Origin of the sequence: Clostridium sp. USBA 49, assembly GCF_900167505.1 — a bacterium.
GTDB lineage: Bacteria > Bacillota > Clostridia > Clostridiales > Clostridiaceae > Clostridium_AT > Clostridium_AT prolinivorans.
This window is the reverse complement of sequence record NZ_FUYD01000010.1, coordinates 1-57,671: the sequence shown is the minus strand read 5'-3', so window position 1 is coordinate 57,671 and position 57,671 is coordinate 1. Positions and strand designations below refer to the sequence as shown.

General features: G+C 27.1%; 54 protein-coding genes and 1 riboswitch (1 of these 55 running past the window's edge). Of the genes, 4 read left to right on the top strand and 50 right to left on the bottom strand.

All coding sequences use genetic code 11. The features are described 5' to 3' along the window. The 10 genes from B5D11_RS09760 to B5D11_RS09715 all read right to left on the bottom strand — a co-directional run. A protein-coding gene (locus tag B5D11_RS09760) for an extracellular solute-binding protein (RefSeq protein WP_078682844.1) crosses the window boundary here: on the bottom strand, nt 1-1,257 show its 5' portion. The gene continues 183 nt to the left of window position 1, outside the view; only the first 1,257 of its 1,440 coding nucleotides appear in the window; the start codon lies at nt 1,255-1,257; its stop codon lies off the left edge, out of view. Nucleotides 1,258-1,437: 180 nt separating this feature from the next. Then, nucleotides 1,438-2,967 carry a sensor histidine kinase gene (locus B5D11_RS09755; protein WP_078682843.1) on the bottom strand — a complete coding sequence of 510 codons (1,530 nt, stop codon included), beginning with the start codon at nt 2,965-2,967 and terminating at the stop codon, nt 1,438-1,440. Beyond that, the gene (locus tag B5D11_RS09750; protein WP_078682842.1) at nt 2,957-3,643 is read right to left on the bottom strand and encodes a response regulator transcription factor; all 687 of its coding nucleotides are present in this window, start codon (nt 3,641-3,643) and stop codon (nt 2,957-2,959) included. Before B5D11_RS09750 ends, B5D11_RS09755 begins: the two co-directional genes overlap by 11 nt. Nucleotides 3,644-3,717: 74 nt before the next feature. Continuing rightward, nucleotides 3,718-4,887, bottom strand: coding sequence for an ABC transporter permease (locus B5D11_RS09745; protein WP_078682841.1), 1,170 nt, complete (start codon nt 4,885-4,887; stop codon nt 3,718-3,720). Beyond that, nucleotides 4,884-5,540 (bottom strand): ABC transporter ATP-binding protein, encoded by a 657-nt coding sequence (locus B5D11_RS09740; protein ID WP_078682859.1) that lies wholly within the window; start codon nt 5,538-5,540, stop codon nt 4,884-4,886. The genes B5D11_RS09745 and B5D11_RS09740 overlap by 4 nt, the downstream gene beginning before the upstream one ends. A 92-nt stretch (nt 5,541-5,632) precedes the next feature. After that, nucleotides 5,633-7,129, bottom strand: coding sequence for an efflux RND transporter periplasmic adaptor subunit (locus B5D11_RS09735; protein WP_078682840.1), 1,497 nt, complete (start codon nt 7,127-7,129; stop codon nt 5,633-5,635). Nucleotides 7,130-7,560: 431 nt separating this feature from the next. Then, on the bottom strand, nt 7,561-8,928 hold the full coding sequence (locus tag B5D11_RS09730; protein WP_078682839.1) for a PTS fructose transporter subunit IIC: 1,368 nt from the start codon (nt 8,926-8,928) through the stop codon (nt 7,561-7,563). Nucleotides 8,929-9,087: 159 nt separating this feature from the next. Continuing rightward, the gene (locus B5D11_RS09725; protein WP_078682838.1) at nt 9,088-9,528 is read right to left on the bottom strand and encodes a PTS sugar transporter subunit IIA; all 441 of its coding nucleotides are present in this window, start codon (nt 9,526-9,528) and stop codon (nt 9,088-9,090) included. Next, nucleotides 9,528-10,460, bottom strand: coding sequence for a 1-phosphofructokinase (gene pfkB, locus B5D11_RS09720; RefSeq protein WP_078682837.1), 933 nt, complete (start codon nt 10,458-10,460; stop codon nt 9,528-9,530). Before pfkB ends, B5D11_RS09725 begins: the two co-directional genes overlap by 1 nt. Before the next feature lie 27 nt (nt 10,461-10,487). Continuing rightward, nucleotides 10,488-11,252: a DeoR/GlpR family DNA-binding transcription regulator gene (locus tag B5D11_RS09715; RefSeq protein ID WP_078682836.1), complete on the bottom strand. Its 765-nt coding sequence runs from the start codon at nt 11,250-11,252 to the stop codon at nt 10,488-10,490. 487 nt (nt 11,253-11,739) lie between these two features. Between B5D11_RS09715 and B5D11_RS09710 the strand changes: the two genes are divergently transcribed. Then, nucleotides 11,740-12,510, top strand: coding sequence for a DeoR/GlpR family DNA-binding transcription regulator (locus tag B5D11_RS09710; RefSeq protein ID WP_078682835.1), 771 nt, complete (start codon nt 11,740-11,742; stop codon nt 12,508-12,510). A gap of 121 nt (nt 12,511-12,631) precedes the next feature. Here B5D11_RS09710 and B5D11_RS09705 read toward each other — a convergent pair whose 3' ends face one another. The 40 genes from B5D11_RS09705 to rfbD form a co-directional block, all read right to left on the bottom strand. Next, entirely contained in the window at nt 12,632-13,867 is a 1,236-nt protein-coding gene (locus tag B5D11_RS09705) for a 6-phosphofructokinase (protein ID WP_078682834.1), read from the bottom strand. 76 nt (nt 13,868-13,943) lie between these two features. Continuing rightward, nucleotides 13,944-14,408: a ribose 5-phosphate isomerase B gene (gene rpiB / locus B5D11_RS09700; protein WP_078682833.1), complete on the bottom strand. Its 465-nt coding sequence runs from the start codon at nt 14,406-14,408 to the stop codon at nt 13,944-13,946. Nucleotides 14,409-14,467: 59 nt separating this feature from the next. Beyond that, on the bottom strand, nt 14,468-15,241 hold the full coding sequence (gene tpiA / locus B5D11_RS09695; protein ID WP_078682832.1) for a triose-phosphate isomerase: 774 nt from the start codon (nt 15,239-15,241) through the stop codon (nt 14,468-14,470). 331 nt (nt 15,242-15,572) lie between these two features. After that, the gene (locus B5D11_RS09690) at nt 15,573-15,941 is read right to left on the bottom strand and encodes a PTS glucitol/sorbitol transporter subunit IIA (protein ID WP_180376999.1); all 369 of its coding nucleotides are present in this window, start codon (nt 15,939-15,941) and stop codon (nt 15,573-15,575) included. Nucleotides 15,942-15,993: 52 nt separating this feature from the next. Next, on the bottom strand, nt 15,994-16,986 hold the full coding sequence (locus tag B5D11_RS09685) for a 2-keto-3-deoxygluconate permease (RefSeq protein ID WP_078682830.1): 993 nt from the start codon (nt 16,984-16,986) through the stop codon (nt 15,994-15,996). 20 nt (nt 16,987-17,006) lie between these two features. After that, complete coding sequence (locus B5D11_RS09680; protein WP_078682829.1) at nt 17,007-18,353, bottom strand: four-carbon acid sugar kinase family protein; 1,347 nt, start codon at nt 18,351-18,353, stop codon at nt 17,007-17,009. Nucleotides 18,354-18,393: 40 nt separating this feature from the next. After that, a complete protein-coding gene (gene pdxA, locus B5D11_RS09675) occupies nt 18,394-19,413 on the bottom strand; it encodes a 4-hydroxythreonine-4-phosphate dehydrogenase PdxA (protein WP_347476899.1) in 1,020 nt (339 codons plus the stop codon). Between the two features lie 264 nt (nt 19,414-19,677). Beyond that, nucleotides 19,678-20,418: an amino acid ABC transporter ATP-binding protein gene (locus tag B5D11_RS09670; protein ID WP_078682828.1), complete on the bottom strand. Its 741-nt coding sequence runs from the start codon at nt 20,416-20,418 to the stop codon at nt 19,678-19,680. A gap of 49 nt (nt 20,419-20,467) precedes the next feature. Continuing rightward, nucleotides 20,468-21,196: an amino acid ABC transporter permease gene (locus B5D11_RS09665; RefSeq protein ID WP_078682827.1), complete on the bottom strand. Its 729-nt coding sequence runs from the start codon at nt 21,194-21,196 to the stop codon at nt 20,468-20,470. 23 nt (nt 21,197-21,219) lie between these two features. Beyond that, entirely contained in the window at nt 21,220-22,059 is an 840-nt protein-coding gene (locus B5D11_RS09660; RefSeq protein WP_078682826.1) for a transporter substrate-binding domain-containing protein, read from the bottom strand. Nucleotides 22,060-22,190: 131 nt separating this feature from the next. Beyond that, nucleotides 22,191-22,373: riboswitch (Lysine riboswitch) on the bottom strand. Nucleotides 22,374-22,481: 108 nt separating this feature from the next. Continuing rightward, nucleotides 22,482-23,045: a cupin domain-containing protein gene (locus tag B5D11_RS09655; protein ID WP_242942274.1), complete on the bottom strand. Its 564-nt coding sequence runs from the start codon at nt 23,043-23,045 to the stop codon at nt 22,482-22,484. A gap of 133 nt (nt 23,046-23,178) precedes the next feature. Further along, nucleotides 23,179-24,012: a Cof-type HAD-IIB family hydrolase gene (locus B5D11_RS09650; RefSeq protein ID WP_078682824.1), complete on the bottom strand. Its 834-nt coding sequence runs from the start codon at nt 24,010-24,012 to the stop codon at nt 23,179-23,181. Between the two features lie 71 nt (nt 24,013-24,083). Then, complete coding sequence (locus B5D11_RS09645; RefSeq protein ID WP_078682823.1) at nt 24,084-25,538, bottom strand: glycoside hydrolase family 1 protein; 1,455 nt, start codon at nt 25,536-25,538, stop codon at nt 24,084-24,086. A 33-nt stretch (nt 25,539-25,571) separates the two neighbouring features. Next, nucleotides 25,572-27,473 carry a beta-glucoside-specific PTS transporter subunit IIABC gene (locus B5D11_RS09640; protein ID WP_078682822.1) on the bottom strand — a complete coding sequence of 634 codons (1,902 nt, stop codon included), beginning with the start codon at nt 27,471-27,473 and terminating at the stop codon, nt 25,572-25,574. Between the two features lie 128 nt (nt 27,474-27,601). After that, on the bottom strand, nt 27,602-28,432 hold the full coding sequence (locus tag B5D11_RS09635; RefSeq protein ID WP_078682821.1) for a BglG family transcription antiterminator LicT: 831 nt from the start codon (nt 28,430-28,432) through the stop codon (nt 27,602-27,604). A gap of 318 nt (nt 28,433-28,750) precedes the next feature. Continuing rightward, complete coding sequence (folK, locus tag B5D11_RS09630) at nt 28,751-29,575, bottom strand: 2-amino-4-hydroxy-6-hydroxymethyldihydropteridine diphosphokinase (protein WP_078682820.1); 825 nt, start codon at nt 29,573-29,575, stop codon at nt 28,751-28,753. A 20-nt stretch (nt 29,576-29,595) separates the two neighbouring features. Then, the gene (folP, locus tag B5D11_RS09625; protein WP_143327695.1) at nt 29,596-30,402 is read right to left on the bottom strand and encodes a dihydropteroate synthase; all 807 of its coding nucleotides are present in this window, start codon (nt 30,400-30,402) and stop codon (nt 29,596-29,598) included. Nucleotides 30,403-30,456: 54 nt separating this feature from the next. Next, entirely contained in the window at nt 30,457-31,617 is a 1,161-nt protein-coding gene (locus B5D11_RS09620) for an MFS transporter (RefSeq protein WP_078682818.1), read from the bottom strand. Nucleotides 31,618-31,660: 43 nt separating this feature from the next. Continuing rightward, complete coding sequence (locus tag B5D11_RS09615; RefSeq protein ID WP_242942273.1) at nt 31,661-32,152, bottom strand: HD domain-containing protein; 492 nt, start codon at nt 32,150-32,152, stop codon at nt 31,661-31,663. A gap of 10 nt (nt 32,153-32,162) precedes the next feature. After that, complete coding sequence (folE, locus tag B5D11_RS09610; protein WP_180377000.1) at nt 32,163-32,717, bottom strand: GTP cyclohydrolase I FolE; 555 nt, start codon at nt 32,715-32,717, stop codon at nt 32,163-32,165. Then, the gene (locus B5D11_RS09605; protein ID WP_078682816.1) at nt 32,717-33,499 is read right to left on the bottom strand and encodes an aminotransferase class IV; all 783 of its coding nucleotides are present in this window, start codon (nt 33,497-33,499) and stop codon (nt 32,717-32,719) included. Before B5D11_RS09605 ends, folE begins: the two co-directional genes overlap by 1 nt. Beyond that, the gene (pabB, locus tag B5D11_RS09600; protein ID WP_078682815.1) at nt 33,496-34,869 is read right to left on the bottom strand and encodes an aminodeoxychorismate synthase component I; all 1,374 of its coding nucleotides are present in this window, start codon (nt 34,867-34,869) and stop codon (nt 33,496-33,498) included. Before pabB ends, B5D11_RS09605 begins: the two co-directional genes overlap by 4 nt. Continuing rightward, nucleotides 34,866-35,453: an anthranilate synthase component II gene (locus tag B5D11_RS09595; protein ID WP_078682814.1), complete on the bottom strand. Its 588-nt coding sequence runs from the start codon at nt 35,451-35,453 to the stop codon at nt 34,866-34,868. Before B5D11_RS09595 ends, pabB begins: the two co-directional genes overlap by 4 nt. 83 nt (nt 35,454-35,536) lie before the next feature. Then, complete coding sequence (locus B5D11_RS09590; protein WP_078682813.1) at nt 35,537-36,106, bottom strand: hypothetical protein; 570 nt, start codon at nt 36,104-36,106, stop codon at nt 35,537-35,539. A gap of 77 nt (nt 36,107-36,183) precedes the next feature. Further along, nucleotides 36,184-38,592: a DUF4214 domain-containing protein gene (locus tag B5D11_RS09585; RefSeq protein ID WP_078682812.1), complete on the bottom strand. Its 2,409-nt coding sequence runs from the start codon at nt 38,590-38,592 to the stop codon at nt 36,184-36,186. A 92-nt stretch (nt 38,593-38,684) separates the two neighbouring features. Beyond that, the gene (locus B5D11_RS09580; protein WP_078682811.1) at nt 38,685-40,127 is read right to left on the bottom strand and encodes a flippase; all 1,443 of its coding nucleotides are present in this window, start codon (nt 40,125-40,127) and stop codon (nt 38,685-38,687) included. A 38-nt stretch (nt 40,128-40,165) separates the two neighbouring features. Further along, complete coding sequence (gene glf / locus B5D11_RS09575) at nt 40,166-41,272, bottom strand: UDP-galactopyranose mutase (protein WP_078682810.1); 1,107 nt, start codon at nt 41,270-41,272, stop codon at nt 40,166-40,168. A gap of 62 nt (nt 41,273-41,334) precedes the next feature. Beyond that, the gene (locus tag B5D11_RS09570; RefSeq protein ID WP_078682809.1) at nt 41,335-42,318 is read right to left on the bottom strand and encodes a hypothetical protein; all 984 of its coding nucleotides are present in this window, start codon (nt 42,316-42,318) and stop codon (nt 41,335-41,337) included. 295 nt (nt 42,319-42,613) lie between these two features. Continuing rightward, on the bottom strand, nt 42,614-43,279 hold the full coding sequence (locus tag B5D11_RS09565) for a glycosyltransferase (RefSeq protein ID WP_078682808.1): 666 nt from the start codon (nt 43,277-43,279) through the stop codon (nt 42,614-42,616). Nucleotides 43,280-44,009: 730 nt separating this feature from the next. Further along, nucleotides 44,010-45,374 carry an O-antigen ligase family protein gene (locus B5D11_RS09560; protein WP_078682807.1) on the bottom strand — a complete coding sequence of 455 codons (1,365 nt, stop codon included), beginning with the start codon at nt 45,372-45,374 and terminating at the stop codon, nt 44,010-44,012. Further along, nucleotides 45,367-46,260, bottom strand: coding sequence for a glycosyltransferase family 2 protein (locus tag B5D11_RS09555; RefSeq protein WP_078682806.1), 894 nt, complete (start codon nt 46,258-46,260; stop codon nt 45,367-45,369). Before B5D11_RS09555 ends, B5D11_RS09560 begins: the two co-directional genes overlap by 8 nt. 18 nt (nt 46,261-46,278) lie before the next feature. Next, nucleotides 46,279-47,037: a WecB/TagA/CpsF family glycosyltransferase gene (locus B5D11_RS09550; RefSeq protein ID WP_242942272.1), complete on the bottom strand. Its 759-nt coding sequence runs from the start codon at nt 47,035-47,037 to the stop codon at nt 46,279-46,281. After that, the gene (locus tag B5D11_RS09545; protein ID WP_078682805.1) at nt 47,030-48,004 is read right to left on the bottom strand and encodes a glycosyltransferase family 4 protein; all 975 of its coding nucleotides are present in this window, start codon (nt 48,002-48,004) and stop codon (nt 47,030-47,032) included. Before B5D11_RS09545 ends, B5D11_RS09550 begins: the two co-directional genes overlap by 8 nt. 186 nt (nt 48,005-48,190) lie before the next feature. Continuing rightward, nucleotides 48,191-49,246, bottom strand: a complete 1,056-nt coding sequence (locus tag B5D11_RS09540; protein WP_078682804.1) for a mannose-1-phosphate guanylyltransferase — start codon at nt 49,244-49,246, stop codon at nt 48,191-48,193. Nucleotides 49,247-49,261: 15 nt separating this feature from the next. Further along, entirely contained in the window at nt 49,262-49,930 is a 669-nt protein-coding gene (locus B5D11_RS09535; RefSeq protein WP_078682803.1) for a sugar transferase, read from the bottom strand. Between the two features lie 152 nt (nt 49,931-50,082). Continuing rightward, nucleotides 50,083-50,640 carry a dTDP-4-dehydrorhamnose 3,5-epimerase gene (rfbC, locus tag B5D11_RS09530; RefSeq protein WP_078682802.1) on the bottom strand — a complete coding sequence of 186 codons (558 nt, stop codon included), beginning with the start codon at nt 50,638-50,640 and terminating at the stop codon, nt 50,083-50,085. Between the two features lie 14 nt (nt 50,641-50,654). After that, on the bottom strand, nt 50,655-51,710 hold the full coding sequence (rfbB, locus tag B5D11_RS09525; protein ID WP_078682801.1) for a dTDP-glucose 4,6-dehydratase: 1,056 nt from the start codon (nt 51,708-51,710) through the stop codon (nt 50,655-50,657). Nucleotides 51,711-51,775: 65 nt separating this feature from the next. Beyond that, nucleotides 51,776-53,194, bottom strand: coding sequence for a hypothetical protein (locus tag B5D11_RS09520; RefSeq protein WP_078682800.1), 1,419 nt, complete (start codon nt 53,192-53,194; stop codon nt 51,776-51,778). 23 nt (nt 53,195-53,217) lie between these two features. Next, nucleotides 53,218-54,093 carry a glucose-1-phosphate thymidylyltransferase RfbA gene (gene rfbA / locus B5D11_RS09515; protein ID WP_078682799.1) on the bottom strand — a complete coding sequence of 292 codons (876 nt, stop codon included), beginning with the start codon at nt 54,091-54,093 and terminating at the stop codon, nt 53,218-53,220. 141 nt (nt 54,094-54,234) lie between these two features. Continuing rightward, nucleotides 54,235-55,110: a dTDP-4-dehydrorhamnose reductase gene (gene rfbD / locus B5D11_RS09510; protein WP_078682798.1), complete on the bottom strand. Its 876-nt coding sequence runs from the start codon at nt 55,108-55,110 to the stop codon at nt 54,235-54,237. A gap of 772 nt (nt 55,111-55,882) precedes the next feature. On the opposite strand from rfbD, the gene B5D11_RS09505 reads away from it, so the two are divergent. The 3 genes from B5D11_RS09505 to B5D11_RS09495 all read left to right on the top strand — a co-directional run. Further along, nucleotides 55,883-56,050 carry a four helix bundle protein gene (locus B5D11_RS09505; protein WP_242942271.1) on the top strand — a complete coding sequence of 56 codons (168 nt, stop codon included), beginning with the start codon at nt 55,883-55,885 and terminating at the stop codon, nt 56,048-56,050. 285 nt (nt 56,051-56,335) lie between these two features. Beyond that, the gene (locus B5D11_RS12845; RefSeq protein ID WP_347476906.1) at nt 56,336-56,698 is read left to right on the top strand and encodes a Uma2 family endonuclease; all 363 of its coding nucleotides are present in this window, start codon (nt 56,336-56,338) and stop codon (nt 56,696-56,698) included. A gap of 777 nt (nt 56,699-57,475) precedes the next feature. Continuing rightward, nucleotides 57,476-57,671, top strand: a 196-nt coding sequence (locus tag B5D11_RS09495; protein WP_078682796.1) for a helix-turn-helix domain-containing protein, incomplete at its 3' end; no start/stop codon positions are given.

The window sequence follows — 57,671 nt, the reverse complement described above, 5'->3', positions numbered from 1 at the left end:
ATATAAATCTCCTCTAAAAGCTTTATCTTTTTTGTCAAACATATATTTTATTCCTTCAGGTACAAAATCAAGTTCTTTAAATGCATTAACAACATCTCCATCAATTGTAGAAGGTATAAAAAATTCAGGAGATGGTTTTCCTTCTGCATCTACTTTATTTTTATATAAATCCATTCTAGCAAGGGTTCCTTCTTTACCATAAGATATCCATTTTAAAAGTTCAAAAGCAGCTTCTTTTGATTTAGCAGTTGAAGTCATAAAAGCATGGTCTGCATGTAAAACTTCACGATATCCTACTGATGGATCCTGTGGAAGAGGATAAAAATCATATTTATAATTCATTGTTTTTATCCAGCTATAATCCCACGTCCCTTGAAATCCAAAAAGAACTTTGCCTTCTCTTAAAGCATCAGCATCTTTACCAAATTTTTTCATGTAGTCGTCTTCTTTTCCTGCGTCTCTAAGTGCTTGATTTTTTAAATCATCAGATACTAATCCTGGAACAGCTTTTAATTCTTTCTGGAAATTTATAGCTTTAACCCAGCTTCCATCAGTTAAATTGATTTTACCTGTTTTAGCATCATAACCTCTTTCCCCAAGGTTTTTACTAAACATACCAGTCATTGGATCATCAAAATCCCATAAATGATTTATTCCTGAATATTTATCAGTAGTAGCTTTAGTTGCATATTCTTTAAATTCATCTACTGTCCATTCATAAGAAGGCTTATCCATATTTAATTGTTCAATTAAATCTAAATTTACTAAAATAGAACTAAACTGTAAATTGGTTGGAACTGCATAAATTTTTCCATTAAACTTATAACTTTCTAATAAATTTTTATCTACATTTTTTATTTCTGAATCCTTTGCAAGAAAGTCATCAAGTGGATTGACCCAGCCCTGAGATACTGGATAATTAAGATTTTCCCACCCAAACACAACATCTGGTAATGAATTCGATGAAGCTTGAGTAGTCAAATAATTATTTAAATCTCCATCAAAGCCTGTAATGTTTACAGTTACATTAGGATATACCTTATTAAATGCTTCTACAATTTTTTTATAATCTTCTGTCCCCCAATTATAAACTGCAAAATTAACTGTACCTGAAATTTTAGTTGGATCTATTTTGTTTACTGCATTAGTTGAATTTTGAGCATTTTCATTAGATGATTTTTTATTTGAGCATCCAGCAAATACCGAAGTACTCATTACTAATGTAAGAGCCACCGCAATTTTTGAAAGTTTATTCATTTTTATTCCCCCTATCTTTTCTTTTTTATTAATACGTTTTCATTATATACTCATATAAAATTATTTTGGGGCTCATTTTTTACGATTTGGTATCCTTTTTTATGCTTAGAAAAAAAATAACTATACTTATATTTGAAGCTATAACAGCAACAATAAGTATAGTTATTTTTAAAATTTCTATTAAATTTTAGGAACCTTAAAATAAAATTTAACTCCTATTTTAGTATTTAACACTCCAAAAGGATAATTATGATGTAAAAGAATATTTTTTACTATGGATAATCCTATCCCAGTTCCTCCTATTTTTCTATTTCTAGATTTATCAATTTTATAAAATTGATCCCATATTTTATCTATTTCTTCTTCATTTATATGTGAGCCTGTATTTTCTATTTCAATAGTTATAAAATCATCTTCATAAAGAGTTCTTACATATATTTTACCATTTTCATTAACATGTCTTATAGCATTGGTAATAAAATTTGTTAAAACCTGCTCTAATCTATTCCAATCTGCAAATACTTTTACTTCACTATAAAGATTTACTTCTAATGAAACATTCTTTTCTTTTATTAAGTTTTCATACTTCTTTAATGTTATTTTTATTAAAGGTATAATATTAAATTCTTCCCTTGTAAGCTTGAAACTTCCTGACTCAAGATATGATAAATCAAGCATATCAGAAACTAAATTTCCCATTTTTTCAGCTTCATCTATTATTATATCAAGATAATAATCCTTATCCTCATTCTCAAAAATATTATCTTTTAAGCCTACTGCATATCCATCTATTAAGCTTATAGGTGTTTTTAATTCATGCGATACTGCCGCAACAAAATCTCTTCTCATTTTTTCTAGTTTTCTTTCTTTTTCTATATCTTCTTCAAGTTTGGCATTAGCTTCTTTTAAAGAAGTAAGAGCATTATCAAGATTTTCTGACAAAAAATTTAAAGATGCTGCTACATTACCTATTTCATCATTGCTTTTTACTTCACATTTTTCCGAAAAATCTAAATTTGCAAGTTTTGTAGCTACTTTATTTATTTTAACAAGAGGTTTAGCTATCATATTTGAATATATAAAAGATAATAATATTATGAAAAAAACTGCTCCTATGCAAAAATATAAATATAATCTTTCAATAACTGATACCGCTTCATTTACAGGCTGTAATGAAGTAAGAGCAAAAAATATTTCATCTTTTTCATCATTGCTTGATATATTTATTATATTTTGTGGAGATGATTTATCCCTAGGATTTGAATATACTATTATATTCTTATTTTTTTTATTTAAATTTATTAAATTTTTATCATCTTCAAGCCATATTTTTATAAAATCAGTAAGTTCTCTTGCTCTTCCCATGTTCGCTCTGTTATTAGAAAAGGAAGGTAAAAATTTTAGAATTTTAACTGTATTAGAATTTTGCAATACAATTATCTCTATATTATTTTTTATTTCACATTCCTCAATTAATTCTTTCTGAGTATCTTCATCAGCTTTGTTGTATTCTACTTTTAATTTATTTATTATATCTATTAAATCTGTTTTCTTTTTATAGATATATAATTTTTCAAAAAATAAAGATTGTATTATTAATGTACTTCCTATAAAAATTGCAAAAACAATAGCATTTATTATAAATAATTTTTTTGTTATAGTTATATTTTTCTTATTAAATTTTTTTATTAAATTTATTTTACTCTTCATTTTTAGCCTCAAACCTGTATCCTGTTCCTCTTATAGTAGATATTAAATAAGCTTTATCACCAAGCTTTTCTCTAAGTCTTTTAATGTGGCTGTCTACAGTTCTTAAATCACCTTCAAAATCTAATCCCCAAATAGCATTTAATATTTTCTCACGACTTAAAACTATACCTTTATTAGCCATAAAATAAATTAATAAATCAAACTCTTTAGGTGATAAATATAAATTTTCATCATCTAAAGTAACTTTATGAGATAATTCATCAACATAAAGTCCATCACAAAAATATTCTTTTTTTTCTTGAGGTGTTGAGTTATATACTCTGTTTATAAGAGATTTAACTTTAGCTATTAATATTTTCATGTTAAAAGGCTTTGTAACATAATGATCTGTTCCAAGTTCAAATCCAAGAAGTTTATCTTCATCTTCTCCTTTTGCTGTAAGAAAAATAATAGGCACATTAGAAGTTTTTCTTATTTCTCTACAAACAGTATAGCCATCCATTATTGGCATCATTATATCTAAAATTATAAGATGTATTTTTTCTTTTTTAAATATATTTAATGCCTCTAATCCATTTTCTGCTTGCAAAGTTTCATATCCTTCTTTTTTTAAGTAGGCTTCAATAAGTTTTCGCATTCTTTCTTCATCATCAACAATTAAAATTCTTTCTTTCATATATTTAACCTCTTTTAATTATTTAGTTAATAAACCACATTTAATATATATTATATCAAATGTGGTTTAAATTTCTACTCAAACCTTAAAGCATCTATAGGGTTTAATTTAGAAGCTTTGTTTGCTGGATAAATTCCAAAAACTATTCCTACAATCACTGAAAAAGCAAATGCTGCAATTACTACATTTCCAGAAATTACAATTGTAGTTTCAAAATATTTAAGTCCAATATATGAACCTAAGTAGCCTATTAAAACTCCTGCTATACCTCCTAAACTGCTTATAGTTGAGGCTTCTATTAGAAATTGCAAAAGTATTACCCTTCTTTTTGCTCCAATTGCTTTTCTAATACCAATTTCTCTAGTCCTTTCAATAACAGATACAAGCATTATGTTCATAATACCAATACCACCAACTATTAAAGATATAGCTGCAATTCCACTTAACATAGCTGTCATACTCTCTGTTGTAGAATTTGCGGTTTCAAGAAGACTAGTTTGATTCATAACTCTGTAACTTTGTATATTGTTATTAAATTTTTTATTTAAAAATAATGTTGTATATGCCATAGCCTCTTCAACTTTATCTTTACTTTCTGCTTCAATATAAAATGTTGTTATATTAGAAGTTTTTAAAAGTCTCTTTGCGGTAGATATAGGAAGTATTATTCTATCATCATTTGAGCCATTAGCTGAAGTTCCTTCAGATTTAAGTAATCCTACTATACTAAATTCAATACCATTTACATACATTTTCTTTCCTACTACATTAGTAGTTTTAAATAGATTTTCAGCTGTTTCTGGTCCTATTACAAGTACATTGTATCTATTATCTACGTCCCTTTGAGTTATAAATCTTCCTGCGCTTAAAGTTAGTTTTCTTATTGATGCATAATTAGGTGTAGATGCTTCTAATGTTGTAGTTGTTGATTGGGATCCTGATTTTATATTAACATTTGATGACAAAGATGGAGCAATTTCTTTAATACCAGGTTTACTTTTTAATTCTTCTATTTCTTTATCTGTAATATTAGAATTTCTTTTGCCCATAATATTAACAGTTATAAGATTTGTACCAAGCTTTTCTATTTGTTCTGTAATGTTCTTTTTTGTTCCTTCTCCAATACCAACAAGTATAATTACTGAAGATATACCTATAATTATACCAAGCATAGTTAAAAATGAACGCATTTTATTATTCCAAACAGAAGATAATGCTATTTTTATAAGCTTTGAAAACCTCATGCTATAACCACCTTTTCATTTAAAACATCTGATATAATTTTACCATCCATTACAGTAACTATTCTTTTGGCATTAGCAGCTACTTCTTTGTCATGAGTTATCATAATTATTGTATTGCCTTCTTCATTTAAATCTCTTAACATCTTTAAAACTTCTTTCCCAGTTTTACTATCAAGTGCACCTGTAGGTTCATCGGCTAAAATAATCTGTGGCTCAGTAACCAAAGCTCTTGCTATAGCTACCCTTTGCATTTGTCCTCCTGAAAGCTCTGAAGGCTTATGCTTTATATGACTTAAAAGTCCTACTTTTTCTATAGCTTTTTTAGCTTTTTCTTTAATCTTATTATTGGGATAGCCTAAATATAATAGTGGCAATTCAACATTTTCTAATATATTTAATTTAGGAAGCAAATTATAATTTTGAAATATAAAACCTATTTTTTTATTCCTTATTTCTGCAAGTTTAGAATCACTGCATTTTGTTGTATTTAAACCATCTAATATATACTCTCCACCACTTGGAATGTCTAAACAGCCTATTATATTCATAAGTGTAGACTTACCAGCACCAGAAGGTCCAACTATAGCTACATATTCGCCTTTAAAAATACTTAAATTTATATTATTCAGTGCTTTAAAAGTGTTATTTCCCATTTTATAAAATTTATCAAGATTTGTTATTTTAATTAATTCTTTGCTGCATACACTCTCTTCCAATCTATTTACCCTCCTCTCATTTTTACAAACTAATCTCTTGAAAATCCGCCGCTTGGAGCTCCACCCATAGGCATTCCTCCACTAAATCCTCCCATAGTGTTTCTATTAGTTTTACTACTATTAGTTGTAGTAGTACTTGTTTGAGGAAGGGTTATTATTACCTTTTGGCCTTCTGTAAGTCCCTCTGTTACTTCAATGTAATTTTCATTTTCAAGTCCTGTTTTAATTTCAACTAATTTCCCTGCATTAATAGAAGTTTGCGATGAAGATACTCCACTTTGTCCTGATGATGCATATTGCCTATTTCTTGTTCCTTGAACATTGCTATTTGTATTTGCTGTTTTTTGACTGCTTGTTTCATCTTTTGGTAAATTAGTATTTTCTCCTTGAGGTACTTGTTTATTTTCTGTAGATGACTTACTTGTTTCATCTTGAGACTCAGTACTTTGGTTTGGTGCAGTAGGGGTTGTACCTGTATTCTCTGTACTTTCAACTCTTACAAATTTTTTACCGTTATTTTCTATCAATGCCTCTGCTGGTATAACTAATGCATTTTCTTTACTTTCAACTAAAATTGTTACATTTGCATTCATACCAATCTTTATACCTTCAGGATTTGTTATTCCTACAACTACATCATACGTAGTAACATTATTAGAAGAAGTTCCTACTTCTGCTATTTGTTCTACAGTACCTTCGTAAGTTTTATCTTCAATAGCATCAAATTTTATCTGTGCTTTTTGTCCTAATTTTACTTTTGTAATATCAAGCTCGTCTACTGCTACTTTAACTTTAATAGAAGACATATCTACTATGGTTAAAACTGATTTACCACTTTGAACACTATCTCCATTTACATTATTTACCGCAGTAACCACTCCAGCTATAGGAGATGTTACCGTCATTTTGCTTACAGCATTTTTAGCCTCTGTTAATTTATTTTTTGCATCTGTAACTTTAAGTTTAGCTTGTTCTACAGAAGATTCTGCTTTTTCAACATCAAGTTTATATGACTCTATAGATTTAGTACTTTGAGCAGAATTATTTTGATTATTATTTCCTGTATTAGATTGATTATCTTCTGAAGCTTTTTCTGATGAAGCAGCTGCACTTTGAGCAGCAGCTAATTCATTTTGTGCATTAGTAAGATCACTTTGGGCATTTTTCAAATTAATATTTGCTTCATTTAAATTATTTTGTGCAGTTGTTACAGCACTATTAAGTTCATCACTGTATGAAGTAAAAAGTTTTTGCCCTGCAGTAACTTTATCTCCTACTTTTAAAGTTAATCCCTGCAATGTACCATTATTATTAGGAGTTATTTCTTTAGTTGTTGCCGCATAAGCAGAACCCGTTCCTTGTATACTTACTTCTAAATTTCTTTTTGTTACAGCAGCTGTTATGTACCTAGCAGAAGCTACTGTTGATTTTTCAGGGAAAATAGCTTTATATCCAAAATACCCTCCAAATCCCACTCCAATAACTATTAATCCTGCAATAACAGCCTTTAATGCCTTACTTTTCATTCATTAGCCTCCCTTTAAATTTTTAAATTTCGTAGTAATTTAATATTTTACATTTAACCTCTCTATATAATTTTTAAAAATTAAAGAATAATTATTTATAAATAAAGTTATATAAATCCTATGTTTATGATTTTATTAATTTAAAGTGGCATTGAAGTGTCATTGCTGTTAATAAAATGTAAACAAAAATAAATATTTTATGGTATGATTGTACTACAATAAGCTGTAAATAAATTCCCATTACGCAATTAATAGTATGTTTATTATTGATTTACTTCAAAATATAGTGAGTGGTCAATTCTAATAAAAAATAGTTTTTATTAAATATAGTATATTAAAATAAAAAAGTGCTTTTAAAATATTAGAAATTTCTAATATTTTAAAAGCACAAGTTTAAATAAGTTCAATATAAAATTTTATTTAATTAAAATTTATTTTTCAATAGGCTTTTTTAATATTGAAAGCATTAAGCCTGAAACAACTGTACCAGCTACTATAGCTATTATATATGGTAATAACTTTCCTACAACATTAGGTATAAATAATACCCATATTCCACCATGAGGAACAGCTAATGTTGAACCAAAGAACATTGAAATTGCTCCTGTTACTGCAGAACCTACCATTATAGATGGAATAACTCTAAAAGGATCTGATGCTGCAAATGGTATTGCACCTTCTGTTATAAATGAAAGTCCAAGTGCCCAAGCTGCTTTACCTGCTTCTCTTTCTTGAAGAGTAAATTTGTTTTTAGAAATAACTGTTGCTAAAGCAAGTCCAAGTGGAGGTACCATACCAGCTGCCATTACTGCTGCCATTATAGTTGAAGGCTGACCTGCTGCTATAGTTGCTGTTGCAAAAGCATAAGCTGCCTTGTTTACTGGACCACCCATATCAAGAGCCATCATACAACCTAATATTATACCTAAAAATACTGCACTAGTTCCTTGTAATCCATTAAGCCAAGCTGCCATAGCATCATTTATAGATTTTACTGGACCACCTAAAACTAAAACCATTATAATTCCTATAATTGCTGTAGAAAGAACAGGTAATACTAAAACTGGCATTAAACCTTCCATAGACTTTGGAAGTTTAATATATTTTTTTAATAAAACTACTACATAACCAGCAATCAAACCTGCAATCAATGCACCTATAAAACCTGCACCTAATTTATCTGCAAGTGCTCCACCAACAAAACCTGGGACTAAACCTGGTCTATCACCTATAGAATAAGCAATATATCCTGCAAGTACTGGAATCATAAGAGCAAATGCTGATTTTCCTGTTGAAAATATTATTTCTCCAAAACTTCCTACATTTTCATAAACGTATATACCACCAAAAGCAAAACCTAAAGCTATTAATATACCTCCTGCTACAACAAAAGGTATCATGTATGAAACACCAGTCATTAAATGTTTATATAGACCTTTTCTTGATTCTTTTTCTTCAGCTTTTATTTTGTTTACTTCTTCTGTTAAATTTTCTTTTGGTTTAGCATTTAAAGCTTTATTTATTAATGCTTTAGGATCTTTTATTGCATCTTTAACAGAAACTTCTACCATTGGTAGACCTTTAAATCTAGACTTGTCTACATTAGTGTCAGCAGCAATAATAACTGCCTTTGCTTCTTTTAAGTCTTGTTCTGTTATAACGTTTTCTGCTCCTACAGAACCCTGAGTTTCTACTTTTATTTCATAGCCAAGTTCTTTAGCTGCCATTTGAAGTGCTTCTGCAGCCATATAAGTATGAGCTATACCAGTGGGACAAGATGTAACAGCTACAATTTTCATATATAAATCCTCCCTTAAAATATAATATATATTCAGGTAAATAGTCTATATAAAAATATAAGAATAATTGCATTGTAAGTTATAAACTATCTACCTTAATATCTTTTAATAAAATATTTTTAGTATATAGATTATGTTATTTATTAAAATTTTTAAAGTTTAAAAAGCTTTTATAAAGTCTTCAAAAGTTTCTGCTTTAAATAACTGCTCTCTTACATCATTATGCATAAGTTTTCTTGATATTTCACTTAAAGCTCTTAGATGTAAATCACTGGATTCTTCTGGAACAGCTATAAGAAAAAATAAATGTGCAGGCTTACCATCCATAGAATCATAATCTATACCTTTATTGCTTCTTCCAAAAACAATAGAAGCTTCTTTAACTGCTGAACTTTTGCCATGAGGAATTGCAATACCCATTCCTATTCCTGTTGAGAACTCTTCTTCCCTTTTTAAAACAGCATCTTTAAATTTTTCTTTATCTGTTACTTTTCCATCTGCTACTAAAATATCTATAAGTTCATTTAAAACTTCATCTTTATTGCTTGCCTTTAGATCAAAATTTACTCTTTCTTTTGAAAACATTTCTCTTGTTGTCATTATTGCTCCTCCTTAACTATAACTTTATCTATTAATTTATCTACTTGTTCTAATGTACAAGCTTCTGTTCCTTCTAATGTTACAGAGGCCGCCCCACTTGCATTGGCAAACTTTAACGTATATTCATCGCTAAAGTTTTTTATTATGCTGTATACTAAAGCTGCAACCATAGAATCTCCTGCTCCAACTGTACTTTTAACAGTCACTTTTAGTCCATCACATTTTAGTACTTTATTTTCTGTTACATAAACTGCTCCTTTATCCCCTAAAGAAACAAGTACTTTTTTTATTCCATAATTTATAAGTTTTTTAGAAGCCTCTATTATAGTTTCTTCTTTTTCTTCATCTAAATCCATAAGTTTTTTTAATTCATGTATATTAGGTTTTATTATATCTGGTTTTTCTTTAATTCCTTTTTCTAATAATTCCCCTTCAGCGTCTAATATAGTCACTGCACCTTTCTCTTTTGCTATTTTAATAAGTTCACCATAAATATTAGAAGGTACACTTGGACTTACTCCTCCAGATAAGACTACTATATCATCTTTTTTACATAAATCACTAAAAGTTTTTATAAAATCTTCTAACTCTTTATTCTTTATAGAAGGTCCTGCTTCGTTTATATCTGTATATACCTTATTAACACTATCTACTACTTTTGTGTTAGTTCTTGTACTTTCATTTATATGAATAAATTTAGAAGAAATTTTTCTGTTATTTAATTCTTCTATAAAATAGCTTTCCCAAATACCGCCTAAAAATCCAGTACAAACAGAATCTACATTAAAATTTTTAAGAACTTTTGATACATTTATTCCTTTACCACCTATATCGTATCTGATATTTGATACTCTATTTACAGCACCTAATTTAAAATTTTCAATAGTTAATGTTTTATCTAAAGCTGGATTTAAGGTTACAGTTATTACCATCTATATTTTACCGCCTTTCTACTTATATTAGTTGCCTTTATTTATTATTTCAACACCTGCATCTTCAAAGTCTTTTATTATTTCTTCGTCTAAATCTTTACTTGTAATAATTGCAGTTACAGCCCTAATAGGACTTATGACAGAAAAACTTACTTGATTAAACTTTGAACTATCAGATACAATATAAACTTTATTAGCAACATTCATCATAGCTTTTTTAGTTTGAGCTTCTATAAAATTTGGAGTAGTTATACCTTCTTCTACAGAAATTCCATTAGCTCCTATAAAAGCTTTATCTACTCTAAAATTTCTTAATACGTTCTCAGTTATATGACCAACCATAGCTCTTGTAATTTTTCTTAAATTTCCTCCCGTAACAACGAGCTCTATATCGTCTTTATTAGAAAGTTCTGAGGCTATATCAATGGAATTTGTTATAACAGTTATATTCTTAGCTTCAATACATTTTGCAATCTCTAAAGTTGTAGTACCTGAATCTAAAATTATAGTATCTCCATCTTCAATTAAAGAAGCTGCAATATTTGCAATAAAAGATTTTTCAGTATGCTTTTCGTCTTCTTTTTCTTTAAATGTAGGTTCAAAATTAGTTTTTTTAATTCCTACAGCACCACCATGGGTTCTTTTTAAAAGTCCCTTTTCTTCCATATCTTGAAGATCTCTTCTTATTGTAGATTCTGATACATTAAATATGGCTGATAATTCATTAACTTTTATACTTCTTTTTTGATCTAATAATTCTGCTATTTTTTGCTGTCTCTCTTCTACAAACATAGAAGTTCACTCTCACTTTTGATTATTTATTCTTATTTATGCTCATTTCTTTTTATTGATTAAATTATATATCATTTTTCCTTTTAAATCAATACGTTTTCTATAGTTTTAAAAAATTTTTTGCTTATAAAAAAATCAATTAAATTAATCCATTCGCTCATATATGAGCATAATAAAAAATAATTGATTATTTTTTATCAAAATACTTTTTAAATATAATCACATTCATTTAAATTCAACTCATAATTCTTCCAATTCACCAACTATAAATAATGTTTTTGCACAACAGCACAGCAATAGTTATAATTTATTTGAAAAATATGATAAGAATTTTCTATATAAAATATAATAATTTATTTAAATATAATTAATTTATTTTGTTGTTTATTAATTTATTTTTATCATTTTTTGTATTTTATTATTTATTTAAATTTACTTATTCCCGAATAATTGATATAATAAAAATATACAGGAGGTGTATATTGCAATGTTTGCTTTTGAAAGACATGATAAAATAATGGACTTATTAAATAAAAAGAAACAAGTAACCGTTTTGGAATTAAGTGAGCTGTTAAACGTTTCCGTAAGTACTATAAGAAATGATTTAACAAAATTAGAGAAGGACGGATTTTTAACAAAAACTCATGGCGGTGCAGTACTTCAAAAAGACGACGATAAATATATAGCATTTACTGAGAGAATGACAAAACATATAAAAGAAAAAGAAGCTATTGCTAATGAAGCTGTAACTTTAATAAATGATGATCAATCCATAATTTTAGATGCTAGCTCTACATCTTTAGCTTTAGCTAAAAAGCTTCATAATTTTAAAAGATTAACAGTAATAACAAATGGATTATATACAGCTTTAGAACTTAAAGATAATCCAAACATAAAAGTAATTTTAACAGGTGGATTAGTTACTCCTGGGTCTTTTTCTTTAGAAGGTTTACTTGGTGAAAATTTAGTAAAAAGCATTCATGCAGACTTATGTTTCATGTCTGCTAAAGGTTTTACTATAAAAGAAGGGTTAACAGATTTTAATATATATGAAGCTGAACTAAAAAAAATGTTGGCTAAAAAAAGTAATAAACTTATAGCATTACTTGATCACTCTAAACTTGATATGATATCAATAGCAAGTTTTTCACCTGCTTCAGATATATATAAATTAATTACAGATGAAAAGGCTCCAAAACAGTTAATTGAAAAATACAAATCATCTAACATAAACATTTCTGTGGCAAGCTTAAAATAAAATACTATATAAAAATGGTTTTTATTATAGAAACCATTTTTATATAGTATTTTATTAACATATTTAACTTTTATGCTTTTATAATTTATTAGAACTTAATTTGATTTTTTAACTTTTAATTTTATCTAAATAATCTTGCATCCCTATATTTTAGTAATCCATCTTCCCCTAGTACATTTACTTCTCCAGAAATAAGAGGGCTTACATAATTTATCATTTCTTTTTTTACGCCATTCTCACTTTCATTTATCCAGTCTAAAGGAACATGTTTCACTTTATTACACACTTCTTTAAGTTCAATAAGTGTGGTAGTTGATTTATATACATTATCTTCTACTCTTTTTATTGCTGTCATATATCCATTATAATCCTGTAATGCATATTTTACAGAGTCTCTCCCTACCATTTCAGCTTCATCCAAATCTGTTTTAGAAGCAATATGCATTGCACATCTTTGTATTACCCCAACTTCTGTAAGTTTTACGCTATTTGTAATACTTGTTTTAATTAATGTTTGCAAAAATTTTCCTATACCTCCAAGTTGTTTATGCCCAAAAGCATCAGTTGAATAACAATTCTCTTCTACATTTATATATTCTCCATTTTTACCTTTGATGCCCTCAGAGGTTACAATTAAAAGCTTATTGTTTTCTTCAATACTAGTTTTTACATCTTGTAAAAACTTTATTCTATCAAACTTCATTTCTGGTAAATATATAAGCTGATTAATATTTGGAACCGTTTCTTTAAGAATACCAGTAGAAGCTGCTATCCAGCCAGCATCTCTTCCCATAACCTCCATTATCATAATTGATTCTTTTTCATATGTATTTATATCAAACCATAATTCTAATCCTGTATTTAAAATATATTTAGATGTACTTGCAAATCCTGGACAATGATCAGTACCCATAAGGTCATTATCTATAGTTTTAGGTACTCCTATTATATTTATATCATATCCTATATTTTTTACGTATTCACTTATCTTACAAGCTGCATCCATAGAGTCGTTTCCACCTATATAAAAAAAATATTTTATATTAAACTCCTTAAAAATTTGTATTATTTTTTCATAATCTCTACTATTATCTTTATAGTGAGCAAGCTTATATCTACATGATCCTAATGCTGAAGATGGCATATATCTTAAAGCTTCTATTGAATCTTTTGAAAACTTATCTATATCAATTATATTTTTATCTAAAATGCCTTTTATCCCATAAAGACCTATAAAAATTTTATCAAATGATTGCAATGATAAAGATTCTTTTATAATTCCATAAACTGATGAATTTATAACAGTAGTTGGGCCTCCAGATTGAGCTATTAAGCAATTCCCTTTTATTTTCTTCAATTTATAGCCTCCTTTACTTATATATAATATAAAAGCCAGCTTTATAAGTTGGCTTTTATAAAAATTTAATTTATTTCTAACAACTTTTACATTTATTTAAAAATTTATTTTCATATTCGCTTATTCTATTAACCTTAGCAGTAGAGTTCCCCCCTTGAAATTCCGACTTTAACCAAATATTTACTAAATTTTTTGCTAATTCTTCTCCTATTACTCTTGCCCCCATAGTCATAATTTGTGCATCGTTACTTTTTCTTGACCTTTCAGCTGAATATGGATCATGACATACTGCAGCTCTTATTCCAGGAACTTTATTGGCAGTTATTGCCATACCTATTCCTGTACCACAAAGTAATATTCCTCTTTCATTTTCTCCGTTAACTATAGATTGTGCTACTTTTACTGCTACATCTGGATAAAGTGAAGGTTTTGTATCGTAAACACCAAAATCCTGCACTTCTTCCCCTAGCTCCATCAAATATTTTTTTATACTTTCCTTTAATTGAAATGCTGCTTCATCGCAACCTAATGCTATTTTCATGTTTGCCCCCTCCTTAATAATACATTTAAATTTTTTATATATTTTATTTTTTATAAGCTTTATTCTTTATAAGAATTTAAAGTTGTCTCTATCATACTTTTAAAATTTTCTGCTTTTAGACCAAATCTACCTATAAATAATCCATCTATGTCATTATACTTAGTAAGGACTTTTGCACTTTCAGGACTTACAGAACCTCCATATATAATTCTTACATTTTCAGAAACTTCACTCCCATATTCTTCTTTTATAACATTTCTTATAAATTCATGAACACTTTGTACATACTTTGGATTAGCAGCTTCTGATTGACCAATAGCCCAAACAGGCTCATAAGCAAATATAATTTTTTTCATTTCTTCTTTTTCAAGACCGTTTAATGCCCAAAGAACTTGTGTTTTTAATTTTATATTTTGAAGTTTATTATCTAAATCTTTTTGAGTTTCTCCAATACAAACAATAGGAACTAAATCATACTTATAGCAAAGCTTTACCTTTTTGTTTACTATTTCGTCAGTTTCATTAAATAAAACTCTTCGTTCAGCGTGTCCAATTTCTACATAAGCACATTCTAATTCTTTAAGTATATTTGCTGGAACTTCTCCTGTATAAGCTCCTTTTTCTTCAAAACACATATTCTGAGCTCCCCAGCCTATATTGCTACCTTTAAAAACATCTGCAATAAATTTAATCATTGGGAAAGTAGGCAATATAAAAATTTCTACATCTTCTACATTTCCTAAATTTTCTTTTATTTGTTCTGCCAGTTTAATTCCATCTTTTATTGAATTTATATGCATCTTCCAGCTAGACCCCACAATTTTTTTCCTCATATACATTTCTCCTTATAAAATTATGTTCTTGTCTTATTTTATTAATTCTTAATTCCTTATTTAAATAATATCATTCATAAAGTTTTTTATAAAACGGATTTTACCATCATATTTCCTTTATTAAAAAGATTATTTCGCTTTAAGCTTGTTTATCTTTTATTATCTTAGTTTATCTTTTTTTATTTTATTTTGTTGTTTTTTATTTTATTTTATTTTTATTTTTGTCATCATATTTTAAAATTTATAATTTCTATATTTTTAAGTTATTTATAAAAGCTGTCTTTATTTAGAAAATACTTTCTATTTAAAGACAGCTTTTCGCTTTATTCCTCTATAACTCTATAATTTGAATGATTGTTCCTTCATGTATTTTAGTTATTTTTTTATCTTCAAGATACAAAGTCCCCGGGAAATTAGCTACTTTAGATCCATCAAATTTTAATGTAACATGAGCTATATCTTCTAAATTTTTTTGTACAATATCACCTACAGCAGTAATCTTATAACATTCATTATCAATTTTTAAAATTTGACCTTCTTTTATAATTCCGTTAACTTTTTTATTTTTAATAGTATAACTATATTCTTTTATTTGGGTCATAACAGATTCTTCAGAAAATAAAAGTATAATTTTTTCAGCTATGAATTTATCTACATAAGCTCCTACATTTGAAATTTTATTTTCATATATAATATTCATAAGCATTTCGTTAATCTATTAAAAGATTAACTCCTCCTTTTTAACTTTATTTTTAATCAATAGCAGCTCTAGCTCCTTGTAACTGTAATTCTTTTTCTTTTTTCTTTTTAAGTTTTCTATCTAAATAAGCTGTAATAAAAGGACATAAAAATAGTGTAATTATTGAAGCAGTTGCAATTTGTGCAGTAGCCATCTGAACGAAAGGTGCAAAAGTTGGATCTGCCGCAGCTACTGCTGCAGGAGTCATCGCCGCATTAAGAGCTGTTGTTCCTATTGCTGCCCCCATTGCGTTTCTATCTTTCTTTTTAAGAAACAAGTTAAATAAAAAGTAAAATACAATCCCTAAAGCTGCCGAAAGTAATCCTAAAACGATTCCAGAAGCACCAGCACTTACTATAGTAGATATATTTGTACTAGACCCTATTGCAATTGTCATAAAAAATGTAACTATAGGTTGAGCTGATTTACAAGTTTCTCTAAATCCAGAATCTAAATTACCCCATATAAATCCAATTAATAATGGAACAATAGTTGCAACAAGAGCCATAAATGGTATATTAGCAAGTCCAGTTGCCCCTAAAGCTATAAGTGTAAAAAACGGTCCATCATTTAATGAAAGAATTGAAATTGCACCAGTATCAGTAGCATCTCCAAATTGTGAAGATAAAGATATATAAAGGGAACCATTTGAATTGGTTATAGCCGCTATAAAAACCATAGGAGTTAATCCTAATACACCCATAGGTCCCCAAATTTTTCCTACTGCATAACCTATTAAAACACCTACTAAAAATTTAATTCCTGTTAAAACTACTCCTTTATATAAAGGCATGCCAACTTGTTTAACATCTATTGTAGAACCACATAATATAAGAAATAATCCCATCATTGCAGGTTGCCCATTTTTAAATAATCCTGTTGTGAAACCTCCAATTTCAAAAAATTGAGGAAATATTGTATTAATTAATACTGCAATTATTAAAGGTATAATGACTAGTCCTCCGGGCATTTTTTTCATTTTTTCTAACAATCCTAAATCTTTCATTTTTATTCAACTCTCCTTTTTTAATATTTTTTACGGGATTGCTTATAAATCATTTCAACAGCATCTACAGCTGTATTTTCTGTACCTGTTAAACCTCCTTTCCCAATAATAGCGAGCCCTTCATATTGTCCGCCTATTATAGTACCTAAATCAGTTTGAGGAATTACATAATTAATTAGTTTTATTCCATTAGCTCCTATGGTTCTTAAGGTTGTAACCATAGTATCACCACCAGTCATATATAATCCTTTAACTTTTTTACCTATTTTCTTATCATCTAAAACTTTCTTTACTATTTCTCCTAATCCTTTATTAATCTTTTCTGCTGCCTGTCCTTTTTGTAAATTATATTTAGCTTCAATTTCTTCCAAATTTAATACATCTGATGTTACAGCAGTTTCGATTATTAAAACTTTATTTTTATCTTGATTTGCTACATCTAAAACCATATTTGCTTTTAAATTAATTTCTTTGTAAGAATTTTTTTCTTCTATTAATTTTAATGGATCAACTGAGATGGAACTTGAATAATCTTTATTAGATAATATTTGTATTTGATTTTTAGTTATAGGTGTGGCACTTCCTGCTACTACAATTACTTTTCCTTCTTCTTTAGAAATGTCTATTGTTTCTTTATCAGAAACTACATTTTCTCCAGTACCTAATCCTCTAAGTACAGCAAGTTTTTCTGTAAATGGTCCCGGGTCTATAGCTAACACTTTCCACTCTAACTCTAAAACAGATTGAGCAATTAATTCAATATCATCTAAAGAAACAGCATCAACTATAATAACTGTTGATCCTTTTTCCCTTTCTTCAACAAGAGCTTTTTTAACATATTCTTTCCCAGCAAGAATAGATGCTAACTGTACCTGTCCAATCTTTCTATTTGTCTGTTTAGAATATAGTGTAGGAATATGTGTTTCGTTAATTGGAGTTCTTACATCTTTTGCAACTGCTGTTTTTGATAAAGCAACTCCATTTATTATTGAATATCCTCCTACTAATATTCTGTTTGATTGAGGCATAGCTGGAACCATAACTGCTATAGTATCTTCATCAAGTTCCTCTAACATAGCATCTACTTCAAAGCCAATTCCACCACGCATAGTTGTATCTATTCTTTTAGAAAAGTAAACTGCATTTTGTTTCTTTAGTGCATTTAAAGCTTTTTTTACATTAGCTCTAGCTAATTCTTTGTTTAAAGGTCTGCTATCACTGCTTAAAACAATAGCATCATAATTCTCGTTCATATCTAGCTTATCGCTATCAAAGAAAGCAGCTGTGGATATGCCTGTCCTTGCTAGTAAAACCCCCACAGTAGTAGCTCCTGTTAAATCATCAGCTATTACTCCTAACTTACACATTAAATTACCCCCAAATTATTTATTCTTTATTTAATATTAATTATTTATGCTGCATCATTTTCCAATATCTAGCCGCCACAAGTGTTGATTCTATCAAACTTACAGATTGAGCAATATTTTTACCTGCTATATCAAAAGCAGTTCCATGATCTACAGAACTTCTTAAAAATGGTAATCCAAATGTTAAAGTAACTGATCTTTCAAAGTCTAAAGTTTTACAAGCAATATGACCTTGATCATGATAAAGTGAAAGGATTCCATCATATAAGCCATTTTTACCTTTGTAAAATACAGAATCAGCTGGAACAGGCCCAATAGCATTTATTCCTTCTTTTCGAGCTTCAAGTACTGCTGGTATTAAATTCTTAGCTTCTTCATCTCCAAATAATCCATTATCTGAACCATGAGGATTAAGTGCTGCTACCGCTATTTTAGGTTTTTCTATTCCAAGCTTAGATAATTCATTATGTATTTGTCTTATATTTTCCAAAACCCTTTCCTTAGTAGCATAATCACAAGCAGCTTTTAAAGACATATGTCTACTTACAAAAAATACTCTTAATTTGTGGCAGTTAAACATTGTTAATGCATAAGGAGATTTTGTAAGTTCTCCATAAATTTCTGTATGTCCTGCTTGAGGAACACCTATTAATTTAATAGCTTCTTTGTGAATTGGAGCAGTACCAACTACATCAACTTCTTTATTTAATCCAAGTTCAATTGATTTTAATATAAAATCATATGCCATTTGTCCTGCAAGCTTTTGTACTTTTCCATATTCTATACTTTCAAAGTCATAATCTCCCGTTTCTATAATATCTATAGTTCCATGTTTAAATTTTGCCTCACTTGGTTTTGAAATAATATTTAATTCATAATCACAATTTTTAAGCTTCATTGCCTTTCTAATAGTGCCAGCACAGCCTATAAGCAAAGGTTTACACTCTTTATAAACCTCTTCATTCATTAATGTTCCAACACAAATCTCAGGTCCTATACCTGCTGGATCACCTATAGTTATAGCAGTAATTGGTCTAATTTCATCTATTGCATTCATCATTATTACCTTTCCTTCCCCTTTTTAATAAATATTGTATATTTTTATTTTATATTAATATTATAAATCACTTTTTTGTTTTTTTCAAGCATTTGTTGCTTTTTTATTAATTTATTTTTTTGTTATTTGTTTTATATTATTTTTATTTGTTTTATATTATTTTATTTTGTCTCTATGATTTGTCTTAAATTTTTGAAAAAATAAAAACTCCATGTTCTCTCAAACAATGGAGTTTTTATTAATTTAGTAAAAGTTAATTCTAAATTTTTATATTTTTTCTAAAGTACGTTTTAAAAATTCCCTAGTTCTCTCTTGTTTTGGATTATTGAAAATCTCTTCAGGAGTTCCTTCCTCTGCAATAACACCTTTATCCATAAATACTATACGATCAGATACTTCTTTAGCAAAACCCATTTCGTGAGTTACTATAAGCATTGTAAGTCCAGTTTCAGCAAGTTCTTTCATAACCTTTAAAACTTCTCCTACCATCTCTGGATCAAGAGCTGAAGTAGGCTCATCAAAAAGCATAACATCTGGTTCCATAGAAAGTGCTCTTGCAATAGCTACACGTTGTTTTTGCCCTCCTGAAAGCTGCTTTGGTTTTGCATTTATATATTGCTCCATTCCAACAACCCTTAAATATTTTCTAGCTACCTTTTCTGCTTCTTCTTTTGAGCGTTTTAAAACTTTTACCTGTCCAACTATGCAGTTACTTAATACATTATGGTTATCAAATAAATTAAATTGCTGAAAAACCATGCCAAGCTTTGTACGATAAGCTCTGGTATCATGTCTTTGGTCTAAAATATTCTCTCCTTTATATATTATTTCTCCTCCTGTTGGTTTTTCTAAAAGATTAATACATCTAAGAAGAGTAGATTTACCAGAACCTGATGAGCCTATTATAGAAATTACTTCTCCTTTATTTACATAAAAATCTATGTCTTTTAGAACTTCATGATTTCCAAAAGATTTACTTAAATGATTTATTTCAATTACTTTTTCCATAATTATTCCTCTTCCTTTTATAAATTGCCTTATTTTTTATAAATATCTCTTATACTTGCATTTGATTAGAATTCATAATATAATTTTCAGGTCCATCTAACTTCTTTTCAATATAACGCAAAATTCTTGTAACTGTAAATGTCATTATAAAATAAAGTATGCAGGCAACGAAAAAGGACTCAAAGTATCTAAAATTATTCCCTGCTACAGATTTTGTTTGGAAAAATAATTCTGATACAGCAATTACATTAAGTACTGAAGTATCTTTTATGTTTATTACAAATTCATTACCTGTTGCTGGTAGAATATTTCTAATAGCTTGGGGTAATATTACATTAATCATAGTCTGAAAATGTGTCATTCCTATAGCATGAGCAGCTTCAAACTGACCTTTATCTATAGAAACAATACCTCCTCTTACTATTTCTGACATATAAGCTCCTGTATTTATAGATACTATAAGTATAGCAGCAAAAATTTTATTCATATCTATATTAAAGGCTAAAGCTGAACCATAGTATATTACCATAGCTTGTACAATCATAGGTGTACCACGGAATATTTCTATATAAATTGATAAAATTATATTTATAAATTTTAAAAGTATTTTTGTTATACCTCTCTCTGGTATTGGAGTAGTACGTATGACACCTACAATAAGACCTATTATAAAACCTATAACAGTACCTATCATAGAAATAAACAAAGTCATAGCAGCTCCACGGAGAAACATACTCCAGTTTTCCGTAACTATCTTAACTATCCAATCAAAACTCATTTTGATTCTCTCCTTTTTTATATTTATTTAGCTGCTGGTTGATTTTTAATTGCAATATCCATAATTTCCTTTCTTTCTTCTTCTGAAATTCCTTTTAATATTTCGTTTATTTTTTCAGTTAAACCACTGTTTTTAGCTACACCTACAGCAATTGCAGTATCTTCTTCTGATGTATTAAACCCATCTTTAAACTCTATCATTTTAAAGTTTGGATTTGCACTTTGAGCACTAATCCCTTCAGGACGCTCTGAAACATATCCATCAATCATTCCTGATTCAAGAGCAACTCTCATTGCAGGGAAATTATCCATAGCATTTTGTTTATTTACTCCTTTAATTTGATCTATTACTGAATAATGAAAAGTATTTAATTGAGCAGTTATTTTTGCCCCTGCAAAATCTTGAATTGAATCAGCATTTTCAAATTTTCCGCCTTTTTTTACAACCATAACTAAATCTGATTTATAATAGTTATCTGAAAAATCAATAGTTTCTTTACGTTTAGCTGTTGGTGACATACCTGCTATAATTGCATCAATTTTTCCTGAAGTAACTGCTGGTACAAGTCCATCCCATTCAGTTTTTACTATTACTAACTTTTTACCTAATCCATCTGCAATTTTTTTAGCTATTTCTACGTCATATCCTCCAGCATATTCTGAGCTGCCTTCAATTTTTACAGCTCCATTAGATGAATCTGTCTGAGTCCAGTTAAATGGAGCATAGCCAGCTTCCATTCCTACCCTGAAAATATTTTGATCTTCATCTTTTTTTGCCTTATTTGAACTGTTTGAAGCACAGCCTGATAAAAGCATAATTGCTGATAATGACATTGATATTAATATTGATAATTTCTTTTTCATAATTACTGATTCTCCTTTTATTATTTATAACTTATTTATTAAGTATTAATTATATTTTGCATATAAAAAAGACCTAAGGTAAACTTAGGTCTCAATACACACACTTTGAGCTAAGCCCCTCTTCTTTCCCAAAATGAGATAGCACAACTTAATAAACCGGGATGTTTATTAAGACAGTCCTACAGCTCTTAACTGCAGGCCCAGCATGTAATACTGAGAATATTACACACTTCGGCGATATTTCCTTCTCCTTAGCATCATAGCTTTCTCATGCTCCTCTAAAGACTGTTAAATACCGCGCCTCTACCTCATCTACAAAAGATGAGGCTATATATTAAATTGTCAGATATAGTGTACAATAATATATTTTTTAAGTCAATAGTAAATTATGCTATTTATAATTTTATAATATTTTTAAGTTTTTATTCATGAGCTTCTGCATCGGCTTTAGTTTGATGAACTGTCCCATGTGGATGCTCAGGCGGTGCATAAATAGAATATAATTTAAGAGGTTTATCTCCTGTATTAATTATATTATGCCATTTACCAGCAGGTATAATAACAGCATAGTTATCAGAAACTTTAGCTTGAAAACTTAAATTGTCTTTTCTATCTCCAATTTGTGCAAGTCCCTGTCCCTCTTCAATACGTATAAATTGATCAACATTTGGATGAATTTCTAAACCTATATCTTCCCCAACATTAATACTCATTAATGTAAGCTGAAAATGCTTTCCTGTCCATAAAGCTGTACGGAAAGTATTATTTTCTTTAGTGGCTTCTTCAATATTAACTATAAAAGGTTCTGGACCATAATCCTTTAATTTTATGGAAGGGTTATCGTCATCTAATCTAAAAAAATTAAATTTTGCATCATTATCAATTTCATCACTAAAAGGTATAAATTGTTCATCAAATTGTCTTACAAAATTTGGATTATACATCATTGCATTAGTATAATAAGGACATTGATAAATATTATTCATATTATTGGGGCTATACATGCAGTTAAAACATGGATGGGTTTTATAAGTACTATACATACATTAAATATCTCCTTCTTAGTAGGCTTACAATATTATGATATGTATTATATAAAAAAATGTGATTGAAGTAATATTATTTTTTTAACACAAATTTATCTATAGCTTTTGCCACCCCATTATTATCATTTGTATCTGTTATGAAGTCTGCTTTATTTTTTACTATATCAATAGCATTACCCATAGCTATTCCCATGCCTGCAAATTCTATCATTGACAAATCATTTTCGCTATCACCAATTGCTATAATTTTTTCTCTATCTATGCCGTAATAAGAACTTAATATTTCCACAGCTCTTCCTTTTGAAACACCTTTATTAGTAATTTCAATGTTATATTTTGTTGAACTTGCAACTTCTATTTCATCTATTGTTTTTAATTCATCTCTGATTTTTTTTAATTTATTTTCATCTTTGCTCATAACTTCACATTTTATTATATTTTCTTTTTCAAGTTTAAATATATTATCCCATTTAGTCCAAAAGGGCACATATTGAAAGCATAAATTTTTATTAAATATTCCTTTTAATTTTAAATATTGCATAAAAATTCTCCATACTATACTGCTTGAATAAATTTTATCAGGCGTCAAAAAAGTAGGATTAACGTTATATTTTGAAAATACATCTATTAACTTTAAACATACACTTTCTTTTAAAATGTTTTTATAAATAATTTCATCTTTATCTTTTTCTTTTATAAATGCTCCATTTGAAGCAATTACTGGAGATTTTACCCCTAAAAGATTAGAAAAATACTCAGCATCAGTATAAATTCTTCCAGTATTAACAACTATATGAACTCCCATACTATGTGCTTTTTTAATTGTTTCTTTAGATAATTCACTTATACTGTGTTTACTGTTTAATAAAGTCCCATCCATATCTATACAAATTAATTCATAATCCATAAAAATCACCTATCTATTTTACAAATTAAATAAAGTGCAGCTTTTTACTGCACTTTATTATCTTATTATAATTATACCAAATCTTCTCCATTTGTTTCTATAACTTTTTTATACCAATAAAAACTTTTTTTCTTTAATCTATTAAGAGTACCATTACCTTCATTGTCTTTATCTACATATATAAATCCATAACGTTTTTTCATTTCTCCTGTTGATGCACTTACTAAATCTATACAGCCCCATGGAGTATATCCTATTAAATCTACTCCATCAGCTATAGCTTCTTTCATCTCTTTAATATGCTCTCTTAAATAATCTATTCTATAATCGTCATTAATAGATCCATCTTCTTCTATAACATCAACTGCACCTAAACCATTTTCAACTACCATTACAGGTATTTGATATCTATTATAAATATTATTTAATACCCATCTTAATCCTTTTGGATCTATCTGCCATCCCCAATCACTTGATTTTAAATATGGATTTTTTAATCCCATTACAAGATTTCCACCTATTTCTTCTTGATTAGGATCAGCACTTACACAATTAGACATATAATAGCTAAATGTATAAAAGTCTACACAGCCTTCTTTTAATATTTGTTCATCATTTTCTTCCATTACTATATTTATATTTTTTTCTGCAAAATATCTTTTTGCAAATCCAGGATATGCTCCTCTTACTTGAACATCTGAACATAAGAAATTATTTAAATTATCTTTTTGTTGAGCTAATAATACATCTTCTGGATTACATGTAAGAGGATAAGAACACATGTAAGCTATCATACATCCTATTTTAAAATCTTTATTTATCTCATGGCCTAACTTTACTGCTTTTGCACTTGCTATAAACTGATGATGAAGAGCTTGATATCTTAATTGTTCATTATCTTTTATATTATTACTAATTTCACCATCTTCATCTGGCATAATTGCTCCAGCCATAAAAGTTCCAAAAGGCATTGTTAAAGCATTAATTTCATTGAAAGTTAACCAGTATTTTACTACATTTTTATATCTATTAAAAATAACTTCACAGTATTTAACATAAAAATCCACGAGCCTTCTATCTGCCCATCCATTATATTTTTTAGCTAAGTTAAAAGGTGTTTCGTAATGGGATATTGTAACTAAAGGTTCAATATTATATTTTTTTAATTCTGCAAATACATCATCATAAAATTTTAATCCTTCTTCATTTGGCTTTTCATCATCACCATTTGGGAATATTCTTGACCAAGCAATAGACATTCTAAATGTTTTAAAACCCATTTCTGCAAATAATTTAATATCTTCTTTATAACGATGGTAAAAATCTATAGCTTCATGATTTGGATAATATGTCCCATCTTCTAAAACAGGAGTAATCCTTCTAGGTGTAGTATTTGTTCCTGCAGTCAAAACATCAGCTATACTTAAACCCTTTCCTCCTTCATTATAACCTCCTTCAAGCTGATTAGCAGCTGTTGAGCCTCCCCATAAAAATCCTTCTGGGAATTTTTTTAATATATTATTCATTGTTTTTTCTCCTCTCTTTTTTTGTTTTATATTTTAAATCATTATTGTTAATAAATCTTCTCCATAATTAATATTCTTTTTATCTGTTTCAATAATATCTAAATAATTACTTGAATTTGTAATTACTACAGGTGTTGTTAATAAATATCCTTCTTTTTTTATAGCTTCAATATCAAATTCTAATATTACCTGACCCTTTTTTATATGATCTCCTTGTTTTGCCTTAGGATAAAAATATTTTCCATCTAATTGAACAGTATTCATTCCTATATGAATTAATATTTCAGAACCTTTATCGCTTGTAATTCCTAAAGCATGTCCTGTTGGAAATAATGTAGTTAAAATTCCATCTACTGGAGCAACTATTTTGCCTTCTTTAGGTTCAATTGCAACGCCTTTTCCTAAAGCACCTTTTGAAAAAGCCTCATCTTCTACTTCATATAAAGATTTAACTTCTCCCTTAACTGGACTTGATACTACTTCTTGTTTTATTAAAACATCTCCATTATTTGTATTTTTATCTACTTCTTTATTTTCTTCTTCATCTTTAAATCCAGCAAACATCATTAATAAAAAGCCTAATACAAAAGCTACAATTATAGCTATAATAGCACCGTAAAATCCTTTATCTATTCCATTAGGTCCAATATAACTTGGTATCCCAAATATTCCTAGTCCACCTATCATATAAGTTTTAGTTCCCATAAGTCCTATTATACCACCACCTACTGCAGCTGCGATACAACTTAATATAAATGGTTTTTTACGTGGCAAAGTTACACCATAAATAGCTGGTTCTGTAACACCAAAAATACCTGAAATAAATGCTGGTATAGAAAGTGATTTTAACTTTTTATCTTTTGTTTTTAAAAGTATTGCTAAAACTACACCTATTTGAGCAAATGAAGCTGCAAAAGTTCCTGCAAGAATTGGATCATAATGAAGTACTGCTAAGTTGTTTATTGCTATAGGAACAAATCCCCAGTGTAATCCAAATATAACAAATACCTGCCAGAAAGCACCCATAAAAACTCCTGCAATAACAGGGCTGAAGTTATATATATAAAGTGTTAATGTACCAAGTAATTTACCTGCCCAAGTTGCTATAGGTCCAATTATAATTAATGCTAAAGGAGCAACTACTAATAAAGTAAAAAATGGAACTAAAAATGTTTTTACTACATCTGGTATTATCTTTTTAAATAATTTTTCAACTTTAGATCCTATATACACAGATAATATAATTGGAATAACGCTTGAAGAATAATTCATTAATATAACTGGAATACCTAAAAATGTTATATATACAGGTGATTCAAAAAGCGTTCCTGCAAATATTGTATATAATGGTTTTCCCGCCATTATTGTAGTAAATGTTGGATAAACAAGTATAGCTCCTAGTGACATACCAATAAATTGATTTACATTAAACTTTTTAGCTGCTGTAAAACCTAAGAATATTGGGAAAAAGTAAAACAAGCAGTCCCCAATGGCATTTAAAATTTGATAAGTTCCTGAAGTATTTGTAATTAAATGTAATGCTACAAACAAAGCATTAAAACCTTTTATCATACCTGTTGCAGCCAATACCCCTAAAGTTGGTGAAAATACACCAGAAATTGTATCTATAAATGCATTAAATAAACTCTTTTTCTCCTCTGAAACTGTTTCTTCGCCGCCTCCTGTCTGAAATCCTCCTACAGCCACAACATCAGCATATACATCTGGTACATGATTTCCAATAACCACTTGATATTGACCACCGCTTTTAACTACAGTTACAACTCCATCCATTTTCTTTAAAACTTCTGTATTTGCCTTGCTTTCGTCCTTTAATTTAAAACGTAAACGAGTAATACAGTGAGTTAAGCTAATTACATTTTCTTTTCCACCTACATTTTCAATAATATCTTTTGCTAGTTTTTCGTATTTCATAAAACCATCTCCTTTTATTTTTTTATATAAAAAAGCGAGACCAATAAAATAGTATAATATAAATATTTTATACTACTTAGATGGTCTCGCCTGCTTTACCAGTAACAATCCAAAACAATATTATATTTTTATCTTTGAGTTATACGCTGAATATGAATTGTTAAATATAGTTTTTCTTCATCTGTTAGTTCTATTCCTAAATATTTTTCTATTTTTAACATACATTCATAAGCTTTTTTATACTTTGTTTTAACCTTTTTTAGTAAAAAATCATCTTCTACTTCATTTATCTGTTCTTTTTTATTTAACCTTTGGAAAAAAAATCTTAAATGTGTAACAAATCTTTCATAGCTTATTGATTTTTCATCTAAAGTTATACCATAAGTATACCTTACAATGTTTAAAATATCTTGTATTTTTTTAGTTTGATCAGCTATGTTTTCTATATTAGAAAATGAATTATTTATTTGAGCATTTATTAAATGCAGGGCTATATTTCCTGCCTCATCTTCTGGAAGTTTTTTACCCAATTCACTTTCTATAAATTCTAATGCTTTTAATCCAATATTATACTCTTTAGGATAAAATTTTTTAATCTCCCAAATTAAAGGGTTTGAATTTTTTATACCTTCATCAAACAGTTTAATAGTATTGTAAATATGATCAGTGAGGGTAACATATAAATAATCATTTAATTTAACATTTAATATATTTTTTGCATATTCAATAATGTCATAACACAAAGAAACATATTCTGAAGGGACATCTTCTAGTAATAGCTTAAATTTTTCTGAAGCATCTTTTTGTTTAAGAATAAATATCTTTTCAATTAGATTTTCGTCTACTTCATCGCCTACACTTTTTTTAAATGCAATTCCACAACCCATAATAACAATCTCATTTTTATTTGAATCTTTTGCTACTATAGCATTGTTATTAAATATCTTTTTTATTATCATATTTTCCCCCCTTTTTTCAATCTATATTTTTAACAAAAAAGCCTTAACTTATTAACATAGATAAAATAAATCCATGTTAATAAGTTAAGGTCTCGCCTGATCGAATCAGTAACAATCCAAAATCCTTATAAACGTTTTCTGATATATAAAGAATAACTTATTTTATTTTAATTGTCAATATTTTTTTTGTATTTTTTAATTTTTTATCTCTTATTTTTGTAGACTATTGTAAAATAGCCGCAAATCTTAGTGCTTTTTGTATATTTATATTTTAATAAATTTAATCAAAGCCCTTAATTTACGGCTATTTATTATATTTTAAAGATTTTGAACTTTTGATAGTTCTTCTTCCAAAGATATTATCCTCTTATTTAGTATTGGATGTATTAAATAAGGTGCTATATCACTTAATGGTTTCAATACAAATAATCTCTCATGCATTCTTGGATGAGGTACTGTAATCTCTTCAGATGATGTTATTATATCATCATAAAGAAGTACATCTAAGTCTATAGTTCTAGGTCCCCATTTTATAATTCTCTCTCTTTTTAATTCTTTTTCAATATTAAGCAAAAATCTAATTAATTCTTCAGGTGTAAGTAAAGTTTTTATTTCTGCTGCACAATTTAAAAATTCATCTTGATCTAAATATCCAACAGGTTTTGTATTGTATATATTTGATACTTTCTCTACTCTGCATTTATCAGTATTTATGTATTCTAAAGCCTTTTTTATATTTTCCTCTTTATCTCCCATATTAGAACCAAGACCTATATAAGCTTTATGCCAATACCTTTCAATTTCTACGGCAGCATAATCTAACGACTTTCCAATAGGTGCCCATGGCTTTTTTACTAATACTTTAACTCCTTCTGCTTGATAATAATTAAGCAAAATAAAATTTGCTAAAGCTTCAGCAGATTTTTCAATCAAATTATAGCTTTCCTTTGTAAATTCTCTTTCTATATCATGACAAAGCTTTGCATAATTTACTGTTGCATTTAAATTATCTGTTTTCCCTGCCTCTCTTAAACTAAGACTAATCTCTATGGATATTAAAAATTTTTGTCCCATATTTTTTTCTTCTTTATTAACACCATGAAAAGCATATACCTCTAAATCTTTTATATATATTTTGTCCATAAATCCACCAACCCAAATAATTATTTTCTAACAATAGCATCTGTCATTATACATGCTCTTTTATTTTGTATAATATCATGAACCCTTACAAAATCACAATTTTTCATTATCCCTATAACTGTTGTAGCTATAGTTCCCTCTACTCTATCTTCAGGAGGGAGGTTTAATGTATTTCCTATCATTGATTTTCTTGATGTCGCTAACATTACAGGATAACCTAAAGTAGTTAATTTTTCTAATTTATTCATAACAATTAGATTTTGATTATAATCTTTAGCAAAACCAATACCAGGATCTAAAATAATTTTATCTGGACTTACTCCTGCTTTTAAAGCAATTTTTATACTTTCTTTCAAATCATTAATAATATCATCTATAATATTATTATAAATATTATTATTTCTATTATGCATTAAGCAGCATGCAGCATCATATTTAGCCGCTACTTGTGCAATTTTAGGTTCTCTTTTAAATCCCCATACATCATTTATAAGAGATGCTCCTTCTTTAACAGCTATTTCAGCCACATTAGCTTTATATGTATCTACAGAAATAGGAACATCTATCTCTTTTGCTAAAGCCCTTATTACAGGTATTACCCTTTTTATTTCTTCTTCTTCACTTACAGGAATATGATTTGGTCTTGTAGATTCCCCTCCGACATCTATAATATCTGCTCCTTGCTCAACCATTTCTTTAGCACGTTTTACAGCACTTTCAAGTGTATTAAATTTTCCACCATCAGAAAAAGAATCCGGCGTTACATTAAGTATTCCCATAATATAAGTCCTTTTGCCAAGTTCAAATTCACTTTTACCTATTTTTATAATTTTACTCAACTAAAATCACCTCTTTCTTTAGTTATATATCAAATATAAATATTAAATTTTAAACTTTACTATATTATTTATTTTTTCACTACTTATAAACATAATAATCATCAATATTAAAATGAATACCGGATAAAGCCCCATTCCTATCTTCCCAAAAATCAATCCAAGAACTGGCGGCACTAAAGTTGTGCCAATGTAAGCACTAGCCATTTGTATACCCATAAGCCTTGAAGAATTGCTTTTACCAAAACGTACCGGTGTTTCATGAAGCATAGAAGGATAAATAGGAGCACATCCCATCCCTATAAAAATAAGACCAAAAAGATTTATATAAGGTTTATCAAAAACTAAAAGCAAAATAGCACCTATACCTATAATAATCTGCCCTGCTCTTATTAAGTCTGTATTTTTAAACTTAACTGTAATAAATCCGCTAACAAATCTTCCTATAGTAATACCTAAATAATACATAGATACCCACGCTGCTGCAACATTAGGAGAAATATTTTTTATCTGCACAAAATAGCTGGCTCCCCATAAACCAGCAGTACTTTCTAAAGCACAATAACAAAAGAAACCTATAAGTGCTGGCAATATTCCAGAGAGTTTGAATATACTTTCTTTTTCACTTTCCTCTTCTAAATTTTCCATTTCACTATCATTATACGTTTTCCAAAGAGGTAAAGCAGCAAACAAAATTATAACTAAACACATCTGAATTATTGATACAGTTAAATAACCTTTATGCCATGAACTTTTTTTAGATATAGCAGCTGACATAATAATAGGACCTAATGTTGCACCAACTCCCCAAAAACAATGAAGCCAGCTCATATGCCTTGCTGAAAAATGCAAAGCTACAAAATTATTAAGTCCAGAGTCAACAGCACCTGCACCAAGTCCTAATGGTATTGCCATTATACAAAGCCATAAGTAATTTTTACTTATAGAAAAACCAAACAAAGCTACAGCAGTCATAAAAACACTTATTAGTGTAAGTTTTCCAGTACCTAATTTTTTAATTAATTTACCACTTATTAAACTTGAAACAATAGTACCTCCAGATATAATCATAGATATTAATCCTGCTCCTTGTATTGGCAAAGAAAAATCACTTCTTATAGCAGGCCATGCAGCTCCAAGCATAGAATCAGGAAGTCCTAAGCTTATAAAAGCTATGTAAATAATAATTAATAATAATGTTACCATTTCTCTTATACCCCTAAATTAATTTATTTAGTCCCCAAAATTGTTAGTATATAATGTTGAAGTTTTTATTTTCTTCTTTCCAATTACAACTTTCTCTTGCAGAGCATTTAAAACAGTTTCTAGATTTTTTATCACTAAAATAAATAATACTTGCTAATTTATTTTCATTATTATCTAAATTTCTATGTTCTGAAATAGCTTTAGTTATTTCATTTATTTCTTCTTCATTATAATTAGCTGATTTGAGAATATCAATTGATAATTCACAGCCAGCAATATTATGAGGAATTCCTTGTTCATATTGTTTTAATCTTCCAATATCATGTAAAAGAGCTGCAGCATATATAATATCCTTTTTTATATTTAGTTTATTTTCTAAATTTATAATATAAGCAATTCTTGCTACATCTAAAAAATGTTCTATATTATGCTTGCAATAAATTCTATCTTCTTCATAATTTTCAATTTTTTTAATACATTCAATATAAAACTTATTATTAAGTATTATATTTATTCTATCTATATTTTCATTCATCTCTTTCACCCTAATCTCTAATAAGCTCAAGAGCTTCTTCTCTAAGTTTTAAATTTTCTTCAAATATTCCTCTGGCTGTTAAAGTTTTAGTTTTACTTCCTGGCTTTTTAATTCCTCTCATATTCATGCATAGATGTTCAGCCTCTATTATAACTATAACACCTTGTGCATCAAGATATTTTTTTAATGCATCTGCTATATCAGAAGTCATTCTTTCTTGAAGCTGTGGTCTTTTTGCATATACTTCTACAGTTCTAGCAAGTTTACTTAACCCTGCAACCTTACCATTTGGTATGTAAGCTATATGGACTTTCCCATAAAAAGGCAAAAAATGATGTTCACACATGGAGTAAAAAGGTATGTCCTTTTCAATCACTATATCATTATTTTTAACAGAAAAAGTTTTAGACAAATGCTTTTTTGCACTTTCATCTATACCTGAAAATATTTCTTCATACATTCTTGCTATTCTATCAGGAGTTTCAATAAGCCCCTCTCTTTTAGGATCTTCACCTATTGCTTCAATTATCATTTTTACTGCTTCTTTTATTTTGTTATGATCTATCATGACTTAACTCCTTTTTTAGCTTTATTGTTTTTAATATATTCATTATAATAGTTCCTTATTTCTTCATAAATTTTGTGTTTGGGAAAATATAAATTCTCAAATTGTCTAACCCACATAACACCAAGCAAGCTGTTTGTAATAAACATTCCCTTGCATTGTTTAATAACACTTAATGGTATTTTCCCTTCAATTATATTAAATTTTGAACCTAATTTATTAATAATAAAATTACGGACAACTCCATTTAAAAGTCCACATTCTACGGAAGGCGTTAATATAAAATCATCTAAAATTATGAATATATTTGACATAGTTCCTTCTGTAATATAATCATTTATATTCAAAAATACAGCTTCATCAAATCCTTGCTTTTGCCATTTCTCTTTTTCAATTATATTTTCAAGGTAATTAAAACTTTTTAAACTCACAATTGGGCTTTCAGGATTTTTTTTAATGCTGCTTAATTTAATTTTAAATCCTCTATCGTAATAATCTTCTGTATACTTTAGCTCACGTGCACTTAAAATTATATTTTTTTCAGAAACCATAATTTTAAGTGCACAATTTGTAACTCCACATATATTATCATAAACCATTTTTGAATTAACTTCATTATTAATTTCTAATTTTTTAAGACCTTTATTTAATCTTTCTAAATGTTCATCTAAAAAAACAGGTTCTTTTAAAATAAGAATAGTTTCAAATAAGCCTTTACCAAAAAAGAAACCACTGTCATATTCTATAATAGGCTTATCATTTTTTATTAAATTGATTATCATATAGGCCCTTCTTTCCCAAGAACTTTCATAAGAGCAGCCGCCTTATGAAGAGTTTCTTCATATTCAAAAGCACAATCAGATTCCCATGTAATTCCTCCTCCAACACCAAAAGACGCTTTACCTTCCATCATTAATATAGTTCTTATTATTATGTTTAAATCAATGTTACCATCAAAACCTATATACCCTATTGAACCCGTATAAATATTCCTTCGAGCCTTCTCAAGTTCATTAATTATCTCCATAGAACGTATTTTAGGTGCTCCAGTAATAGATCCCCCAGGAAAGCATGCTTTAATACAATCAATGCTGCTTTTTTCATCTTCAAGTTCTCCAATTACAGTAGATACTAAATGATGTACTGAAGGATATGTTTCAATTTTAAACATTTCTTTAACTTTTACTGAATGAGGTTTGCATACTTTGCTTAAATCATTTCTCTCTAAATCTACAATCATTAAAAGTTCAGATTTATCTTTTTCGCTATTTTTGAGTTCTTTTAAAAATAATTCATCTTCTTTATTATTTTTTCCTCTTGGTCTTGTGCCTTTTATTGGGCGAGTTTCTACTAGTCTATCTTTAATTTTTAAAAACCTCTCAGGCGACGAAGATAAAATTGCAAATTCATCCAAATTCATAAATGCAGAAAAAGGAGCAGGATTAATATGCCTTAAGTCTTTATAAACTTCATAAGGCTTTCTTTTACAATCACAAGTAAATCTTTGCGACAAATTAAGAACATAAGTATCCCCATTTCTTATATATTCTTTTACTTTATTTACAGTGTTTATATATTCTTCTTTAATAAAATTAGATTTAAAAATTTTTTTATTAATATTATAGTCTGCATCATCGTAAACAATTTTTTTGCCATTTTTTATTTTGTTCTCTATTTCATTAATACTAGAACAAGTGTCTTTAAGTATTCCTAACGCTGTAATATAAGTTTTTTTTAATAAATTATCAACAATAATTATATTATCATAAAAATTAAAATATAAAGAAGGTATATTAATATCTTCATGAGCTTTTTTAGAGATATTTTCTATCTCCATTCCAATATCATAAGAAATATATCCAATTCCTCCAGCTACAAAAGGTAATCCTGTTTTATTTTCAATATTATATTCTTCTAAAATATAATTTAATTTTTTAAATATATCTCCCTTTTCAATTACATCATTATATTTTATCAATCCATTTTTTGCTTTTAAAGTCAAAAATGGATTGATACCAATAAATGAATACCTGCCAAGATTAGAAAAATCACTTCCACTATCTAAAATAGCCGAATTAATTTCATCTTTAAAAATAGAATATATATCAAATGGATCTAGCAAAGTATTAATAGTTTTAATTGATAATTTCAAAATGTATTCCTCCTGCCTCTAACTTCCAATAAAAAGTTTTTTAGCATCTGATGTCCATATTCTGTAAGTTCAGCTTCAGGATGAAATTGAACACCTTCAATTAAGTATTTTTTATGTTTAACTGCCATAATTACACCATCTTCAGTTTCAGCAGTAATTTTAAGCTCTGACGGCAAAGTATGTTTATCAACTATTAATGAATGATATCTTGTTACATTTATAGGATTTTTAAGTCCTTTAAAAACTCCCTGACTGTTATGATAAATAGGGGTTACTTTCCCGTGAACAGGTTTTTCCCCTTTTATTATTTTACTGCCAAAATAGCTGCAAATTGTCTGATGCCCTAAACAAATTCCAAAAATAGGAGTTTTTTCTTTAAAATAATGTACTACATCTAAACAAATACCCGCTTCTAATGGACTTTTAGGACCAGGCGATAGTATTATTGCTTCTGGATTTAATTCTTCTATCTGCTTTAAAGTTATTTTATCATTTCTATATACACATATTTCTTCATTTATTTCTTTAAAATATCTAAAAAGATTATATACAAAAGAATCATAATTATCTATCATCAAAATCATATTTAATTCCTCTTAATATATAACAAAGTTATTAATAATGTTTTTATTAATTAACAATTTAAGCTTTATAACTTATTTATTAATTATTTTAATGGAATTAATTCATCTTTTATTAAATCCCATTCATAAGCTTCTCCAGTATTTACATTAACATAATACCAACCTATTGTAGCTACATGGTCTTCCATTTTCTCATAAGCATGAATTACATAGTATTCTATACCATCTCTTTTATCGTTATGATCATACTCACACTCTATTTTAAAATTATCGCCGCCTACATATTTATTAACTATTTTTTCTGCATCTTCACTAGTTATTTTAGAGTTAGTTTTATTACTAGAATCTTTATCTTTGCTCTCTTTTACTTCTTCTTTATCACTATTATCATTATTAATAACTTCAGTATCTGTATTTTTTTCGTCAGTATTTTTTTTATCTGTATTACTATCAACAATATTTGATTTTTCATTATCACTTTCATTAGTATTATTTTCAATTATCTTATTTTCATTAATTTTTTGATTATTAGTATATCCAATTTTATCAACATTTTTATTTGAAAATTTTAATGAAATATATACTGCCAACCCAATAACTAATAATACTCCTACTAATATGAAAATTATTTTTTTATTTTTATTTTTTGCCATATAATTATCCTCCTGTGCTTTAATTATTTTAAAAAATTAATCCATGTATATAATATAACACATGGATTAATTTTATTTTATTTAAATTTAGGTATTTCAAATACTAATTTAATATTTGAAATAGAATCAAAAATTTCTTTATATTTAAAAGCTTGGTTATATGCCCATTTAACATCAGTAGCATATTGATGTACGGTAGGATTACTTGGATTCCATCTCATTTTATATAAGGTATCTTGTCCTGCATTTATATATCCATTAGAAATCCATTTTGCACCGCCATAAATCGCCTTGTCTATTGTATCCCATCCATTATTATAAGCAGTCTGCGCTCCTCCTCCATTTGGATTTGAATCAACAGCTCCTATACCAAAAAGATTGTATACTTTAACTCCATTAACAATTATGCCTTTAGCTAAATCAGATGTACCATTACCAGTTTCATGAATAGCATGTGCAGCTAAATATACAGGATTAACATTATATGCTTTAGCAGCATCTATAAACACTTGCCCTTTTCCATTTAGAACTCCATTAGGGTTAAATATATCATTTAAATCTGATGCCGAAATTCCATCAACATAACTTAACTTTAAAAATTGATATATTTGAGTTTCATCTTTTGACAATGTAATTGGGTCAGCTTTATTTATTATTTCCTGTTTTATAGCATTATATTGAGCTGGATTATTAAAAAATATATCTTCTGTTTTATTATTCCCATTTTCATCCTTTTCAATACTTCCATCAGGATTTTTCTTATATACTTTAATATAATATCCTTGTTGACCATTCTGTGTTATAGCATATCTCAACTCATATATTCCATTAGCATTTTTTACTTGAAGTGCTGGAGTATTTCCTATTTGTTTATTTACAAAATCATCAAATGCAATAGGATAATTAGTATAAGTTACATATGCATTACCCTTTTGAAAATTAACACTTTGTTCAGTTTTAGTACCATTATTACCGATAGCTTGTATTGTTAACTTATGTGGACCTATAGAAATAGAATCAAATTTTAAAATATAACTATAACCACTATTTTCAGCATTTGGATAATCAGAATATAACTTGCCTATATCTTCTCTACTATTACTTACTGTAGTACTTGAAAAAAATTTTTCATCAATATAAATATTAATTGTTTTAATTCCAGAAGGATTAATTGCCCAACCATTTATATTTAAATCATTTTTCATAATAAATCCTGATATAGGATTATCTATTGAAATTATAGGTTTAAGTATGTCATTTCCATTAGTAATTATTTGTCCTTTATTTAATCCATATTTGTTACTTAATTGTTGAAATTCATCTGAATTTACAAAACCAGCTAAAACCCATCGTTTACTATATCCATTATTTAGTTTATCAAGCCAATATGACTTTCCACTTGAATCAGCTTCTCTTCCATATATACTTCTATATAGCATATTAATATAGTCATTGTAATTTAATTTATTATTTTTAAATTCAGTAGTAAAAATAAAAGATTCTATAAATTCTGCAGCTGTTATCTTTTTACTATCCAACCTTGATACATGATACTTTAAACCATCTAAATCAGGTTGTCGATTATAAATTTGATTATATAGCCTTGTAACAAATTGTACTAAATCTGGTCTTCTATCTATTGCTTCTTTTAGTTCAATGTTCCCTACCGAAATTTTATATTTAGTAATATTATTTTTAAATTCATCAGTATATACTATACTTGCAATTAATCTTCTTCTTGTGTAACCATTATTCAGTAAATTAGTCCATGATTTTAAATCAATCTCATTAGGCTCTCTGTTATAAAAAGATTTATAAATAATTTTTATAAATTCATCATTTGATACATTGCGATTTATAAATTCAGGACAAAGTAAAAAGGCTTCTGCTAATGCTGAACCAGTTATTTTATTATTTGCAATTACTGATACATAAAATCTTAATCCATTATCATCTGGAACTCTATTTAATGCATTTTTGTATAAACTAGTTATAAAATTTACCGCATCCGGTCTTATATCAATTGGATCTGTTAGGAATATTGTTCCTTTTTTAATACCAAGTTCTACACATTGATTTGAAAATTCTGGTGAATTAAGAAACTCAGTTAACACTCTTAATCTACTATAACCACTATTTAAATTTTTTATCCAAGCTGCTAGTCCCTCTTTATCATAATTTCTTCCCAAAATTGATTTATAAAGCATACTTACATATTCTTCATCAGTAAGTTTTCTATTTCTAAATTCCTCACTTTCAAAAAAACTTTTAACTATATCTGAGGCGCTATCTTTAGTTTCTAATCGATAAGACCAAAATTTTAATCCATCTAAATCTGGCTCTCTATTTAACATAGTTCTATATAATCTTGTTATAAATTTATCTGTTGACTCAGAAGCATAAACAGTATTTATATTAAAAAAATTCGAAAAAAGTAAAAAAGTAAAAATTAAAATAAATAATTTTAATCTTTTAAAGTTATTCATTATCAACCCCCCCAATGTATCTTTCAATCTTTTATTTATAATATTAAATTAATATATAAATTTTACTTAAGTTAATATATTTTTTAATAGAATTATTTTAAAAACATTTTTTTATTTTTATTATATTGGATGATATTATTTATAATAGAAGATTTTAATAATATCATCAATACAAAGTAAACAATACTTCCAATAAAAATTTGAATTAATGTTGTAATAACTCCTATTCCCAAGAAATAACCTACAAGTCTTACTCCTACTGCCATAATTGCTCCTGCAATAAAACACTTTATAATTTCAAAATATGAACTTATATTTATATCTTTTCTTAATATATAAATTTGAACAATAGTAACAGTTACCTCAGCAATTACAGTTGAAATTGCTGCTCCAATTGATTCAAAATGTTTTATTAAAAATATATTAAGTACAAAATTTACAATTGCTCCAATTGTTACTGAAAAAGTAAATTCTTTATTTTTCCCAATTGGGATCATGTATTGAATTCCTAATACATTACTCCAAGCAATAAATAAAATTATAGGGCTTATTATCGGTATTATTATACTAGATTTAGAAAAATCTTCACCAAAAAACCAAGGAACAAATTCTTTCGAAATTGTAGCTATGCCAAACATAATTGGTATAGCTACAAAAGAAACAAATTTTATTGATTTATCGATATATTCATTAATTTTTTCTTTTTCTCCTTTTGAAAACATATTAGCCATTCTAGGTAACATTACTGTTCCTAGAGATGTAACAACAGCTAATGTTATTTTTACTATTTTCTCAGAATTTTCATATATTCCAACTTCTGTAGTATTGGCAAAAATTCCAATCATAGTTTTATCAAGAACAGTATAAATTTGAGTAGCAATTTGAGGTATAAATAATATCACTGTATTATTTAAATGTTTTACTATATTTTTCAGCTTAACTTCTTTTATAGCATCTAAATTTATAATATTTTTTAAGTATCCCCACATAATCAAATTTCCCATTAAATTAGAAATACTTAAAATAAGTACATATAATATTATATCATTCTTATCTTTAATTAATAAAAATATAAATATAACACTTATTATTTTAACTACACTATTTCTAGTTACAGTTTTTTTAAATTGCTCTAGTCCCATGAAAAACCATGATAAATCTACAGCTGCTGCAACTATGTTCAAAGATTGAATAACAGCTACCACCAAGTATTTTTTAAAAAAAATAAATATAAATAATAAATAGGCTACTATAGATATAGAACAAGTTATAATTTGAAGAGTATATATTGACCAAAAAGTTTTACTTAATTTTTCTTTGTCTTCTCTAACAGTAGCAATAGTTCTATTGCCATACAACCCTATTCCAAGCATCCCAAATAATATAAAATACTGAACTATAGAATTTGTATAAGAATTTATTCCTACTCCGTCTGCCCCTAATACTCTAGATACATATGGTACTGTTATTAAAGGTATAATTAAAATTAGTATTTGATACATAATATTATATATGTAATTTTTTATAACACTCATAGATTTCTCCTAAACTATATAAAATGCACATCATTTTATTATTCATTAAATTCTTTTTTTATTGTATCTAATGCTTTCCTTATTACATGGTGCATATCGTAATATTTGTACTCTCCAAGCCTGCCACCAAATATTATATTTTTTTCTTTATCAGCTAATTCTTTATATTTTAAATACAAAGAATTATTTTTGTCATCATTAATAGGATAATAAGGCTCATCACCTTTTCTCCATTTAGACGAATATTCCCTTGTAATTACGGTTTTTGAACTTTCAGTACCTTCAAAATGCTTATGTTCAATTATTCTTGTATAAGGTATTTCATATTCAGTATAATTGATTACTGCATTCCCTTGATAATTATCTATATCAACAATTTCATTCTCAAATTTAAGACTTCTATATTCCAATTCACCAAATTTATAATTATAAAATTCATCTATCATTCCGGTAAATACTATTTTACCTGCAATATTATCTAATTCATTTTTATTTTCGAAATAATTAATATTAAGTTTTACATCAACACCATCTAACATTTTTTCAATTATAACATTGTATCCACCTATCGGTATGCCTTGATATCTGTCATTAAAATAATTATTATCAAAAGTAAATCTTACAGGAAGCCTTTTAATTATAAAAGCTGGAAGTTCTGTAGCACGCTTCCCCCATTGCTTTTCAGTATAACCTTTTACTAATTTTTCATATATGTCCCTTCCTACTAATTTAATAGCTTGTTCTTCTAAATTTTTAGGTTCTTTAATACCTGCTTCCTCAACTTGTTTATTAATCATTTCTTTTGCTTCTTTTGGAGTTTTAACTTTCCACAATGCATAGAATGTATTCATATTAAATGGAAGATTATACAATTCACCTTTATAATTAGCTACAGGCGAATTAGTATATCTATTGAATTCTACAAAACTATTTACATAATCCCATATTTCTTTATCATTGGTGTGAAATATATGAGCTCCATATTTGTGAACATTTATTCCTTCTATATTCTCACAATAAATATTCCCACCTATATGACTTCTTTTATCAATCACTAAACACCTTTTCCCTCTTTTTTTAGCTTCATAGGCAAATACAGAACCAAATAATCCTGCTCCTACTATTAAATAATCATATTCTTTCAATTAAAAACACTCCTCTTAAATATAGAAATCAGTTGTTTGCTAAAATATTTAAGTTGTTTAATTTATATTTTTTTAAATATTTTAATAATATCTTTTTCAAATTCACTTTCAGATTTTTTTATTATTTCTCTATATTTATCAAATTTTCTTGTTTCTTCTTGATAATTAGAAAAACATTCTTTTATTTTATAAATTATTTTTTCTAAATTTGAAGGACTATCTTCAAATTTAAATGAATCATCAATTGGAACATCATTATAAAATCTCGCAGAGCCTTTTTTACCTGTTATTACGCAACATCCACAAATTGCAGCTTCTCTAGGAATTCTATCCTTCCCTGGATGATTCCCAAAATCTATATATACTTTAGATTTTCTTAATAAGTTAATAACTTCATCTCGTTTCATATTAACAATAGGTTCCCATCTAATATCAGGTCCATTTTCTATAAGCATTTTTGTAAACTCAAATCCTTTTTTAGGATTATATGCTACTATATTTTCTTTTTCACTAATATTTAAATTAACATTTTTATCCAAAAAATCTTTGTTTAAAAAATCTGATAAATAATATATATTGGTTAAATTTTTATTTTTTAAAAAATTTAAAGCATATTCAGATTGAGCTAAATGATATATATTATTTGAATTATCTAAATCAAAATATTTATTTAATCCTAATAGTAACTTTATTTTATTTTTAAATCCTATTTTCATATTTTTAATACTTTCAAAATAATTATCAACACTTAGCCACCATATTGATTTCCTAATATTTTTATACTTAAATAATAGACCAGTATTTGTTTCTGGTACTATAAGTAAATTTTCTTTTAAATCCTCAATTTTACTTACATATAAAGTTTTATACTTTTTATATTCATCTGGAACAGGATCCCCTTTAAAATCTCCATAATAAAAAACATATGCATTGTATCCCAATTTATTAAGTTTATATACTAATTGATGAAGAAGTTCTGGTCCTCCTGTAGTTTGTTTTGCGGGACATGCTACAAATATTTTAGAATTATTATATATTTCAATCATAAATCTTCCTCCATAATAATGATAAAAATGAGTTGATTTTTAATTATATGTTTAATAAGTTTGAAAACTTTATCAAACATATTTTCCATACTTACCTTTTTTATAATCTTTATATCCTCTTAAAGCCATTTTAATTTTATCTATTTTATTATCTTCAAATAAAAAAATTTTCATATTTTCTTTAATAAAATTAATTTTATCTACTTTTTGAATGTTTTTTAATTGTTTATCTTTAAATTTATTCCAAACATAAAATCGATTCCTAGTTATATAATATCTTCTTAAACTAGAATGATTAGTATATGTTATTTTTTTTCCATAGAAAATTTTTTTGCTTAGTATTACCTAGCCTATGGAACAATACCGCATTTTTTAATTTTATTAATTTATAGCCTTTCTCCAATATTCTATAGCAAAACTCATGATCAACATAATCTATAAATAAGTCTTCATTATATAGACCTATAATATCAAAAGTTTCTCTTTTCAATAAATTCCCAGAAGTTATATCACTATGTACATACTCAAATAATTCATTATTTTTATCTAAATTTACATTATTCATATTATTACATTTTAGTCCTACCTCTATATGATGTGGAAAAATTCCTAATATATTTTTTTGTTCGTTAACATCTATACTATTATATGTATTAATCATTGTAGACACCATATTAGGAGTAGCCTCACTATCATCATCCATAGTTAAAATCCAATCATAATTGTTTTTTAAGGCATATTTAACCCCTTGATTAAGTGCATAAGCAATTCCCATGTTTTGTTTATTTTTAATTAATTTTATATTATATTCCCCATTTATTTTATCTAAATAATTTAATGTATCCTTATTAGAACCATTATCCACTATTATTACTTTATCAACTTGATCTTTTATAGCATGAAAACATTTTTCAAATTCATTATCTATATTGTATGTAACAATAATACAACATATATTCATATTGATTTACTCTCCCTAGTATTAATTTTTAATTTTCTATTATAGCAAAAACCTTCCCTTATACCTTCTATAATTGCATTTGCCCTATCTTTGTCATGAATGATAATACTGACACTTTATTTTTAAATTATAGATTATTCTCATTGTAACACAACTCGCCTTTTTATTTTAAAAATCATCTAATGTCTTCCTGGGTAATAAGCAATATTATTATTAAATAATCAAATATATTTTACCTTTAAACAAAAACATAGAAATTTGGATGCTAACATATATCACATATATAAGTAAATACTTCATATTAATTCCATTTACTATTCCTACAGAAATCAAAATTACAAGATTTAAATAAATAATCTATATTAAATTTCTAAAATTACATATGATTTTAATATATCCATCTGATTACAATATCTCTATTTTAGCATCTCTTTTTTGATATAATAAGTTTCTTTCCACAGTTATAGTTGTATATTAATGTTCTCAAACACAATATTTTTCAACACTTAACCTGTCATATTAATAACAAAATTTTAAATATTCATTAAAATGTCCTTTTCTTTAATGCCTTTCTAGCTATATTAATAGTTAAATTATTTTCATAGTCAAACTCAATTAATTTTTCTATATGTTTCGTTCAATATCTTCTTAATTTATTTTAAATTTTGCGTTATGATTTCATTATTTTCTTATTATTCAATTTCAAATTTTCGCTTACATTAATATTATTTTAATGCGTATTTTCATCTTCTGGTAATAAAAATTCTCTGATAAACATAGATGGAAAAAATAAAGAAATTAAAATATATATATCTTCTAATAAATTTAAAGTTCCAATTGTATAAATTGCAGATATAAATGCAGCCAAAACAATTAATGCTGATTTTTTGTATGCTAATTTGTAAATTTTTCTATATAACATCCATATAATTAGCAAAAAAAATACTAATCCAATAATTCCAATAAAACTAATATAATTTAAATATATATTATCTAATATTAATTCTGGTACATTATATAATTTACTTTTTGGGTTTTGTATTTGAACTATAAATTTGCCAAAGAGTATATTTGAAATTTTCCAACTCTTTATATCAACTAATTGATTTTTCCAAAAATATACTCGAGTTAAAAAACTTTGTGAAGAAAACATAGTGTTATTAAATATCTTTGAAATTATAGGTACAACAACAAATAACCCTAAGATATATATTATAGGTATTGCTAATGGATATATATTTAATACCAAATCTTTTATTTTGTTGTTTAGAAACTTAAATATTGCTAAATAAATAAAAATATATAAAGTAAGAAAATAAACATTTCTAGTATAAGTAAAATATATTGAAAGTAGTAAAGATAATATAAATACAATATTTATAACTTTAACTCTAAAACTAACTTTTTTATAACTATTATAGAATTTTATTATATGAATTGATAAAATAAACAGCATAAATATTCCAAGTTTCAATCCTGATGAAAAAGTTCCAGTTGCTCTTACTAATCCACTCAAATTAAATGTATCAAACTGAATTAGAATATTACCCGCATTATCTTTAGCAAATGGAAATATTCTGGTATTAAATAAATGTTGAATAAAAGCGACTACAATATTTATAAAAGCAATAACATATAGTAGATATAAAAATTTCTTTAATTTTTCCAATTTTATTTCTGGTGGAAATACCAGAACAACTATACTTAGAAATATAAAAAATTGAGTATTTAATACATATCCTATATATCCAATTTTATAGGAAAGTGTAACAAATACAAAAAAACTATCTAAACCAATAAACAAAATAAATAATATAGATATTACAGATAATTTGTCTTTAACTATTTTTTTACCTTCATAAATTCCTACTCCAACATATAATAATGTTAAAAATAAGATAAAAACTTGTAAATGCATTCCTCTTATGAGTACTTTATTTAAAAGTATCATCTGCAGTTGCATAAAAGGCATAATTAATGCTAAATAAACTATAATAATGTATAATATAAGCTCAAATAACTTATTGCTATATATATGTTTTTCAAATTTTATCTTTTTTTTGTCAATCATAAAACCACCCTTTTTACTATTCAATTCTTTGGTATCCCCATCTTTTTTTTATAAAATCATTTATTCCTTTAATTATAACGGTTCTCCTAGTACTTGGGCTTAAAAATTTTACTATTCTTGTTACAAAAAAAAATGTATACGCTATATACTTATATCCTCCAACTAAATTTTTACTAATTAATATACATCTATTTCTTGTATAATAGTAATCATAAAGCTTAGATTTTCTTCCTGTAGATGCACTAACTTTATGATAGATTATGGATTTAGGATAATAAAACAACTTATAACCTTTACTCATTATCTTACAACAGAAATCAGTATCTTCATGATATAAAAAATAATCTTCACTTAGTAACCCTATATCATTAAAAACTTTTGAAGGTATTAACATAAAACAACCTGATATAAAGGATATCTCCTTTTCTTCATCATATTGATTATTATCTTTTTCATCTACTCCAATATGATATGAATTACCTTTTAACTTATCGAAAACTCCACCAGCATACCATATAATTCTTTTATTATCATAATAATTTATTTTACCTGTTGCTATACCTATTTTAGGTTCTTTTTTAATTCTTTCAATTAAAACACTTAGAAAATCTTTTTTAACTTCTGTATCATTATTTAAAAGTAATACGTAATCAGCATTATTCTGTAAAGCATATCTTATTCCTTCATTATTACCCCCTGCAAACCCTAGATTAACATTTTCCTCTAATATTGTTATATTGGGATATATTTTTTTTATATTTTCAACTGAATTATCTTTGGAATTATTATCTACTATTACAATTTTATAATTATTGTAATCTATATTTCTAATACTATCTATACATTGAATTGTATCTTTCCACCCATTATAATTTATAAGTATTATATAAACTAGAGGTTGATTTTCCATAAATCTAAATATCCTTTCTTAATATTTTTGAATAAAATATTCTTTAGCAACTATTTTAAAAAACTTAATATCTTCAATAAAATATCTTCTAAATAATCTTCTCGGTTCTTGAATAAATCTCCAAAACCACTCTAAACCTGCGTTTTGCATCCATTTAGGTGCTCTTTTTATATTCCCCGCTATAAAATCAAATGTAGCACCAACACCTAGTGATAAAGGAACTTTATATTCTTCTTTATATTTTGAAATCCATTTTTCCTGTTTTGGAGCTCCTAACCCAACAAAAAGAATATCAACATTTGCATCTTTAATCATATTTATAATTTTTCTATTTTCTTCTTCATTCTTCTCAAATCCATAGCTAGGAGAATATGTTCCGACAATTTGTATATTCTTATATTTCTTTTTAATATTATTAGCAGCCATTTCAGCAACCCCTTCTGCAGCTCCCAAAAAAAATATTCTATATTGTTTCTTTTCAATTAGGGGTAATAATTTAGGCAAAATATCTGAACCTGAAAGTTTTTCTTTTATTGGTTTCCCAAGAAGTTTAGATGCCCATATTATGGGCATTCCATCAGCCGTTACAATATCAGCATTCTTGTAAATATTATAAAATACTTTATCATCTTGCATTTTCACAACATGATCAACATTTATTGTTAAAAGGTACTTACTAGAATTCTTATCCTCAACAGCTTTATTAACAAGATCTATAAGTTCATCCCAAGTTAAATTATTTATATTTACATCAAAAATATTACAAATATTATTCACAACAAGCCTCCCGATAATATCTAATCATTTTTTTGACAATATCTATCCAGGAAAATTTTTCTAATCTTTTATATCCCTTATTTATTAATTCCATTCTAATTGTGTCATTCGATAAAATATTCTTAATTTCATTTACCATTTCATTTTCATTATTTGGATTAATCAATATAGCACTATCCCCCGCAACTTCTGGAATTGATGAAACATTAGAAGTTATTACTGGTATTCCACAAGCCATTGCTTCTAAAATTGGCAAGCCAAATCCTTCATAAATCGATGGATATATAAAACAATATGCTCCATTATAAATAGCAATTAATTCCTCATCGCTTATATAACCCGTTATAACTACATTATTATTTAAATTTAACTCTTGAATCTTTTGATTTATTATATTATTGCCCCAAGCTCTTCTCCCTACTAAAACCAATTTAATATTTTTATATTTGTCATCTTGTATAACCTTACTAAATGCAGTTAACAGCTTAGGTATGTTCTTCCTTGGTTCTAATGAACAAACAGATAAAATATATCTTTCACCAGTATTAAATTTATTCTTAACATTATTAATATCATCTAAACTGCTGATCTTATTAAATTTTTCTGATATAGATTCACCAGTTACAACAACTTTAGATGTATATTTATTAAATACGCTACATATATTTTCCTTTGAGTTATTAGATACGGTAAAGATGTATTTTGATTTTTTTATTGCTATTTCACTTAAAGGTTTCATATAGAGCTTATTCTTATAAGAAATAGTCTCAGGAAATTTCCACATCGTAGCATCATGAAGAGTAAAAATAATATTTTTATGTTTTACTAATAATCCAGGTGGAAAAGCTGGAAAGTGTATTACATCTGGCTTTACTTTATTTACAATAAAAGGTATCCATATTTGTTCACAAAATATTTGGCTATTACTTTTACAAATAATAAACTCAGCTTTGTTTTTATATTCCACTAACTCATCGTGAATTTTATTTCTAAAAAGAATAGTATAATTATTCTCCTTGTCATACTTTATTAAATTTTTTACAATCTGTAATGTGTAATATTCTATTCCAGTCGCTTTCCTTATTAGCGAAGTCGCATCTATTAAAATTCTTATAATAACTTCCTCCTTCTAAAAACTATAAATTAAATATAATTATTGTTCGTTAATAGTATTTTTAATATTTTTTATATTATCAATTGTCTTACTTGAACTAATAAAGATTATATTATTGCTTTCAACAGCAATAATATTATCCAAATCTGCAATTACAATAGGTTTACTTGAACTAACAATAATATTATTTTTTCCATTAAATATTTCTACATCACCTAAATGCACATTATTAAATTTATCTTTTTGTCTGTATCTTGATAAGCTCAACCAACTTCCCACATCATCCCATCCAAAATCACTTGGAATTACATATATGTTTTCTGCTTTCTCCATAATTCCATAGTCAACAGATATACTTTCTACATCATTGTATTTTTTATCTAAAATCACTTCAAATTCATCATCATCGGTAGCAGCTATCTCTCTTAATATTTCATAAGTTTCATTAAGATGCTTTCGTGTGAGCTTTAAAATAGTGGAAGTTTTCCAAATAAACATACCTCCGTTCCACAAAAAATTACCACTCTGTAAGTACTTTTTGGCAGTATCTATATTAGGTTTTTCTACAAATTTTTTAACATTTCTTATTTCTAATCCACCTATATTTTTAAATACTTCTCCATAGTTTATATATCCATACCCGGTTTCCGGTCTATCTGGCTTCATACCTATAGTAACTATAGCATCATTACTATTTTCAATAAATTCATTAGCAGCATTTAATATTTCTCTAAATTTATCTTCATCTTTTATTAAATGATCAGAAGGCAACACAGCAATAGTTGCATCTTTATAATATTTATCTATTATAAAAGCAGAAAGCCCAATACATGGAGCAGTATTTTTACCTACAGGTTCTATTATTATGTTTCTTTCAGGTAATTCTGGTAACTGTAATTTAACAAGTTCAACATATCTTTTAGCGGTAACAATAAATATTCTTTCCATTGGAATTAGTTTTTTAAGCCTTTTAACTGTCATTTGAATCATTGTATCTTCACCCAAAAGATTAAGAAATTGTTTAGGTTTTTCATCTGTAGATAAAGGCCAGAAACGTTCACCTTTACCACCTGCCATTATTAAAGCACATAACATTAATGATACACTCCTCTATTTAGCATTTTCATCTCCGAATAATACAAAAAATGTTTTAAATATTAATTTCATATCAATCCATGTATTTCTTTCTTCTATATATTTTATATCTAATTTCATCCAATCTTCAAAATCTATACTGTTTCTTCCCATAACTTGCCAGTAACATGTAAGCCCTGGTTTTGCTAATAATTTTTGCTTTTGATAATTGGTAAATTGGCTTACTTCTTTAGGAAGATTTGGCCTTGGGCCTACCAAAGACATGTCCCCTTTAAGGACATTAAATAATTGTGGTAATTCATCAATACTTGTTTTTCTGATAAATTTTCCTACTTTTGTTATTCTAGGATCATCTGTCATCTTAAACATAGGTCCAGACATCTCATTTTTGTCTTTAAGTTTATCAAGTAATTGTTCTGCATTTTCTACCATAGATCTAAATTTATACATTTTGAAAAGCTTTCCGTTTTTTCCTACTCTTTCTTGTGAAAATATAATTGATCCACCTGATTCAATTTTTATTGAAATAGCTGTTATTATCATTATGGGGCTTAATATAATTATTCCAAACAAAGAGCCTAAAACATCTATAAACCTTTTTGTTATATAATACCCCTTGCTCTTTTCAAATTTATTAATATTTTCATCTTTATAAACAGAATCTTCTTTGCTTACACTCTCCATAAATATTTCCCCCTACAAATTTGACATAAAATCTCACTATATGTCAACAATGCATATTTTATTATACTAATATTCAGCCATTTTTTCAAATTTATTAAAACAAAAAAGTAAATATATTGTATCTTATTTCATTTTACATACTTAAATTTTTACTAAAATTCTATATTACAATCTTTTAATAATGGGGCTTTTTTATCTTTATCTGATAATAGTACTTCTTCTATTCCATCCATAGGCCATTCAATACCTATATCAGGATCATTCCAAAGAATTCCACCTTCAAATTCTGGATGATAAAAATCTGTACATTTATATACGAATTCTGCTTCATCTGAAAGAACTAAAAAGCCATGTGCAAAGCCTTCTGGTATATAAAACTGTTTTTTGTTTTCAGCACTTAATCTAATACCTTCCCATTGTCCATAAGTAGGTGAATTTTTTCTTAAATCTACAGCTACATCAAAAACTTCTCCGCTTATTACCCTAACTAACTTACCTTGTGCATGCTGCTTTTGAAAGTGAAGTCCTCTTAATACTCCTTTCTTAGATTTTGATTGATTATCTTGAACAAACACCATATCAAGCCCTGCATTTTTAAAATCTTCATAATTATATGTTTCCATGAAGTAGCCTCTATGGTCTCCAAATACTTTAGGTTCTATTATATATACACCTTTTATTTTTGTTTCAGTAAATTTAAACTGTCCCATGTATATTCATCCCCTTACTTATTTCCATACATTTTTTCATAGTATTTTGTATATTCACCTGATGTTATTCTTTCCATCCATTCTCTATTTTCTAAATACCATTTTATAGTCTTTTTTATTCCTTCTTCATAAACAGTTTCAGGGTACCATCCAAGTTCCTCTTTTATTTTTGTTGGATCAATGCCGTATCTTCTATCATGACCTTTTCTATCTTCTACATATTTTATTAATTCTTCTGTTACTGTATTATCAACATTTTCATTTATATACTCAATTATAGTTTTTACTATATGTATATTTGTTCTTTCGTTGTGCCCTCCAATATTGTAAACCTCTCCAAGTCTTCCACTATTTATAACCATATCTATTGCTTTGCAATGATCTTCAACATAAAGCCAATCTCTTATGTTAAGTCCATCTCCATATACTGGAAGTGTTCTTTTGTTAAGACAATTATTTATTATAAGAGGTATTAATTTTTCTGGAAATTGATATGGTCCATAATTATTTGAACACCTTGTTATATTTACTGGCATCTTGTATGTATCAAAATATGCTTTAACAACTAAGTCCGCTCCTGCTTTACTTGAAGAATATGGGCTGTGTGGATTTATTGGTGTAGTTTCAGTAAAATATCCTGTTTCACCTAAAGATCCATACACTTCATCTGTAGAAACTTGTAAATATTTTTTGCCTTCTTTAAATCCACATTCTGTTTCCCATGCGTTTTTTGCACCATTTAGTAAAGTTACTGTACCAAGTACATTGGTATGTACAAATACTTCTGGCTCTCGTATGCTTCTATCTACATGTGATTCTGCTGCAAAATTTACTACATAATCTATGTCATTTTCATTAAATAATTTTTCTATTAATTCCTTATCACATATATCTCCTTGAACGAATGTATATCTTGCATCATTTTCTACTGATTTTAAATTTTCAAGATTTCCAGCATAAGTTAGCTTGTCTAAATTTATGATTTTTATATCATTATATTTTTTAAGCATATAATGAACAAAATTTGATCCTATAAATCCTGCTCCACCTGTAACTAAATATGTTTTCATAACATCCTCCTGAATATAATAAAATTTTAAAATGTAATTTATTATAATTAATTATATTTTTAAAATTAATCTTTGACTAATTGTTTTGTTGTTTTAAATGCATATACAATATTTTTTCTTTTAATAAATAAGTATATTATATATATCAATAAATAAATTATAGGTCCTATCCATGAATTGGTAAGCCAACCTGTCAATATAAAGGCTATAGTCATAATTGTTTCAAAAATAATATCATTACTTAATGAAATATTAAGTATATTAAATAAAAAAATTTCAGCCAAAATGCACCTAAATGCTAATAATATTACTATAGATACAATTGATAATATTAAATTTTTAAATACGAAAGTAAATATAAACGTAAGCATCAAACTAAGTATTACAGATATTATATTTATAAATAACATTAATTTTTCTTTTCTTAATGTCTTAAAATAGGTGTTTATTAGTAAAGACATTTTCCCTTCATAAATACACATAGGAAATACTAATGCCATATATTTTAAACTTTCAGAATAATTTGGTAACCATAATGATAAAATCATTTTTAAAGGATAATATACTATAAGTATTCCAAATAAAAATGTCATTAAAAATCTATTAATAACTAAATATATTTTTGATAATTTTTTTTCATCTGTCCTTTTCATTATAGGAAACATTATTATCCCAACCGCATTTATAAATATCATTATTAAATTAGAAATACTTAATGTAAGTGATACCTTACCAAAAGTAGCAACATCCCATGTGTGTTCAATGCCGAATCTTATAATCCCTACTATTAGCATACTTGCTATATTAGCAAACATTAATTTTATACCCACATTAATATTTTCTATTGTTTCTTTTAGATTTAAATAAAAAAATGATATATTTTTAATAACAATATCTTTACAACAATATATAGAAAATAATAAAGAAATTAATTTCCCAATTAGATCAGCTACAATCATTAGCTTATATTCTCTAATTCCTATCATTAAAAACATAATGATTAATATACAATAAAAAATTTTTTCTATAAGAGTTATTTGAGCGTATTCTTTTATTCTGTTTGTAGCTTGTAAAATATATAATAGCATTGTCCTAGAATTAGTTAAAAATAAACATAACGCAGTCATTTTAAATACAAACATTTTATTAATATCATTTATATAAATATTAGATATAATAAATATAGATATACCTATTATCAACTGCATAATAGTTAACATCCAAAATTGTGAAAAAAACACTTTTTTATTAAGTTTATTGTAATCTTTGCCACCATATCTTAAGTATATACCATCATTCCAACCAAAATGTAAAAAACCTACATATGAAGAATAAAATAAATACAATTGCCAATATCCATATTCTTTAACTCCTATTAATTTAGGTACTATCAAAACTACTACAGAAGATACTATCATAGAAGTCAGATTAGAAAATAATGTATATGATAAATTTTTTAAAAAAGTAATAAATTTATTATTCAATTTCCCATTCCTCATTTTCTTTATTACTTCTGTATTTCATTTGCTACTTTTAAAAGATATTGTCCATACTCTATTTTAGATAAAGGTTCTGCTAAAGCTATAAGCTCATTTTTATCTATAAATCCTTTTCTGTAGGCAATTTCTTCTATACATGCTACATATAAACCTTGCCTTGTTTGTATAGCTTCAACAAAATTAGCTGCATCTAAAAGTCCTCTATGAGTTCCTGTATCAAGCCAAGCCATTCCTCTTCCAAAAAGTTCAACTTTAAGCTTACCTCTTTTTAAATATTCATTGTTTACAGCTGTTATCTCTAATTCTCCTCTAGGAGAAGGTTTTATATTTTTAGCTATTTTAACTACATCATTGTCATAAAAATATAACCCTGGAACAGCATAATTAGATTTTGGAACTTTAGGTTTTTCTTCTATTGATACTACATTATTGTCTTTATCAAATTCTACAACGCCAAACTGTGTTGGATCGCTTACATGATAACCAAATATAGTAGCTCCTTCTTCCCTTTTTACAGCTCTTTCAAGCCTCTCTGAAAAACCATAGCCATAGAAAATATTATCTCCAAGTACTAAAGCTACTCTATCATTTCCAATAAATTCTTCTCCAACTATAAATGCATCTGCAAGACCTCTTGGTTTATCTTGTATTGCATATTCTAATCTTAATCCTAATTGACTTCCATCGCCTAAAAGTTCTTTAAACGTACCTATATCTCTTGGCGTTGAAATAATTAATATTTCCCTTATACCAGCTAACATTAAAACTGATAAAGGATAATAAATCATAGGTTTGTCGTATATTGGAAGTATTTGTTTAGATACTGCTTTTGTTATAGGGTAGAGTCTTGTTCCTGATCCACCTGCAAGTATTATACCCTTCATTTTTCTTTCTCCTTCTTCAAATTAATCTATTAATATACAAATATTATATAATGTTTCCATGAATATGTCTATTCTAAGATTTTTTTGTAGTTTTTAATATATTAATATTTAATGTACTAAAACTACATTTTCATTTTAAATTTATATATTTTTTATAAACATCTTTAATGCTTCTTCCCAATGTCTCATTTCATCTCCAACTGTACATCTTAACATCATATTATCTAAAGAAGAGTAAGATGGTCTTTTGGCTGCACGATTAATTTTTTCAGACGTAATTGGATTTACACTACAGTTAATATTAGAATATTCAACTATCCTGCATGCAAAGTCATACCAACTGCATTCTCCATTTCCTGTACAGTGATATATTCCATATTCTTCGGTTAAAGCAAGTTTTAGTAAATGATATGCTAAATCTTCCGCATTTGTTGGATTACCTCTTTGATCGTTAACTACATCTAATTTGCCATTTTCTTTTGCTGCTTTTATTATGGTTTTAACAAAATTTTTACCATAATATCCATAAAGCCATGCTGTCCTAACTATAAAGTATCTACTGCAAAATTGTTTTACATATTCTTCTCCTAAATATTTTGTATTTCCGTACACACTATTAGGTTTTGGAATATCGTATTCTCTATATGGTTTACTTCCATTCCCTTGAAAAACATAATCTGTAGATATATGTATAAGTTTAGCTCCTATTTCTTCGCTTATTATAGCTAAATTCCTTGGTCCTATAGCATTTGCCTTAAATGCTATATCTTCATTTGTTTCGCATCCATCTACATTAGTATAGGCTGCACAGTTTATTATTACATTTGGTTTTATATTTAAAATGTATTTTTTTGCAGAATTTAAATCAGCTATATCTAATTCATCAATATCTACCCCAAAAACTTCTGCAGTTTTATATGCTTCATTTAAAGGTCCAAGTTCTGAATTCATGCTACTTATCATTTTTATTATCTGCATTCCCAGTTGACCTTTTGCTCCAGTTATTAAAATTTTCATCCAGTTTCCCTCCAATAATATAATTTTTTATATATTTTTGTATTTTACGACAAGATTATTATATTATTTATTTTTTTATAAGTCCATTTAATTTATATATTAAATCTTTTTATATATTAAATCTTTCATAAAAATTTTTCTCATAATATAAATCCTAAAATAGTAATTATTGGAATATTCATCTCATAAGAAACAATATTTTTAAATTTTAATAAATATTTTAAAAAAGATTTAAAGTCATCTAAGAAAATAAAACTCAACAAAAAAGAGAAAATCAGGCTTTTATATCTGATTTTCTCTCTATTTTTTAAACAACTTTTTTTCTATTTGAACGATTTTTTTACAGTTAAACAAGTTTATTTGTAGAATACAGTATATACAATACTGTATATAAATAAAAAACTCATGTCAAAACCCAACACCCCTCAAACCCTTGCCCCATCTATCCTTAACCCTATTCTTCTAATTCCTTCCATATAAAAAAGTCATGTCAAAAATCACCCATTTCCCTTGTTACTTTACCCTAATATTTTCCTATTTCCCCTCTCATTTTAGATAAAAAAGTCGTGTCATAAATAGGGATAAGTATCAAGGGAAAAGGGGAAAGTTTTAATCAATATCTTTTATCAATACACCATTCAAACCTAATAAAATCAATACTTTTACCCTTATACCTTAACCCTTAATCCTATAGACTCAATAAGGTTTTCTACCCTATTTTCACCATGACTTTTAACATGACTTTTTTATTTTTAACACAACTTTATTATTCGTGACACGAGTTTTTTTGGGTTATACAGCTGGCGAAACCAGAAATCATCTCATAACCGCTTATCAGAGTAAATATATTTCCAAAGAACAATATAATTCTTTAGATGCAAAATTGGTTGAAATAATCAGGATGTTGTATGGTTACATAAAGAGACTGAAATCCGAATAAAACGACAATTCATATTTTAATGAGACATAACATTAATACAATAAGGATTAAAGGTGACTTTCTCCTAAATCCTTTAATCCTCATTACTTTAGTACCCTTTAAGACTTCTTGGACTTCTATATGTTGACTATTTGCCGACAAATATGTTGTTTTATCTCCATAGAATAGCGTAAAATATTATTGAAAAGGAAGTGAAAATATGTCTCCTAAAACGAAAACGGTAAGCCTTGAAGAGTTTTTAGAGATGGATAAAGGAGAAATAGACTTGAATACTTTAATGGCGAAATTATCTGTCTTCCATTCCCATCAATAGAACACCAGCGGGTTTTATTAAATATTGCAGCAGAATTCAGGAATTATTTTAGGGGTAAACCCTGTGAAGTGTTTATCTCCCCTTTAGATTTATGGCTCATAAATAAAGAAAAGACCTTGAATTTCAAGGTTCAGCGTGGCTTGATGTTAATCTGTGATAAGGCAGGATTGAGGGAAAGCGCATATTATGGTGTACCCATCTTAATTATTGAAATAATTTCCCCTTCCAACCAAAGTCATGACAGAATAAGAAAATATAATACTTATATGGAATTTGGTGTGAAAGAATATTGGATAGTTAACCCAAAACTTAAAACTATTGAAGTCTATGTTTAAAAAGAAGGCGAATACAAACAGAACGGCGTTTATAATGGTTGTAACAGTGCAGTATCTCCAAGTTTTGATGAACTTGAGATTCACTTGAAAGAAATTTTTTCAGAATGATAAGATGCGAGGTTTTAGAATTTGTTACTTACACATAACATGACTTTATTATTTTTAACACAACTTTTTCATTTTTGATATGACTTTTTTATCTCTAATATGAATTTTAATGGTTATGCAATAGTAACAAAAGTTGATTATAATGTTATCTATCACTACTATAATTATTATATTAATATATAAGAGTAATAATTATCACAATCAGTAAAACTATTGATGGTGTAACTTTTCTAAAATAATCCTCCTTTAATTTCACTTGGAGTCCGAGGATGAAATCTAAAAAATTTCAAAAATAATAAGCCTTGAGATTTATGATTCCCAAGACTTCTTGCCCTAAATGTTACCTAACTAAGGTACTCTGGCTAACAATATCCCTATATAAAGACACGCCTATAATCGAGTAAAAACTCTAAAATCGAAGTTTATAATAATTCACTTTTACTTATATCTATATTTTATAATATAATTTAAGATGATGTAGCCCTCTTTTAGAAATCCCTTCCTAAAATTTTTCTACTTCTCTCTTTTGCTATTTCAATTCTATCGTATTTTTTAATGCTCTCAGGAATTATAAATGATACGATAAGAATGTAAGAAAGTGATCATTTAAGAATGTACAAATTGATTATATGTATAGTATAATTATCAATATTTAAATTGGAGGTAATTATGATTATACATATAGATGTTCATTCTGAAATAAAGATAAATAAGTTAGAAGATCTTCATAAATTAAAGTTAATTATGGAGGAAAACAATTTGAAAGTAAACAAAAGTCAGATAGCTAGAGAACTTGGCGTTGATCCACGTACCGTAGGTAAATATTTAAATGGATATGTTAAACCCACCACTAGAAATCGCAAAT

Bases quoted from the DNA above. Each gene is read 5' to 3' on its own strand.
- tpiA (WP_078682832.1), bottom strand. From the start codon at position 15,241: ATGAGGAAAAAAATTGTGGGGTCTAGCTGGAAGATGCATATAAATTCA.
- B5D11_RS09570 (WP_078682809.1), bottom strand. From the start codon at position 42,318: ATGATTGAAATATATAATAATTCTAAAATATTTGTAGCATGTCCCGCA.
- B5D11_RS09595 (WP_078682814.1), bottom strand. From the start codon at position 35,453: ATGATTTTGATGATAGATAATTATGATTCTTTTGTATATAATCTTTTT.
- B5D11_RS09690 (WP_180376999.1), bottom strand. From the start codon at position 15,941: ATGAATATTATATATGAAAATAAAATTTCAAATGTAGGAGCTTATGTA.
- B5D11_RS09565 (WP_078682808.1), bottom strand. From the start codon at position 43,279: ATGAATATATGTTGTATTATTGTTACATACAATATAGATAATGAATTT.
- pfkB (WP_078682837.1), bottom strand. From the start codon at position 10,460: ATGGTAATAACTGTAACCTTAAATCCAGCTTTAGATAAAACATTAACT.
- pdxA (WP_347476899.1), bottom strand. From the start codon at position 19,413: ATGATGAATGCAATAGATGAAATTAGACCAATTACTGCTATAACTATA.
- rfbC (WP_078682802.1), bottom strand. From the start codon at position 50,640: ATGGGACAGTTTAAATTTACTGAAACAAAAATAAAAGGTGTATATATA.
- rfbB (WP_078682801.1), bottom strand. From the start codon at position 51,710: ATGAAAACATATTTAGTTACAGGTGGAGCAGGATTTATAGGATCAAAT.
- B5D11_RS09685 (WP_078682830.1), bottom strand. From the start codon at position 16,986: ATGAAAGATTTAGGATTGTTAGAAAAAATGAAAAAAATGCCCGGAGGA.
- B5D11_RS09740 (WP_078682859.1), bottom strand. From the start codon at position 5,540: ATGGGAAATAACACTTTTAAAGCACTGAATAATATAAATTTAAGTATT.
- B5D11_RS09750 (WP_078682842.1), bottom strand. From the start codon at position 3,643: ATGAAAGAAAGAATTTTAATTGTTGATGATGAAGAAAGAATGCGAAAA.
- B5D11_RS09680 (WP_078682829.1), bottom strand. From the start codon at position 18,353: ATGTGTAAGTTAGGAGTAATAGCTGATGATTTAACAGGAGCTACTACT.
- B5D11_RS09655 (WP_242942274.1), bottom strand. From the start codon at position 23,045: ATGAATAATATTTATCAATGTCCTTATTATACTAATGCAATGATGTAT.
- B5D11_RS09665 (WP_078682827.1), bottom strand. From the start codon at position 21,196: ATGAGTTTTGATTGGATAGTTAAGATAGTTACGGAAAACTGGAGTATG.
- B5D11_RS09615 (WP_242942273.1), bottom strand. From the start codon at position 32,152: ATGAATGAAAATATAGATAGAATAAATATAATACTTAATAATAAGTTT.
- B5D11_RS09640 (WP_078682822.1), bottom strand. From the start codon at position 27,473: ATGAAATACGAAAAACTAGCAAAAGATATTATTGAAAATGTAGGTGGA.
- rpiB (WP_078682833.1), bottom strand. From the start codon at position 14,408: ATGAAAATAGCATTAGGTTGCGATGAAGCAGCATTTCAATTAAAGGAA.
- B5D11_RS09635 (WP_078682821.1), bottom strand. From the start codon at position 28,432: ATGATAATAAAAAAGATATTTAATAACAATGCTATAGTAGCAAAAGAT.
- rfbA (WP_078682799.1), bottom strand. From the start codon at position 54,093: ATGAAGGGTATAATACTTGCAGGTGGATCAGGAACAAGACTCTACCCT.
- B5D11_RS09710 (WP_078682835.1), top strand. From the start codon at position 11,740: ATGTTTGCTTTTGAAAGACATGATAAAATAATGGACTTATTAAATAAA.
- B5D11_RS09745 (WP_078682841.1), bottom strand. From the start codon at position 4,887: ATGAGGTTTTCAAAGCTTATAAAAATAGCATTATCTTCTGTTTGGAAT.
- B5D11_RS09730 (WP_078682839.1), bottom strand. From the start codon at position 8,928: ATGAAAATTGTAGCTGTTACATCTTGTCCCACTGGTATAGCTCATACT.
- B5D11_RS09580 (WP_078682811.1), bottom strand. From the start codon at position 40,127: ATGAGTGTTATAAAAAATTACATATATAATATTATGTATCAAATACTA.
- B5D11_RS09555 (WP_078682806.1), bottom strand. From the start codon at position 46,260: ATGGAAAATCAACCTCTAGTTTATATAATACTTATAAATTATAATGGG.
- B5D11_RS09645 (WP_078682823.1), bottom strand. From the start codon at position 25,538: ATGAATAATATATTAAAAAAATTCCCAGAAGGATTTTTATGGGGAGGC.
- B5D11_RS09660 (WP_078682826.1), bottom strand. From the start codon at position 22,059: ATGAAAAAGAAATTATCAATATTAATATCAATGTCATTATCAGCAATT.
- B5D11_RS09585 (WP_078682812.1), bottom strand. From the start codon at position 38,592: ATGAATAACTTTAAAAGATTAAAATTATTTATTTTAATTTTTACTTTT.
- B5D11_RS09670 (WP_078682828.1), bottom strand. From the start codon at position 20,418: ATGGAAAAAGTAATTGAAATAAATCATTTAAGTAAATCTTTTGGAAAT.
- B5D11_RS09590 (WP_078682813.1), bottom strand. From the start codon at position 36,106: ATGGCAAAAAATAAAAATAAAAAAATAATTTTCATATTAGTAGGAGTA.
- B5D11_RS09715 (WP_078682836.1), bottom strand. From the start codon at position 11,252: ATGTTTGTAGAAGAGAGACAGCAAAAAATAGCAGAATTATTAGATCAA.
- B5D11_RS09755 (WP_078682843.1), bottom strand. From the start codon at position 2,967: ATGAAGAGTAAAATAAATTTAATAAAAAAATTTAATAAGAAAAATATA.
- B5D11_RS09725 (WP_078682838.1), bottom strand. From the start codon at position 9,528: ATGACAACAAGAGAAATGTTTTCAAAAGAAAGAGTAAATTTTGATCTA.
- rfbD (WP_078682798.1), bottom strand. From the start codon at position 55,110: ATGAAAATTTTAATAACTGGAGCAAAAGGTCAACTGGGAATGCAGATA.
- B5D11_RS09535 (WP_078682803.1), bottom strand. From the start codon at position 49,930: ATGGAGAGTGTAAGCAAAGAAGATTCTGTTTATAAAGATGAAAATATT.
- B5D11_RS09650 (WP_078682824.1), bottom strand. From the start codon at position 24,012: ATGGATTATGAATTAATTTGTATAGATATGGATGGGACTTTATTAAAC.
- folK (WP_078682820.1), bottom strand. From the start codon at position 29,575: ATGGACAAAATATATATAAAAGATTTAGAGGTATATGCTTTTCATGGT.
- B5D11_RS09605 (WP_078682816.1), bottom strand. From the start codon at position 33,499: ATGATAATCAATTTAATAAAAAATGATAAGCCTATTATAGAATATGAC.
- B5D11_RS09735 (WP_078682840.1), bottom strand. From the start codon at position 7,129: ATGAAAAGTAAGGCATTAAAGGCTGTTATTGCAGGATTAATAGTTATT.
- B5D11_RS09540 (WP_078682804.1), bottom strand. From the start codon at position 49,246: ATGTTATGTGCTTTAATAATGGCAGGTGGTAAAGGTGAACGTTTCTGG.
- B5D11_RS09620 (WP_078682818.1), bottom strand. From the start codon at position 31,617: ATGGTAACATTATTATTAATTATTATTTACATAGCTTTTATAAGCTTA.